This window comes from Bradyrhizobium sp. 179 (assembly GCF_023073535.1).
In the GTDB taxonomy this organism is placed as follows: domain Bacteria; phylum Pseudomonadota; class Alphaproteobacteria; order Rhizobiales; family Xanthobacteraceae; genus Bradyrhizobium.
In genome coordinates this window covers 1-57671 of sequence record NZ_JADPJR010000149.1, presented here as the reverse complement: position 1 = coordinate 57671, position 57671 = coordinate 1, and the positions used below count along the sequence as shown (strand labels likewise).

Genomic DNA, 57671 nt, shown 5'->3' with positions numbered 1-57671 from the left:
CGCGCTCGCGATCTGGCTTTTTGGCATCGTGGTCTGGCACTGGGTCGACCGCAGCATGGCTCGCCATGCGCTGGAGGCGATCTCAGAGGATGAGGATGCCGCCGCCGCGGCCGGCGTCGACGTCACCGCGGAGAAATTGAAGATCACGCTGCTCAGCGCGCTGATGACGGCGCTCGCCGGCGCGATCTATTGCCAGTACCAGATGTTCATCACGCCCGATACCGTCAGCGGCATCGCCGTGTCGCTCCAGATGGTGTTCGCGGCCATCGTCGGCGGCTTGTTCGTCTCGCTCGGCCCGACTGTCGGCGCCATCATCACCATCCTGCTTGCGGAGACCTTGCGCATCGGCTTCGGCACCAAGGCGGTCGGCTGGGACAATCTCGTCTATGGCGTGCTGCTCGTGCTTTTCATCATATTCCTTCCCAAGGGCATTCTTGGTAGCGTGCTCGACCGACTGAAGCCGCAACGTAAGGTGTCCCCGAACTCATGAGCAAGAAGCCGTCCAAATCGATCGCCCAGGAGCTCGACCGTTACATTACGCCGTTCCGTTATGATGGATCCGGCAAGTTTCGCCTCAAGGACCACAAGACCGACGAGAAGGGCGATCTCGACAAGGAGAAGGCGCAGGAGATCCTGGAGGCCAACAAGAAGCGGCTGATCACGTTTCAGGAGACGCTCTACGCCCAGGACCGCTGGTCGCTCCTGATCGTATTCCAGGCCATGGACGCCGGCGGCAAGGACAGTGCGATCAAGGCGATCTTCGACGGCATCAATCCGCAGGGCTGCGAGGTCCATTCTTTCAAGGCGCCGAGCACCAAGGAGCTCGATCACGACTTCCTGTGGCGCCACGTGGTCGCGCTGCCGGAGCGCGGCCGTATCGGCATCTTCAACCGCTCCCATTACGAGGAATGTCTGGTGACGCGCGTGCATCCGGAGATCCTCGACAAGGAGAAGCTGCCGGCAAAGCTCGTCACCAAGAACATCTGGAAGGAGCGGTTCGAGGACATCTCCGCCTTCGAGCGCTATCTCTGCCGCAACGGCACCGTGGTGCTGAAGTTCTTCCTCAACGTCTCCAAGGACGAGCAGCGCGAGCGCTTCCTCGACCGGCTGGAAGAGCCGGCCAAGCAGTGGAAGTTCTCGATGGACGATATCAAGGAGCGCGCGCTGTGGCCGCGCTACCAGGCCGTCTATCAGGACATTGTGCGGCACACGTCGACACCTCATGCGCCGTGGTACGTGGTGCCAGCCGACCACAAATGGTTCGCGCGCGTCGTGATCGGCTCCGTGATCAATGCTGCGCTCGAAAAATTGGACCTGAAAGTTCCTCGTGTCGACAAGGCCTCGCTGCAGGAGTTCGACGAGGTGCGCAAGGCGCTGGAGAAAGAAGGAAAGGGAGGCAAGAAGCGGGCAAAGTGACAGCCACCGGCACCGCGGATCGCAAGAACGTCAACTTCGCGCTCCAGGGCGGCGGCGCGCACGGCGCCTTCGTCTGGGGCGTGCTCGACCAGGTGCTCGAGGACGGCAAGCTCGCAATCGAGGCGATCAGCGCCACCAGCGCCGGCGCGATGAATGCGGTGGCGCTGGCCTCCGGCATGGCAAACGGCGGCGCGGAGGCGGCGCGGCAGAGCCTGCACGCATTCTGGTACGAAGTCTCGCGCATGGACCGGGCGTACGATTTGCTCTCGCCGCTCAACCAGTGGATCCAGGCCCTGAAGCTGCCGCCGGAATATCATCCGGTCCACGCCTTCATCCACACGCTGACGCATACGCTGCCGCCGAACCTGCTCAATCCCTTCCACTTCAATCCGCTCCGCTCGCTGCTGCAGCGCGTGGTCGATTTCGACAGGCTCAATTCCGCGCCCGAGGCGCCGCAGCTGTTTCTCAACGCCACCAACGTCCGCACCGGCAAGATCAAGGTATTCCAGAGCCCGTTTCTCACCGCGGAAACCGTGCTCGCCTCGGCCTGCCTGCCGCCCTATTTTCAGGCCGTCGAGATCGATGGCGAGCATTATTGGGATGGCGGCTATCTCGGCAATCCCGCGATCTATCCGCTCATCTACCGCAAGGGCAGCCACGACGTCATCATCGTGCAGGTCACGGCGATCCGGCGCGACGCGCTGCCGACCAGTGCGGCTGACGTCCTCCACCGCATCAACGAGATCAGCTTCAATTCGTCGTTGATGCGAGAAATGCGCGCGATCGCCTTCGCCACGCGGCTGATCGACGACGGCGAGCTCGACAGCAACAGGCATAGCCGCATGTACATGCACTGGATCGGCAACGACCAGCTGATGTCGCAGCTCGGCACGGCCACGCAATTCCACCCGGAATGGGGCCTGTTGTGCCGCCTGCGCGACGAGGGCCGCGCGGCGGCGCAAAGCTGGCTGGCGCAAAACTTCGACCGGGTCGGCAAGTCCTCGTCGGTCGATCTGGCAGATATGTTTCTCTAGGCGAGCCGGCCATGGATCAAAACTGCGAAAACAACCCCATGCACAGTAGCCGCAGATAGCGGAATCAATGGCTTGCCGGTCACGTCGCAGCGCTTGCGGATTTTACGAAGTCCGTTTGACACGTCGGGCAAAACAGGAGCATGATGTCACCATGCCCCGTTCAGGGAACTCGCCGCCTTCAAATGTGATCCTTCAGATCATGGATCCCGCTTGACAGTTTTGTGTCTCGGGAGGAGCATCACAGCGGTCGCAAACAAGCGACGCGCAACGTCCACCTCATGAGCAAGGGGAGGTCTATGACACCACCTCCGCAAATCCAGCCGCTAAGTGCGATGGAGCTCGTTCGGACTATCGCATAGCGGCAAAAACCGCGAACGGCACGCCGGGTCAAGGTTTAGCGGGCTGCATCAGTGAGGCAAAGCCCCTACCTTCCCGGCGCTGTATTTTGCATCACGTCGATCATTGGCTGGCCGCGCCGAGGCCGCCGCGGCGTACGTATTTAGGTCCTGCCTTGTCCCTCCTCCCTCCTTGTCGCCATTCCGGGCTAATTCCCGGAATGGCGCGGGGCAGTCGCATATGGTCTCTTGGACCGGCCTGAGCAAGCGCCTCGTCCTTCGAGACGACCGCGCCGCGGTCTCCTCAGGATGAGGCTAATTGGCCTCGAGTCCGTTGCAACTGCTGCCGCACACTCCGCCCTCATCCTGAGGAGCCCGCCAAAGCGGGCGTCTCGAAGGATCGGCCGCAGGGATTCCGCTTCCCAGATGCGATAGCCCTGCGGAATGGCGGGAGAGCCCTTGCGCGCAGTGTTCTCATGACGTCTCGCTGCGCTGAGCCTGTGCCATCTTCGATCCTGCATTGCGGCAAATGCCAAGAGAATGTCGTCTCGAAGGCCAACTTCCGACACAGGTCCGGGGCGAATAACGGTCATCCGACATGACGCATGTGCTTCGGTGGTGACGATACCGACTCCGCCGGCGCATCTGTTTTATCCAAGGAATCTTCGTGTCGCATAAGTTCGCCCCGGCGCTCCTCGCTGCTCTCTTCCTCGCGATCTCATCTCTCTGCGGCGCCCGCGCCGAGACGCCGGCTGCGAGCAGTACGGCCGCGCTGTCGCCTGAGGAAGCCAAGCGTGCCCTTGAGACACTGCAGGACGACAAGAAGCGTGCGCAGATGATCGACACGCTGCGCGCAATCGCGAATGCATCTGGTCAGCAGGCTGCACCGGCCGCGCCCGAGCAGAAATCGCCGATCCCGCTCTCGGCCGACGGCCTCGGTGCACAGCTCCTGCTCACCGTGTCGGAGGAGATCGGTTCGATATCGAGCGAGATCGCCAGCATGGCGCGGACGCTCACGCATTTTCCGGCGTTCTATTACTGGATCATGCGGACCGCGAACGATCCCGCCGCCTACAATCTCCTGATCGAGACCGCCTGGAAGCTGGCGTTGGTGCTCGGCTGCGCCCTTGCGGCCGAATGGGTGATGTTCCGCCTGATCCGGCGTCCGGTTGCGTTCCTGGAAGGACGCGTGCCGCAGACCGCGCGCCTGCCAGCACAGGCGCTGCCGATTGCCGATCCGCCGTCATCGGTGGTCGATGTCACCCCCGCGCCCGAACTGCACAGGCGCCGCCACAGTCTGGCGCGGGTCTGGCAGATCCTGCTGCGGCTGCCCTTCGTGCTGGGACGCCTCGTGCTCGAACTGCTGCCGGTGGTCGTCTTCGTGGGCATCGCCACCGCGCTGCTCGGGACCGAGATCGGCGAGCCTACGACTGTTCGCCTCGTGATCCTCGCGGTCGTCAATGCCTATGCGTTCTCCCGCGGCCTCATCTGCGTGATCCGGGCGCTGGCGGGACCGTTCGGCCTGTTCCCGGTTCGGGCCGAAACCGCAGCTTACATCGAGATCTGGGCGCGCCGCATCGTCGGCGTCGGCGTATCCGGCATCGCCTTTGCCAATGTGGCCCTGCTGCTCGGCCTGCATCGTGCCGGCTACGCCGCGCTGCTGCGCATGGTGATGCTGGTCGTGCACCTCTTCGTCGTCGTCATCATCCTGCAATGCCGCCGCCAGGTCGCCGAAGCCATCCGTGCGCCGGCCGACCGGCAAGGGATCGCGGCTCGTCTGCGCAATCGCATCGCCGGCAGCTGGCACTATCTTGCCATCGGGCTCGATCTTGCGCTTTGGGCCGTGTGGGCGCTCAACATCCGCAACGGCTATTCGCTGCTCTTGCAGTATTTCGTCGGGACGGTCGTGGTGGCGCTGATGACTCGCGTCGCCATCATGCTGACGCTGAGCCTGATCGACCGCGGCTTCCGGATCAGGCCGGAGATCCTTCAGCGCTTTCCCGGCCTCGAGATCCGTGCCAACCGCTATCTACCGCTGCTGCGCAAGATCGTATCTGGCGTGATCGCCTTCATCGGCTTCGTGGCGGTGCTCGAAGTCTGGGGCGTGGACGCGATCGTCTGGTTCTACGGCGGCCAGATCGGCAGCCGGCTGATCTCGGCCGTGGTGACGATCGGCGTCGCAGCGTTCATCGCGGCCGCGATCTGGGAAGCCAGCAACGCGCTGCTGGACCGGCAGATCAATACGCTGTCCCGGGACGGCCATTATGCCCGCGCCGCGCGGTTACGCACCTTCCAGCCGATGCTGCGGACGGCGCTGCTCTGCCTGATTGCCACCGTCGTCGGCCTCACCACGCTGAGCGAGATCGGCGTCAATGTCGCCCCGTTGCTCGCGGGCGCCGGCATCGTCGGCATTGCCATCGGCTTCGGATCGCAGAAGCTGGTGCAGGACCTCATCACAGGCCTGTTCCTGCTCCTGGAGAACACGGTGCAGGTCGGCGACAATGTCAGCGTGTCGGGGCTGTCAGGCGTGGTGGAGAACGTCTCGATCCGCACCATCCGCCTGCGCGCCGGCGATGGCGCCGTGCACATCGTGCCGTTCAGTGCGGTCACGACCATCACCAATGCCAGCCGTGGCGCCGGCAACGCTTCCGTCAGCGTCAACGTCGCCTACAAGGAAGACACCGATCGCGCCGGCCAGATTCTCAAGGACATCGTGGACGAGATGCGGCGCGAGCCGGAGTTCCGTGCGCTGATCCGCGGCGATCTCGAGCTCTGGGGCATCGACAAGGTCGATGGCGCAATGGTGTCGATCGTCGGCCAGATCCGCTGCACCGAGGCCGGCCGCTGGCCGGTCCAGCGCGAATTCAACCGCCGCATGAAGCTGCGCTTCCAGCAGAGCGGCATCGAGGTCGCCTCGGCGACCCAGACCATCTTGATGCAGATCGCGCCGCCGGCCGACAACGCCGCCCATCTGACGCCAAGACGGGCGGCCGGTTAACCTTTTGCTTCGTTAAACCGCATGCCTCGCGCGACAATCTCGCTGCGGTGCGAGATCACAATAGATGCCTCAGTCCCAACGTCCTTGATCTCGGGGGAGCGCTGGCCGACAATGTCCGCGTTCAATAAGAAACTCCTTGGGGGAATTCGTGAAGAGACCTGCCCGGGTCGCTGCCCAACTGACATCGTCCGATCAATCACACGGCATGACGCTGCTGCGCGATCCGCTGCTCAACAAGGGCACCGCCTTCACCGAATCCGAGCGCGAGGCGCTGGGCCTGCGGGGCCTGCTGCCGCCTTGCGTGCTGACAATGGAGACGCAAGCTCAGCGCGTCCTGACCAATCTGCGCACGCTCCCGACCGATCTGGAGAAATACGTCGCTCTGAACGCGCTGCATGACCGCAACGAGGCGCTGTTCTTCCGCGTCGTCGTCGACAACATCGACGAGATCCAGCCGATCATCTACACCCCGACCGTCGGGCTCGCCTGCCAGAAATACGGCCTGATCTTCCAGCGGCCGCGCGGGATGTTCATCTCCTCGCGCGATCGCGGCCAGATCGCCGAGATCCTGAAGAACTGGCCCTATCCGGCCAGGCTGATCGTCGTCACCGACGGCGAGCGCATCCTGGGCCTCGGCGATCTCGGCGCCAACGGCATGGGGATTCCGGTCGGCAAGCTCTCGCTCTATTCGGCCTGCGCCGGCGTGCATCCCGAGCTGTGCCTGCCGATCGTGCTCGACGTCGGCACCAACAACGAAGAGCTCTTGAACGATCCCTATTATCTCGGCCTGCGCGAGCGGCGGCTGACGGGCGAGGCCTATGACAGCTTCGTCGACGAATTCATGCAGGCCGCGCGCAAGACGTTCCCGGGCGTGCTGATCCAGTTCGAGGATTTCGCCAACCATTCGGCGTTCAAGCTGCTGCACAAATACCGGGATGAGGCCTGCGTCTTCAACGACGACATCCAGGGCACCGCGGCGGTGGCGCTCGCCGGCCTGTTCTCGGCTCTGCGCGTCTCCGCCGGCAAGCTCAGGGATCAGCGGATCCTGTTCCTCGGCGCTGGCGAGGCGGCGACCGGCATCGCCGACCTCGTGGTTTCCGCCATGATGGCGGACGGGCTGGCGGAGGCCGAAGCGCTCCGGCGCAACTGGCTGGTGGATTCCCGCGGCCTCGTCGTCAGCGGCCGCGATGGCCTGTCCGGCCACAAGCTGCGCTATGCCCACGCCGGCCAGGCGCCGATCGCCGATTTCGTGACTGCGATCAAGACGCTGAAGCCGACGGCAATCATCGGTGTCGCCGCTGTCGGCGGCGCCTTCACCCCCGAGGTGCTCAAGGCGATGGCGGAGCTCAACGAGCAGCCGATCGTGTTCGCGCTCTCCAATCCGACCTCGAAGGCCGAGTGCTCGGCGGAGGATGCCTACCGCTACACCGAGGGCCGCGCGCTGTTCGCCTGCGGCAGCCCGTATGATCCGGTGACGCTCAACGGCCGCACCTTCGTGCCGCGACAGGGCAACAATTCCTACATCTTCCCCGGCGTCGGCCTCGGTGTCGTCGCCAGCCGCTCGCGCCTCGTCACCGACGAGATGTTCATGGCAGCCGCCCACACGCTCGCCGATTGCGTCGGCAAGGACGACCTCGCGCAAGGCAGCCTTTATCCGGCGCTGCCGCGCATCCGCGAGGTCTCGGTCCGTATCGCCGCCGCCGTCGCAGACGTCGCCTATCAGCGCGGCCTCGCCGACGGACCTGCACCCAACGACGTGAAGGCCCTGGTCCAGTCGCAGATGTACGAGCCGCATTACTGACCGTGTCCACGTCGCCATAGCCGGGCTTCACCTCTTCCCACGGGAGAGGTGAAGAGCTCTCGGCTCGTATCGGATCGACCAAAGCGCATGCGCTTGGGACTGTCCGGCCGCACTTAGGTCAGCACGGCGATACCATTTCAGGTAGAATCGCCGTTGCGCGTTGCGTCCGCTTATGCGACGATCTGTAGCGCTACAGGATTTCAAGCAAGGTCAGGTGCCATGGACGATCGTTTGCCCGAACTGGGCGACCTCGAGCGTGAGGTCATGCAATTGGTTTGGGCCCATGGTCCCGTCACCGCCGAGACCGTGCGCGAGCGTCTGTCGCGGCGACTGAAGGAATCGACGGTCCGCACGGTGCTGCGCCGGCTGGAAGAAAAGGGCTATGCAAACCACACCGTCGACGGTCGCACTTACGTCTACCATGCCGCCGAACCACGCGCGCGCGTAGCCGCAAAGGCGGTGCAGCGCATCGTCGACTGGTTCTGCAATGGCTCGGTCGAGGAGGTCCTCGTCGGCATGGTGGACAATGCGATGCTCGACCAGCAGCAGCTGCGCACGCTGGCCGACCAGGTGGCCAAGGCCAAGAAGGCGAGGGGAGTGAAGAAAGATGATCGCAACTCTGGCTGAGGCGGCGCTGCGCTCCTTCGCGCTGGGAGGCGTCGTCTGGTCCGGTCTCATCCTGTTTCGCGTGCGCAATCCGCACGTTCACATGACGGCATGGATAGTCGTGCTGCTGGCGTCGCTGGCGATGCCCTTCATAATGCATTGGCCGACGCTGACGATCGCCCGGCCGCCTTTGCCGGTGCCCGCGCCGGGCGATTTTCTGCCGACTGACATCTCGATGTTGGAGATGCCGCAGCCGTCGCTGCCGGTCGCATCGGGCGCGACGATTGTTTCACCGGCCGGAAGCGGGCTCCCGATCGATTGGTGGCTGATCGCTACGGTCATCTATGCCGGCGTCACCACTTGCCTGCTGCTGCGGCTGCTGATCGGCCTCTGTTTAACCTGGCGCATGGCACGGGCGGCGGCGCCGATGAAGGGTGCGCAGCTTATCGCTGCCGACGTCCGCATCAGTCGTGACGTCGGCGGTCCCGTCACCTTCGGCTCGACCATTTTGGTGCCGCCGCAATTTGCCGGCTGGGATGCGAAGAAGCGCCTCGCCGTGCTCGCGCACGAGAGTGCGCATGTTGCCAATCGCGATTTCTACGTCCTGCTGCTTGCCGCGCTCAATCGCGCGGTGTTCTGGTTCAGCCCGTTCTCGTGGTGGCAGCTTACGCGACTTGCCGAGCTCGCCGAGATCATCAGCGATGCCCGGGCCGTCGAGGTGATCGACGACCGGCTGTCCTATGCGGAGATCCTGCTCGATGTTGCCGCCAGCATGAAGCCGCGGCCGCTTGAGCTCGCGATGGCGCGGGCCTCGACCGTGCGCGGCCGCATCGAGCGCATCATCGCAGCCGCGGCGATGCCGGTCGCGGTCGGCTGGCGCAAACGGTTGTCGATCGCGGCCGCGATCGTCCCCGCCGTGATCGTGTCCGCCGGCATGATCGCCTATCGCACACCGGATCTCGCGCCCGTCACCGCCGATCTCGCCGATGTCCCGGCTCCACATTACCGCCCCTTCGTCAATTTCTATGCCATGGGGCCGACATCGGTGTTCGCGATCTTCCGCGAGGGCGGCGAGCTTTATGGCCAGCTCACGGGCCAACCTCGATTGCCTCTGACGGTCGGAAAGAACGGCACGGCGTCCTACGCGGCCTCCTCGGGCGAGATCACTTTCGCGCTCGATGCGGAACGCCGCTCCTCCGAGCTGACACTGCGCATGAACGGCCGCGATATTCGCGCGGTTCGCGTCGCCGAGCTGCCGGCCGCGGCCGCGGAGCTCGCGCTACTCGATCAGTATGTCGGCTGGTACCGGTTGGCGCCGAACCGCGTGCTCACCGTGCGCCGCGACGGCGACCGTCTCTGGTTGCAGGAGACCGGGCAGGGTGCCACGCAAATGCTCGTCGAGGGCGCCGACGCCTTTTCTTTCGGCGGCGACCATCTCGTGATCTTTTTGCGCGACGAGCATTCGAAGGTTTCGCGCGTGCTGTTGCAGAGCGCAGTTTTCGGTGCCCGCCTCGCCACCCGCGTCGATGCGGCGGTGGCTCAGGCGGTCGAGGCGGATTTCGCGCGCCGCCTCGCGAAGGTCTCCGACAGATTCAGGGAGCAGGTGCCGGCGGCCGGCGGCAAGGAGATGATCCTGCGCGGCATTGAAGACCTGCGCCGCGGCACGCCGGACTATGATCGCATGAGCGCGCCGCTCGCGGCCAAGGCCCACCGGCTGCTCGATGAAATGCGCACGACGTTCCAAGCGCTCGGCGCGGTGGAGTCGATTTTCTTCCGCGGCGTCGGCCCCGGCGGATACGACATCTATGGCGCGAAGTTCGAGAACGGTAGCGCGGAAATCCGCCTGCTGATCGAGCCGGACGGCAAGGCGGGCGATGTGATCTTCCGCGCCGACGGCAATGACGAGCTCGGCGGCATCGTGCCTTGCGCGGAGGAGGCGAACGTTCGCGGTCGCGCCGGCACGTCGCCGATCAGGGTCATGATCTTTAACGAGCTGGGCGACGACATCCAGGTCTCCAATCTCGATGCGGACGGCAATCGCAAGGCGCAGATCGTCAGGTCCAATATGACCTGGTTCACCACCACCACCGTGAACAATCCCTGGATGATCGCCGACAAGTCGGGACGGTGTCTGGAGATCCTGGTGCCGGGCCGGCAGACACGCTTCCACAATGTCGAAGCCTCAAACGTTGGCGCGCGCCCAGGGCGCGCCGCGCGCCGCGCCGTTCCGATCGCCAATGGCGAGGAGATGCTCCGCCGTTACATCGAAAATCTCGGCAAGGGGCAGCCGGACTACGAGCACATGACGTCGGAAGTCGCCGACATAACGCGTCAGCAGCTTCCTTTCGATCAGGCGATCCTGGCGCGGCTCGGCGCGTTGCGCGCGGTCTCCTTCCGCGGCGTTACCGCGCTCGACAGCGACATCTATATCGCCCAGTTCGCCAACGGCTCGGCGGAATGGCGCATCGGTGTCAAGAACGGCACGATCACGAAGATCGCGCTCGGGCCGAATTTCTAGGCACAGCGTCGGTACCGGATGACTTGAGGGGGGCTGCTACAATCTCCGCTTGTGCGTGCGCCCTCGTAAATGCTACTATGCGTAGCATTACAGACCGTAGCGAAGAATCGGGCATTCGCCATGAGCAATTCCGCAAAGGCCGAAGCCGTGCTGGCGCTGCACCGCTTCGGAATGGGGCCGCGGCCAGGATCGATTGCCTCCGTCGGGAGCGACGCGCGCGGCGCGCTGATCGCCGAGCTCGACCGCCCCCTCGCGCTCGCCGCGGCGAGCGGTCTGCCCTCCAGCGCGAAGGCCTATCGCACCGTCGCCGATGCCAATGCCCGGCGAGCGGCACGCGCCAAGCAGGCGCAGCAACAGGCCAAGAAGCAGCAGATGGTTTCGGGTGATCAGGCTCAGGCGCAGCCCGATGGGCAGGCGCTGGGCTATGCGCAGGAGAAAGATGCTGCAGAGACGGCGGCGAAGCAGGCCGCCGAGGCCATTCCGGATCCCGGACGTCCCACGTATTTGCAGGAGGCCAAGCTGCGCACAGAGGCCGCGCTCGCCGCCGACATCGGCTTTGCCGAGCGGCTGGTCTGGTTCTGGTCCAACCATTTCTGCATCTCGGCCAACAAGATCCAGAGCATGTCCGGCGCCTATGAGCGCGAAGCGGTTCGCGCCCATGCGCTCGGCCGCTTCGTCGACTTGCTGCAGGCCGTCGAAGGCCATCCGGCCATGCTGTTCTATCTCGACAATCTCGACTCAATGGGAGCGAACTCGATCGCCGGCATCAACCGCAACCGCGGCCTCAACGAGAACATCGCGCGCGAGATCATGGAGTTGCATACGCTCGGCGTGCGCACCGGCTACACCCAGGACGACGTCATCGGCTTCGCCAACGTCATGACCGGCTGGACGCTGGTGCCGCCGGGCGCCGATCCGCAGCATGGCGGCGAGTTTACCTTCAATCCGCGGCTGCACGAGCCCGGCGGACAGACCGTGCTCGGCAAGCGCTATGAGCAGGAGGATGTCGAGCAGGGCCGCGCCGTGCTGCGCGATCTCGCCGCTCATCCGGCAACGGCGACCCATGTCGCGACCAAGCTCGCGCGCCATTTCGTCGCCGACGAGCCGCCGCCGCCCCTGGTCGAGCAGATGGCCAAGACGTTTCGCGATACCGATGGCGATCTCAAGCAGGTCGCCATCGCGATGGTGTCGTCGGACGAGGCCTGGCGGGCGCCGCCGTCAAAGCTCAAGCGTCCAGGCGAATGGGGCGTCGGGATGGTGCGCGCAACCGGTATCACGCAGGTCGATCCCGTCCTCTACACCGGCGGCCAGCAGCTGCTCGGCGAGCCGCTGTGGCGTCCCCCCGCGCCCAAGGGCTATCCGGACGACGAGGCCAGCTGGATCGACGGCGTCGGCCGGCGGCTCGACGTCGCGAGCAGCTTTGCCGAGCGCGTCGCCGGCATGGCCGATCCGCAAGCCATTATCGACGACGTCTTCGCTTCGCAGATCGCGCCCGAGGCGAAGCAAGCGGTCAGCCGTGCCGAGAGTCGGCAGCAGGCGCTGGCGCTGTTGTTCATGTCGGCGGATTTTCAGAGGAGGTGAGCATGGGATTCGTCAATCACCTGCCCACGCGGCGCGAGCTTCTGGTCGGCTCCGGTGCACTGTTCGCATGGAGCCAGATGCCGCGGATCGCGCACGCCGAAGGACGCGACCCGCGCCTGCTCGTCATCGTCCTGCGCGGCGCGCTCGATGGTCTAGGTGCTGTGGCGCCGGTCGGCGATCCCGATTGGACCCCCTTGCGCGGCGACCGCGCCCTGGTGCTGGATGGCAAGCCGGCGGCTCTGCCGCTGGATTCTTTCTTCGCCCTCAACCCGGCGATGCCGAACCTGCACAGGCTCTACAAGAGCGGCAAGGCCGCCATCGTTCACGCCACGGCGACGCCCTATCGCGAGCGCTCGCATTTCGACGGCCAGGACGTGCTGGAGAGCGGGCTTGTCAAGCCCGGCATGACCAGCTCGGGATGGCTCAACCGCGCGCTGCTCGCACTGGAATCGGGCGGCCGCGTCGATCCGCGCGGCAGCCGCGCGCTTGGCATTGGTTCGGTGACGCCGCTGGTGGTACGTGGCGCCGCTCCAGTGATGACATGGGTGCCGCAGAAGCTGCTGCCGGCAAGCGAGGATACGCAGAACCGTCTGCTCGATCTCTATCAGCACACCGATCCGAAGCTCGCGACCGTGCTGCAGGGGCGCATGAAGCTCGCTTCACTCGGCGGCGCAGCTGGCATCGGCGATCCGATGTCGGACGATCCGACGTTGGCGCCTCCGGGCATGGCGCGCGTGCGTGCCTACTTCGCCGAGGCTGCCGGCACTGCCGCGCGCTATCTCGCCAAGCCTGACGGACCGCGCGTCGGCGCCATGGGCTTCGTCGGCTGGGACACGCACATTGCCGAAGGCGCGGCCTCCGGTCAGCTTTACAACCTGCTCGGCGCGCTCGACGGCGCGTTTGCGGCAATCGAGAGCAATATGGGCACGGCGTGGCAGGAGACAGTCGTCGCCGTCGTCACCGAGTTCGGGCGCACCGCGCGCATCAACGGCACGCAAGGCACCGATCACGGTACCGGCACGGTCGCTTTCCTGATCGGTGGCGGACTTGCGGGTGGCCGCGTGATCGCGGACTGGCCGGGGCTGAAGCCGGCGCAGCTCTATGAGGATCGCGACCTCAAGCCGACCACGGATCTGCGTGCCGTGCTGAAGGGCCTTCTGAGGGATCACCTGCGCGTCGAGGAGAAGGTTCTCGCCGAGACGGTCTTCCCCGGCAGCGCCGACGTCAAGCCGATGGGCGGCCTCGTCGGCTGACGACGCCCGCGCAACTGGATCAGGTTCATGATGTTCACGCCGACACAATTGGAGCTCGACTTTCTCGTCAGCCTGAAGACAGGCTGGCGGCGGCTCTATCGGCGTGAGCTGATGCGGCTCCTGAAGGGAGACAGCGAAGCTGGCGAGGTTCAACCAGAGGCCCGTCCGATCGGCTGGCGCGTCGTCTCGGGCTGAACCCGCGCCTGTTCCGATTCAGGACAAGGCCAGTGTGGTGGAATCGTCACAGCTGGCGCGAAACGGCGGCGGCCTCAGCCCTGCTTTTGTTCCGACAAGGTTCTGCCCTCATTGCCCACCGAAAATCGGGTCCGTTCGGAGGGCGTACCATGTCTCGCATTGCACGTGCCGAAACTGCCCGGATTTCCTTCGCAACCTCGTGCCGTCTGCTGCTCGCGATCGGCAGCGCCGCCTCGCTCGCCGCCTGCGCGCAATCGCCGGTCAGCCGCCAGAAGGCCGATCTCGCCGGCACCAGCCGGCAGGCCGCGGTGGAGCGCCCGCACAGGGTGGCGGCGCTGCATCCAAGGCCGATCATAAGGTCGCGCGGCTCCGACGGTGACGCAAAGCAGACCGCCTCGCATGGCGTTGCCAGCTTCTATTCGGATACGGAGACCGCAAGCGGCGAGAAGTTCGACAAGAACGAATTGACCGCGGCGCATCCGAGCCTGCCGTTCGGCACCAAGCTGCGGGTGACCGATACCTCCTCCGGCCGCTTCGTGACCGTCAGGGTCAACGATCGCGGGCCCTATGTTCGCGGACGCGTGGTCGATATCTCCCCTTCCGCGGCCGAGGCGCTCGGCATGGTCGACAAAGGCATCACCAATGTCCGCCTCGATGTCGTGCAATGAGCCTCAAGCCCATCGCAGCGCTTAACCGGCTGTTAGTTGCTCTGTCGCACCATACCTGTCCAGCAAATCCGGGGCTTTGGGGAGGCGGCGCTTGAACACGATCCAGTATCTCGAAGATCAGGCCGCGCGCGCTGAGCGGCTTGCCAAACGGATCACGGATGCGCTGACAATCGAAAAGCTGCTGACCTTCGCGGGCGAGCGCCGCCGCGAGATCGAGGTGATCGGCGGCAAGCACCGGCGCGCCCAGCTCCGGCGAACCACGAGCTAAGCGCATCCGCGCTTGCTTCCCTATCTGCGCAATTGAAACAACGCCCGCTCAGCGGTGGCTTTCGACGAAGTCGCTGAGATAATCAGGCAGCTCTACACCGTCGATGTCGCAGCGCGCACGGATCTCGCCGGCGACATCGGTCGAAATGTCCTTCATCCAATGCTCGAGCGTGTTGAATGAAATCACCTTGATCGGGTCGTTGAAGCATCCGGCGACAAGCTCGCCGATGGTGGTTTCGAGATCGCTGCGCTCGATGCGGATTTCGGTCGCCTCGTCGCGGCGATCGATCACCACGAACAGGGTCTGGTCTGCGCCGTAGGGCACGACGGGAGATGACACGCCGGCGTCAAGCATCTTGAGGCGCTCACGTCTTTGCTTCCGATCCCTGACAACGGGAAAAACCGGAAGAAGGTTCCTGCTCGCGTGCTTGTGAAGGCCGTCAGAGAAATTCCCTTAAGCGCGAGAGCTCGATGACATGCTCGGGCGAAAGGATTTCCGTGACGAGCGGTGGTTGCGCCACGGTGCGAATCTCATAGAGGTGCCGAGTCGTCGCGGGCTTCTGCATGAAGACCGAGATGCACTCGTCGAGCGTGCCTTCACTCACCTGGTAGGGATCTCTGTCCAGCCTTCGCTGGTTTGCAAGCGAGGGCCATTTATACAGCACCGCAAGCGCGCCGAAATTGACCTTTGACTCCCCGACCACGTCCCCCATCGTCCTGCCTCACGCAAAAGACGACCCCAGCACACGGGGTCGCGTGCCGGGGCCTACACACTTGTCGCTGCATCTCAATGCCACGAACATTCAACGCGGCAACCGGGAAAAGGTTCCCGGCGGCCCTGTCCCTATTCAGCTCGCGGCGGCCGCGATTCTGTGCCCCGGACTGTCATTGCCCCGGCTGCTCTCGTCGCCGCGGCTGACCTCCGGCGGAAGTCCCGCGAAGCGCCGCAAGGCTCCGGCCATTTGCACCCGGCCGGGCACGCCGGTGATCACCACATCGACCATCGCGAACGACGAGTGGAAATGGCCGCGCGCCCGAAGGTGCTCGACCGGAACGCCCGCGGCGGCCATCGCCTCGGCATAGGCGACGCCCTCGTCGCGCAACGGATCGAACTCGCAGGTGACGACGAAGGCCGGCGGTAATCCTTCAAGCTTGCCGCGGAGCGGCGAGACGCGCGGGTCGGTGCGGTCGGCCGGCGAGCAATAGAGGTCCCAGAACCAGTACATCAGCGAGCGCGTCAGGAAGTAGCCGGTCGCATTGTCGTTGTAAGAGGGCCGATCGAAGGTGCAGTCGGTGACCGGGCAGACCAGGAGCTGGCCGGCGATCTCGGGACCGCCGCGGTCGCGTGCGAGCTGACAGGTGACAGCGGCGATGTTGCCGCCGGCGCTCCAGCCTGCAACCAGCACCGGCCCCGGCATGCCGCCGAGCTCGGCGGCATGCTCGGCGATCCAGCGCGTTGCCGCATAGCCGTCCTCGGCGGCGGTGGGGAAGCGGTGCTCCGGCGCATGGCGATAGCCGACGCTGACGAAGATCATGCCGGTCCGCCGCACCATGTCGCGGCAGAACGGCTCGTCCGACTGCTCGTCGCCGAGCACCCAGCCGCCGCCGTGGAAATAGACCACGAGCGGATGCGGGCCCGGCGTTGCCGGCTTGTAGACACGGTAAGGCAGCGTGCCGTCGGTACCTGGCAGGGTGCCGTCGACGATGTCGCCGATCGGCCGCCCCGCAGGCCGGCCCTTGTTGAACTCGTTGACGAAGGCGCGGGCGCCGAGCGCGCCCATCGACTCGATCGGCGGCAGGTTCAGCGACGTCAGCAGGTTCAGCACCAGCCGCACGTCCGGCTGCAGGCGCACCACCTCGCCGTCATTGCACTGCGTCGCGACGTTGGGGCCGGTCAGCCTGAACCCGAGCATGCCGCGGCTGACCACCTCGTCGCAGATGCTGCGATAGGGGCCGACGCCGCCGGTATAGGGCATCAGGCCCTGGACCTTGCCGGGCACGTTGGCGCCCGTGTACCAGGTGTTGGCGAGGCGATGCAGCGTCAGCATCGAACAATCGGCCATGTGCCGGCCCCAGGCGGCCTGCGCCGTTTCGGTCGGCTCGATCGTGGTGAAGCCGGCATCGCGCAGCTCCGCAAGGCGATCGACGACCCAGTCGACATGCTGCTCGATCGACACCGCCATGTTCGACAGCACCGACGGGCTGCCGGGGCCGGTGATCATGAAGAAGTTCGGGAAGCCCTCGACCGTGAGGCCGAGATAGGTCTGCGGTCCCTGCGCCCAGACATCCGAGAGCGATCGGCCGCCCCGTCCCGTGATCGGATGCACGGCACGGATCGCTCCGGTCATGGCGTCGAAACCGGTCGCGAACACGATGACGTCGAGGTCGACGCTGCGCTTGGCAGTCGTGATGCCGGTTGCGGTGATCGCCTTGATCGGTTCCTGGCGCAGATTGATCAGCGTGACGTTCGGCCGGTTGAAGGTCGCGTAGTAATTGGTATCGAGGCAGGGACGCTTGGCGCCGAACGGATGATCGTGCGGCATCAGGGCCGCTGCGGTCTCGGGATCCTTGACCGCGGCGCTGATCTTTTCACGGATCAGGTCCTGCACGATCTTGTTGCCGTCGACGTCGACGGCCTGGTCGGCCCAGAGCTGGGTCAGGATATAGACGAGGTCGCCCTTGCCCCATGCCTCTTCAAAGCGCGCGCGACGCTCGGCGTCGCTGAGCTGCCAGCTCACCGCGGTCTGCTGAGGATAGGGCACACCGGCCATCGATTGGCGTGCCTGCGCGCGATAGGCCGCGCGGTCGCTTTGCAGCAGGCTCATGCGGTCCGAGGGCGCCGGGCCGTTATGCGCGGGCAGCGCGAAATTTGGCGTGCGCTGGAACACGGTCAGATGCGCGGCCTGTTCGGCGATCAGCGGGATCGACTGGATGGCGGACGAGCCCGTGCCGATCACGGCAACGCGCTTGCCGGCGAGATCGACCCCGTCATGCGGCCAGCGTCCGGTGAAATAGACTTCGCCCTCAAAATCCTTGACGCCGTCGATCTCGGGCGGCTTTGGCGCCGAAAGGCAGCCGGTCGCCATGATGTAGTGGCGGCAGGAGACCGGCGCGCCGTTGTCAGTGGTGAGCTGCCAGTGCCCCGTCGCTTCGTCCCATGTGGCTGCGCTGACCTTGGTGTTGAAGCGAATGTCGCGCCTAAGGTCATAGCGGTCGGCGACGAAGCCGAGATAGCGCAGGATCTCGGGCTGGGTCGCGTATTTCTCGGACCAGGTCCAGGCCGCCTCGAGCTCCGGATCGAAGGTGTAGCTGTAATCGATGGTTTGGATATCGCAGCGGGCGCCCGGGTAGCGGTTCCAGTACCAGGTGCCGCCGACGTCGCCGGCCTCATCAAGGGCGATCGCCTTGAAGCCGGCCTTGCGCAGGCGATGGAGGAGATAGAGGCCAGCAAACCCGGCGCCGACCACGGCGACGTCGACCTGTTGGGCTGCTCCACTCGCCGCCCTCGATTCGCGTGCGGCGACCATTGCGTCAGGCATGGCATTTCTCCCGTGTATTTTGTTTTGCCGGCAGGCTATCGCTGCAGGTTCGGCTTGTCATCAGGACAAGTGCAATCTTCGGTAGTCGTTTGCGGCGTCATCGTGGCCACGCGAAGCTTGTGACGATACACGCATCGCGATGCACAATCGCCGGGATTGTCCGGGCTAATCAGACTACATCCTTCTGTGTATGCTTGCGCTTACTAGCCACGCGTACCCAGGGCGTCATGACAGAGTTGAGTGAGCGAACCAAAGCGAACATGGACGTCGTCCTGGAGGAGACGTGCCGCCAACTGCCGCATGGCGGCGATCACGACAGCCGCAGGTTCATCGCCGAGCGCCTGATCGAGGCGGCGCAGTCGGGACATTCCACGCTTGGCGAGCTCGGCATCGTCGCCCGCCGCGCGCTGGCGGAGCTCCTGGCCAAGGGGAGTTAGACGCGGCGAGAGACTTGCCTCGCTGACGGTCAGGGACATAACCTGCCGGGAACCCTTTCTCGCATCGAGATATCTAGAAGATGCGGTCCTTGCTCGCGCTTGTTGCGACTTCCGCGGTTCTGGGCTGCGCCGGCCTGGCCCTGGCCCAGCCGGTCGGACAGTTTCCGTTCGCGCTGACGCGCGAAGGACAGATGCTTGGCGCCGTCGAAGGTGAGGTGGCCTCCTTCAAGGGGCTTGCCTACGCGGCGCCGCCGGTCGGTCCGCTGCGCTGGCGCCCACCGCAGCCGACGGCCGAGAGCTCGGACATGCGCACCGCCTACGACTACGGCGCGCCTTGTCTTCAACCGTCGCTGCCTGGCGCGAGCGAGGATTGCCTCACGCTGAACGTGTTTCGTCCCTTCGGAGTCGATGGTCCGCTACCGGTGATGATGTTCATCCATGGCGGCGCCTTCGTCACGGGGACCGCGAACGATCCGCTGTTCGACGGCGCCAGGCTGGCGCAGGCCGGCCTCATCGTCGTCACCGTGAATTATCGCCTCGGTGTGCTCGGCTGGCTTACGCATCCCGCGCTGTCGGAAAGCGGCTCCGGCAATTACGGTCTGATGGACCAGATCGCGGCGTTGCATTGGGTGCACGACAATATCGCGGCGTTCGGCGGCGATCCAGACAACGTCACCCTGTTCGGCAACGGCGCAGGCGCGACGTCGATCGCGCTGCTGATGCTGTGCCGGCAGACGCGCGGGTTATTCCACAAAGCCATTCTGCAATCGATCCCCGGTCGTGCGCGCCTTCGCTCGGCGCAAGAGGCGGAGGCTGTCGGTCGCCAGTTCGTCGCCGCGCTAGGAGAGCGGACGGACTTGCGCGCAGTTGGGCCGAGCCGCTTGCTTGCCGTCGCAAAACAGCTGCTGGACAAATCGCCGCGCAGCTTTGCGCCGATGCTGGATAGAAGCCTGGTGACTGAGGACGTCGCCGCGGGCTTTGCAGCGGGACACCAAAGCCGCATTCCCCTGATCATCGGCTCGAACGACGACGAGACGGGTTTCGACAGCGAACTCAGTGTGGAGGAGGAGCTGGCGTCAGCAGGCGTCACAAGCGATGACCTGCGCAGCCTTTATCCGGATCTTGCGAGGTCATCGGATCGCGCCGCAAGATTCTTCACCGACAAGGACTTCTCCGAGCCGGTGAGGCTGCTTGCGCGCCTGCATGCCGCAAGCGGCGCGCTGACCTTCCGCTATCGCTTTGGCTATGTGCCTGAAGCGCAGCGCGCAAATCCTGATCATGGGCATGGACGCGAGTTGCAGTTCATCTTCGGTGTCGAAGGCGTGCCCGGTGCAGGAATCTTCTCGCGAGCAGATCGCGAGGTCGCGAGCCGCATCCGCGGCTATTGGATCAATTTTGCGAAAAGCGGCGATCCCAATGGCTCCGGTTTGCCCCATTGGGACGCGGCCGCAGACCGTGATCGGCTGCTGCTGATCGCGGACGATCGTATCGCGAGCGGAGACGACCCCCTTCGCGGAGCGTCTCGATCGGATCGCAGGTGAGGGCAGGAAATGAGTGGGATTTATGCCGCGAGCTCGACGCGCGGCGCCGGGCTCAGTCGGTCTTCCTCCAGATAGTCCATCGCGCCGTCCTTCTCGATGGCATAGAACTGCTGGCCGTCCCGCGACTTGTAGGCGGCGCGGACGACGCCGCGGCGACCCTTGTCACTGTTGACGACGTCCCCCAGCGCAAACTTCCTCATCTCACGTCTCACTTGTCTTCAGGCCGACTGCTTCGGCCACGGCGGGATTTTGGAAGGCAAATCGTTAACGGCTTGCTAACCATCCCGGTTTGCCTATGCTCGGCGCGAACTGCGCGGGCAGCTCGCACGCGCCTGTTGCCAGCGAGACGAGCCTGATGACGCGATTTCCAACCCTGTTCCTGTCGCATGGTGGTGGCCCCTGGCCGTTCATGGAGGACGGACGGGTGCAATATGCGAAGACCGCCGCGGAGTTCGGCCGATTACCGCAAGTATTGCCGAAAAGGCCGAAGGCTGTGCTTGTCATCACTGGCCATTGGGAGGCCGACGCCTTCACCGTGTCGACCTCGGCGCATCCGCCGATGGTGTACGACTATTACGGTTTCCCCGAGCATACCTATCACCTTAAATATCCGGCGCCGGGCCAGCCCGAGCTCGCAGCCGAAGTGAAGGCGCTGGTGACGCGCGCCGGGCTCGATTGCCGCGAGGATCCCGATCAGGGCTTTGACCACGGCACTTTCGTGCCGCTCGGCCTGATGTATCCGAACGCCGACATGCCTATCGTGCTGCTGTCGCTGAAGTCGAGCTACGATCCGGCCGAGCATATCAGGCTCGGGCAGGCGATCTCATCGCTGCGCGACGACGGCGTCCTGATCGTCGGCAGCGGGCTGACCTATCACAACATGCGCGGCTTCAATCGACCGGAGTCCAAGCCGGTCTCGTACGACTTCGAGGCCTATTTGAACGAGGCCATCAGCAATCCGGATGCGACACGGCGCAACGCCATGCTCGTCGACTGGGAGAACGCGCCCAGCGCGCGCCTCGCGCATCCGCGCGAGGACCATCTGTTGCCGCTGATGGTCGCCGCCGGCGCCGCCGGCAGCGACATTGGCCGCCGCGTCTTCGTCGACGAGGTCGCGGGCGTGGCAATGGCGTCTTATGTGTTTGGTGGGTGATCTTCCTTCTCCGATAAGGGAGAGAGTCATCCTCACCCGTATTTCAGCTTCATGAACAGGATGCCGCCGGCGAGCACCATGGTGATGGCGTTAGCGGCGACCAGTGGGCCGTCGCCGGAGAGCAGGCCGTAGAGGAGCCAGAGCACAAGGCCCAGCACCATGACCAGGAACATGCCGAGCGAGATGTCGCGCGCCGAGCGCGTCTTCCAGACCTTGATGAACTGCGGCGCATAGGCGACGGTGGTGCAGGTGGCGGCGGCAAAGCCGAGCAGCTTGATCGCGAAGGGGTCCATCCCGGCTCTATAGCATGGATTCGGCCATGCCTCACGCGCGGGCCGCCATGAGGTCGCGGTAGAGCGCGGCATAGTCGCCGGCGCGGTTGCGCCAGGAGACGTCGGTCGCAAGGCCGCTCAATTGCAGCCGGCGCCAGGTCAGCTTGTCGTGGAAGACGGTGTTGGCCTTGCGCAGCGTGCCGGCGAGGGCGTCCGCCGTCACGGGGCTGAACTTGAAACCGGTGGCATCGTGGCCGGATGCGTCGGCCTCGCTGATGTCGACGATGGTATCCTCGAGCCCGCCGACGCGCGACACGATCGGGACGGCGCCATAGCGCAGCGCGCAGAGTTGGGTCAAGCCGCACGGCTCGAAGCGCGACGGCACGATCAGCGCGTCCGAGCCGGCCTGGATCAGATGCGCCAGGATCTCGTCATAGCCGATCACGACTCCGATCTGGCCGGGATTGGCGCGTGCGGCGGCCTGGTAGCCGTCCTGCAGATCGCGATCGCCGCTGCCGAGCAGCGCGAGCTGCATGCCTTCACCCAGTATGGTTGGAATGGCCTCGAGCAGGAGATCGAGTCCCTTCTGCCAGGACAGGCGGCTGATGACGCCGAGCAACGGCGCCTCGTCGGAGGAATCGAGATTGAACTGCTGCTGAAGCGCCGCCTTGTTCGCGGCCCGGAACGTCAGGTCTTCCGCGCCGAAGCGGTAGGCGATGTGCGGATCGGTTTGCGGATTCCACACCGAGATGTCGATGCCGTTGAGAATGCCGCTGAGCACGCTCGCGCGTGCGCGAAGCAGACCGCCGAATCCCATGCCGCCTTCGTCGCTCTGGATCTCCCGCGCGTAGGTCGGCGACACCGTGGTGATGCGATCGGCAAATTGCAGGCCCGCCTTCAAAAAGCTGATGCAGCCGAAATATTCGATTTCGTTGACGTTCAAGGAGTGCCAGGGCAGGCCGATCGCGCCAATCAGCTCGGGAGCAAACTTGCCCTGATAGGCCATGTTGTGAATGGTCATCACGGTGCCGGGCCGCGGTCGGTTGTCATAATGCAGATAGGCCGGCACAAGCCCCGCCTGCCAGTCATGGGCGTGCATGATGTCGGGCACGAAAGCCGGAACCAGGCCGTGGCCGATATCGGCGGCGACGCGCGAGAGCGCGGCGAAGCGCACGCCGTTGTCCGGCCAGTCGACGCCTTCGCTGGTCACGTAGGGATTTCCCGGCCGCGCATAGAGATGCGGCACGTCGAGCACGAACAGATCGAGGCCGTCGTGCGAGGCTGCGAGCAGGCGTCCAGGCCCGCCGAAATAATCCGGCCAGCGCCGGATTTCCTCCGCTCCGGCGAGCAGCCGCGTCACGTCGGGATAGCCGGGCATCAGGGTGCGCATCTCGACGCCATGCGCCTTCAGCGCAACCGGCAGCGCGCCGGCGACATCGGCGAGGCCGCCGGTCTTGACGATGGGGTAGACTTCAGAAGCGACCGCGAGGACGCGAACAGGCGTCATTTATTGAGCCCATCGATCATCGGCTGGGTGATCAGCGAGATGCCCTGCTCGGTGGTGCGGAAGCGCTTGGCGTCAAACTCGGTATCCTCGCCGACGACGAGGCCCTCGGGGATTTCGACGCCGCGGTCGATCACGACGTTCTTCAAGCGAGCCCCGCGCCCAACATTCACGTAGGGCATGATCACGGCATTCTCGACATTGGCATAGGAGTTGATGCGGACACCGGTGAACAGCAGCGAGCGGCGCAGCGAGGCGCCGGAGATGATGCAGCCGCCCGAGACGAGCGAGCTCACGGCCTGGCCGCGCCGGCTCTCCTCGTCGTGGACGAATTTGGCCGGCGGTGTGATCTCGGCATAGGACCAGATCGGCCAGGCGCGGTCGAACAGGTCGAGCTCCGGTACGACATCGGTGAGATCGATATTGGCGGACCAATAGGCGTCGACGGTGCCCACGTCACGCCAATAGGCGCCGTTGTGGCTGCTGGAGCGCACGCAGGAGGTCGAGAATTGGTGCGCGAACGCGCGGCCGTTCTTGACGAGGTATGGAATGATGTCCTTGCCGAAATCGTGGTTCGAGTCCGGGTCCTCGGCGTCGCGCCTGAGCTGATCAAACAGGAATTTCGCATTGAACACGTAGATGCCCATGCTGGCCAGCGAGACGTCCGGCTTGCCGGGCATCGGCGGCGGGTCTTTCGGCTTCTCCAGGAAGGACTGGATCCAGCCCTTCTCGTCGATATGCATGATGCCGAAGCCCGATGATTCCGTGCGCGGCATCTCGAGGCAGCCTACCGTGACATCGGCGCCGCTCTCGACATGCTCGCGCAGCATCACCTCGTAGTCCATCTTGTAGATGTGGTCGCCGGCCAGCACGACGATGAAGCGGCAGGCGTGAGATTCGATGATGTCGATGTTCTGGTAGACCGCGTCCGCCGTGCCGACATACCACATGTTCTCGGAGACGCGCTGGCTCGCCGGGAGAATGTCAAAACTCTCATTGCGCTCGGGGCGGAAGAAGTTCCAGCCCATCTGAAGGTGCCGGATCAGGCTGTGCGCCTTGTATTGGGTGGCGACCGCGATGCGGCGGATGCCGGAGTTCACCGCGTTCGACAGCGCGAAGTCGATGATGCGGGACTTGCCGCCAAAATAGACCGCCGGCTTGGCGCGCCGGTCGGTCAGCTCCAAAAGCCGGCTGCCGCGTCCGCCAGCGAGGACGAACGCCAGCGCCTGGCGGGCAAGCGGTTCACTACCGACGGCACTCATGTCATCCTCCCGCGCTCTGGCGCTTGCCGAGGCCTTTTGTCGCGAGAAGCCCCGCGGTCCCGCGCCCATTGGAACCGATAGTAACGGTACGAATAGTAAATCGGGAAGTAGGTTGTTAGTTGCGAGCGCGGGAAGCTTAATGCTTTGCCCTGATGCCGTTCTTGGCCACCGAACTCCGGCGTCGCGCCGGTGTCACATGGCGACCGAGCAGGCGCGCTGGCCCGCCAGCGGCCGTCTCGCAGCGAGACGTGAAGGGCACTTGTGCGCCGCACGCAAATTCGAGGCTTTGACTAGGCGCAAGGATGTTCGATCATGGCGATGCGATCCATTTCCAAGCGAAACGTCAGACAGGGAGTAAGACGATGAGGATCTGGAAAACGGCAATTGCCTGTTCGCTGGCCGGCGTGGTCATGGCCGGCCAAATCGAGCAGGCCGCGGCGGGTCCGATGCCGACCAACGTCGCGACCATGAAGGCTGCCGTCGGCGATGATGTCACGCAGGTGCATTGGCGCGGCGGCGGCTGGGGATGGGGTCTCGGCGGCCTCGCGGCCGGTGCGATCATCGGCGGCGCCATCGCCGCCAGCACCGCGCCTTACGCCTATGGCTACTATGGCGGCCCGTACTACGGCGGCTATGGCTACCCGGGGTACGGCTATGGTTATGCCCCGGCTTATTACGGCTATGGGCCCGCCTACGCTTATCCGCGATACTATCGGCCGTATCGTCCGTACTACGGCTATCGTTACGGCTACTACCGGCCGTATCGGGTCTTTCACCGGCCTTACTATCGTGGATATTGGTAACGTTTTGCGCGGCTAGAGCGCGAGCCACACGATCATGCTCATGCTGGCCAATTGCATGAGCACGATCGCGGCGAGATGCAGCGGGCCGGCCTCGAGGCGAAGCCTGCGCATCCCGCCGGGTCCAATTAGTTCGATCCTGCGGCCGCAGCCGTGAAGCTGCGGTCGACGGCTTTGCCGACGTCGAGCTTTTTCGGCAGGATGCCATAGCGCGTCGAGCGATCGGAGGCTTCCTGCACCTCCTTCACGACGTTCTCGTCGATCACGATCGGGCTGGTGCGCTGCGCGGTGTAGGCCGAGAGCAGCACGTCTTCCGGCAGCTTGGTTAGCTCGGCCGTGTTCTTGGCATAGTCGGAAAGGTGATCAAGCGACCATAGCCGCGCCTTGTTCAGCCGCTGCACAAGATCCTGCACCGCCGCGCGCTTGATGGCGATGGCGTTGTCGGAAGCGACGATGAAGGTGATGGTTGGCGTCAGGCCTTCTCCGTCGGCGATCACGCGGGCTTTGTCCTTCAGCGTCGCGAACGAGACGTAGGGTTCCCACACCGCCCATGCATCGATCGAGCCGGCGAGCAGCGCGATCTTGGCGTCGACCGGTCCGAGCGGCGCGAAGGTCGCATCCTCCAGCTTGATCTGCGCCTTCTCCAGCGTCGCGCCGATCAGAAACTGGCCCCAGCCGCCGCGCGTGCCGGCGAGCCGTTTGCCCCTGAGGTCGGCGGCCGACTTGATCGGCGAATCCTGGCGCACCAGGATGGCCTGCGTCTTCGGGTCTGACCTCGTCCCGCCGATCGCTTTGATCGGCGCGCCGGCCGCATAGACCGACAGGAACGAGAGATCGCCGGTATAGCCAACGTCGAGCGCACCGGCGTTGAGCGCTTCCAGGATCGGCGCGGCCGCGGGGAACTCCGACCACTCGATTCTGTAGGGCAGGTCTTTCGTGTAACCGGAGATTTCGAGCAGCGACCGGTTGCCGCCTTTCTGGTCGCCGACGCGCAGCACGACGGTGTCGGCCGCGAACGATGCGGCGGCTGTCGACAAGGTGAGGGCGGCGGCAAGCAGCGATGCCGCGAGACGGCGGGTGATGGGATGATGATGGGAGTTGATGCGCATGTGGCCTGTCTTGTTGGTTTGCTCACGACGCGTGAGCGAGCGATGCAGCAAGATGATGAAGTCTATGACCGCGCGCTGCGCAGTCAATGAAATGGCTATCCGTATTGCAGAGGCGGCAGGCAAGGACGTTTTAGCAAAGTGATGCTTTCGAGAAAGTGCGGTGTGCGCGGCCGAAATTGCGTAGGAAAGAAGCAGGGAGCGGGAAGCCCGGCGCTCTGCCAAACGATGCAGCGGTGAAAATCCTTTCATCGTTCGCGAGGGTGGCGATGGAGAGAATGACTTCGCTTCGCCAAACATTCGAAATTCCATTTCATTGACGATGCGGCGACTGCGCCGCATCATTTGCGCATCGCATCAACGCGGCGCGTGAAGCGCCGGCGAAAAGATTTTCTCTCAAACGCAGCTCCGTACGGAACATGCGCAACGCGAGCCGTTGCGCATGTAGCGGAGCCGTGCCAGCGCAGGAGTGGGACCGATGAGCAACGACGACAAGCGCGGTGGATCGAGGCTGGACCGGCGCCATCTGCTCCAGGCGGGGCTTGCGGCAGCCTTCGCTGCGCCGTTCGGCGCCCTTGGTGCGGCACACGCGTTTGCGCCGCGCGGGTTCGCGCCCGGCGTCGACTTCTCGGAATTTCCATTGTGCCAGACGGCATCGAATGCACCTGCGCTCACTGGCGCTCCGCGCAAGCTGAAACTGTCGTGGAATGCCGGCGCGGTCTGCCTCGCGCCCGTGCCGGTCGCCATCGAGCACGGCTTCTTCCAGAAGCACAATCTCGACGTCGAGCTCGTCAACTATTCCGGCTCGACCGATCAGTTGCTCGAGGCGATCGCGACCGGAAAGAGCGACGCCGGCCTCGGCATGGCGCTGCGCTGGCTGAAGCCGCTGGAGCAGGGGTTTGACGTCAAGATCGCCGCCGGCACCCACGGCGGCTGCATGCGGGTGCTGTCGCGCAGCGATTCCGGCGTCGCGAAGCTCGCCGATCTCAAGGGCAAGATCGTCGCGGTCGGCGACCTCGCCGGCCCCGACAAGAATTTCTTCTCGATCCAGCTCGCCAAGCTCGGCATCGATCCGATCAAAGACGTCGATTGGCGCGCCTATCCCGGCAATTTGCTCAACGTCGCCGTGGAGAAGGGCGAGGTGCAGGCCTTCCTGTCCTCCGATCCGCTCGCCTATCTCTGGCTCAAGGATACACAGTACAAGGAAGTCGCTTCCAATCTCGATGGCGAGTATCGCGAAAAGAGCTGCTGCATTCTCGGCTTGCGCGGCAGCCTGGTGCGCGAGGAGCCGCAGATCGCCCGGGCCATCACGCAAGCGCTGCTCGATGCTGCGATGTTTACCGCGCAGCATGCGACGATTGCCGCACAATCGTTGCGGCCCTACGCACCGAAGGCGGCCACGCTCGCCGACATCGAGGGCATGGTGCGCTACCACACCCACCACCATCATCCGGTCGGTGACGTGCTCAAGCGCGAGCTCAAGGCCTACGCCGATGATCTGAAGAGCGTGCAGGTCTTCAAGCCGAGCACCGACACGGCCAAATTCGCGGAGCGCATCTATGTCGACGTATTCGCTGTCTGACGGCCTCGCCTCCGGCGCGCCACGCCTCTCTCGCGCGCCACTGCTTGCGAATTGGGTCCGGGAGACCGGCGTCGGCGTGCTCGCAAGCATCGCCTGGATCGGCTTTGGCCTGTCCTGCCTGTGGTGGCAGGATGTCGGCGACTGGTCGCGCACGCATTCGATCGGCATTGCAGCCTTCATCGTCGCTGCGGTCGCCCTGTTCGGAACGGTGGGTGCCGATTATCTCGGCTCGGCAGGCCGCGGCTTGCGCAAGCGCGCGCCCTGGCTGGTGGCGCTCGGCGCGTTCCTGACCTTGTGGGAGGTCGCGACGGCAAAATTCGCTTGGCTGCCGCTGCCGTTCTTTCCGCCGCCGCAATCGATCGTCGAGGTCTATACCGATGATCTGCCAAAGCTGCTCGACAGTGTCTTTGCCTCCGTAAAACTCCAGCTCGGCGGTTATCTGGTCGGCGCCACGATCGGCTTTCTGACCGGCGTCTCGATCGGCTGGTCGCGCGCAGTCGGTTATTGGGTGCATCCGGTGCTGCGCTTCATCGGTCCGTTGCCGGCGACCGCGTGGCTGCCGATTGCCTTCTTCACGTTCCCGTCGAGCTGGAGCGCCTCGACCTTCCTGATCGCGCTGGCGACCGGCTTTCCGGTCACCGTCTTGACCTGGTCCGGCGTCGCCAGCGTCAGCAACGCCTATTACGACGTCGCGCGGACCTTGGGGGCCAGGCCGTCCTTCCTGGTGCTGAAGGTCGCGATTCCGGCGGCACTGCCGCACGTGTTCGTCGGGCTCTTCATGGGGCTCGGCTCGTCCTTCGCGGTGCTCGTCGTTGCCGAGATGATCGGTGTGAAGGCGGGGCTCGGCTGGTACCTGCAATGGGCGCAGGGCTGGGCCGCCTATGCCAACATGTATGCGGCACTGATCGTGATGTCGCTGCTCTGCTCTGGCGCGATCACGCTGCTGTTTTCGATCCGCGACCGCCTGCTGGTCTGGCAGAAGGGGACTGTAAAATGGTAGCTCTGGCTCAAGCGATCGCGCGTCCGGCTGCCGGCGCCGCGCTCGATATCGAGCAGGTCAGCCATGCCTTCGACATCGACGGCGCCGAGCTGCCCGTCCTCAGCGACGTCAGTATCTCCGTCGAGCCCGGCGAGTTTGTCGCGCTGCTCGGTCCCTCCGGTTGCGGCAAGTCGACCTTGCTGCGGCTCGTCGCCGGCCTCGATAAGCCGAGGTCCGGAACGCTGCGCGAGGACGAGAGCCGCATCATCAGTCCACATCCCTCACGCGTGGTCGTGTTCCAGGATCCGACCCTGTTTCCCTGGCGGTCGGTCTGGGACAACGTCGCCCTGGGCCTCGAGGCCCAGGGCATTTTGAAGAGCCAGCGCCACCGCGTCGACGATGCTCTCGACCTCGTCGGGCTGTCGTCTTTCCGCAACGCTTATCCGCACCAGCTCTCCGGCGGCATGGCGCAGCGCGTCGCGTTGGCGCGAGCGCTAGTCAACGATCCCAAGATCTTGGTTCTCGACGAGCCATTGGGAAAACTCGACTCTCTGACCCGCATCACCATGCAGGCCGAGCTTGTCTCGCTGTGGCAGCGCAAGGGCTTTACCACGCTGCTGGTGACGCACGATGCGGAGGAAGCCTTGGTGCTCGCCAACCGCGTCATCGTCTTCAGTGACCGCCCGGCACGGGTCAAGGCCGACATCCGTGTCGACCGGCGCTATCCGCGCCACCGCGGCGATCCCTATCTGGCCGATCTGCGCCGCCAGATTCTCGGTCTGCTGGGGTTGGATGCGACATGGTGACTCCCGCAGCCAAAGGGCGCACAGCCCCCACCCAGCCCGATTACATCGCGCGTGCTGAAGACCTGGCAGCAGGTTTTGCCGCACGCGCGGCCGAGCATGACCGCAATGGCAGCTTCCCTTTCCAGAATTTTCGCGAGCTCTCCGAAGCGGGCCTGTTGTCGCTCACGGTTCCTGCGGCTCATGGTGGGGCCGGCGCCGGCGCACGATACGCCGCGCGCGTGATCGGCATCATCGGCAAGGCCGATCCGTCGACGGCGCTGGTGCTGTCAATGCATTACATCAATCATCTCGTCATGTCGCGGAGCCCGACCTGGCCGGCGCGGCTGTCACGCAACCTTGCGCGCGAAAGCGTCGAGGGCCTGGCGCTGATCAACGCGCTGCGCGTCGAGCCGGAGCTCGGCTCGCCCGCGCGCGGCGGTCTGCCGGCGACGATCGCGCGGCGCACCGAAACCGGTTGGCGCCTGTCCGGTCACAAGATCTATGCGACGGGATCGCCGATCCTGAAATGGTACCTGGTCTGGGCCCGGACCGACGAGGCGGAGCCGCGGGTCGGGCAATTCCTGGTGCCGGCGGGCCTGCCGGGCACGCGCATCGTCGAGACCTGGGACCACCACGGCCTTCGTGCCAGCGGCAGCCATGACGTCATCTTCGATGACGTCGTGATCCCGCTCGACGCCGAGGTCGATGTCCGCAAGCCGGCGGATTGGCGCACGCCCGACGTGACGCAGGCGACCATCCATACGGTATTCGTTGCCGCGATCTATGACGGCGTCGCCCGCGCCGCGCGCGACTGGCTGATCACGTTCCTGAAGCAGCGCGTTCCCGCCGGCCTCGGCGCGCCGCTGGCGAGCTTGCCGCGGGCGCAGGAGATTGTCGGTGCCATCGAGGCGCGGCTCGCGGTCAATGCACGGCTGATCGAATCATTTGCGCGTGATTTCGATGATGGCGTCCAGCTCTCGGCGAGCGAGTCCAACGTCATCAAGCTCACCGTCACCAACAATGCCGTCGCGGCGGTCGAGGATGCGCTGTCGCTCTCCGGCAATCACGGCCTCAGTTGCACCAATCCGCTGGAGCGCCACTATCGCGACGTGCTGTGCGGGCGCGTGCACACACCGCAGGACGATTCCACGCGCAGCGGTCTCGGCCGCGCCGCATTGGGCCTCTAGCTTTCAGAAAAAATCAGGGAGACGGTCATGTCGATCGAATTCATCGGCTTCATCAGCAACAACCATTCGTCCGAGACCATCGTCCGCGAAGGGCCGGTGCTCAATCCGACCCACATCGAGACGGTGGCGAAAGCGCATGAGAATGCCGGCTTCGATCGTGCGCTGCTGGCGTTTCATTCGACCTCGCCCGATGCGCTCCAGGTCGCGCAGCACGTCCTCGGCATCACCGATCGCCTGAACGTCTTGATCGCGCAGCGGCCCGGCTTCACCGCCCCGACGCTGCTGGCGCGGCAGTTCGCGGCGCTCGACCAATTCTCGCGCGGCCGCGTCGCGATCCACGTCATCACCGGGGGCAATGCCAGCGAGCTCCGGCAGGACGGCAACACGCTCGACGACAAGGACGAGCGCTACGCTCGCACTTCCGAATTCCTCGACGTCCTCAAGCTGGAATGGACCAGCGACAGGCCGTTCACCTACAGGGGCAAGTACTACCAGGTCGAGAACGCCTTTTCGCAAGTTAAGCCGTATCGCCCGGAAGGCATCCGCGTCTATTTCGGCGGTGCTTCCGATGCGGCGATCGACGTTGCCGGCAAGCACGCCGACACATTCGCGCTGTGGGGTGAATCCTATGCGCAGGTACGCGACGTCACTTCTCGCGTCCACAACGCGGCGGTCCGGCACGGGCGGCCGACCCCGCGTTTCAGCCTGTCAGTGCGGCCGATCATCGCGCCGACGGAGAAGCAGGCCTGGGAGAAGGCGGAGAACATTCTGGCGCGCGCGACCGCGCTTCAGGACAAGACCGGCTACCGCAAGCCCGCCGACGGCCACGCCACGGCCGGCGCGCGGCGCCTGCTCGCGCTCGCCGACCAGGGCAGCCGCATCGACAAGCGGCTCTGGACCGAGATCGCGAAGCTCACCGGCGCCAACAGCAACACCACCGCGCTGGTCGGTACGCCCGAGCAGGTCGCGGAAGCCTTTGGCGACTATTACGACCTCGGTATCAGCCATTTCCTGATACGCGGCTTCGATCCGCTGATTGATGCCATCGAATATGGCCGCGAGCTGATCCCGCTGACGCGTGAACTGATTGCGAAGCATCAGGCTGTCCGCGGCGCGGCCGCGGAATGATCCGTCTCACGTGTCCGGTGCGCTGCTAGAGTAGGATACACTCTTGTTCCGGACACGGCCGCGTCCGAGGCACGAGATCTCACGCATTGCTCAAGCGTCCGTGAGATGAGAATGCGCCCTTCTACGCGAAAGCCGCTCTCGAAACGTTCCTTCTGCATTTCGCGTCCCCGACAACATCCCCATTGCTATTTGCGCCCGCTCCCTTGCGCTACGCCACTTCCCGCCGAGATGCTTTAGACGACCACATCGGGAGACCGGCCATGGGCCTACAAGAAACAAAAATCGAATCGCTTCCCTTTGTCACTGCCGAATTCAATTATCTCGCGCCGGTCTTAGGCAAGCCGCGTACCTACGCCTTCGATCCGCCGCCGGGCGAGCCGAAGAGCACGGCGCTTGCAGAGCCGCATCAGGTCCCGATCTTTGATGCGCGGCTGATTGCGCAGAATTTCTCGCTCGATCGCGAAGGCTTCGCGCTGGTGCGTCATCCGACCCGCGTGAAGGATTTCTACAACGAGGAGGAGGTCAGGGCCGTCTATTATCCCGCCGTGGAGGCGTTCCTGCGCGCGACGCTGAAGGCCGATCGTGTCTTCATCTTCGACCACACCGTGCGCAAGCGCATCGAGGGCGCCGCCGACATCCGTGGCGGTGGCCCGCGCCAACCGGCGACGCGCGTGCATGTCGACCAGACCGCCGTCTCCGGCGCCAACCGCGTGCGCGAGCATCTGCCTGACGAAGCCGAAGAGTTGCTGAAGGGTCGCGTCCAGGTGATCAATCTGTGGCGGCCGATCCGCGGCCCCTTGCGCGATTCACCGCTGGCGATGGCTGACGGCACGACGGTTGCGCCCGACGATCTCATCGCTTCCGATTTGATCTATCCCAACCGTCGCGGCGAGACCTATTCGGTAAGGTACAATCCGAACCACCGCTGGTTCTATTTCCCCGAGATGACCTCAGACGAGGCGCTACTGCTCAAGTGCTATGATTCCGCAACCGATGGCCGCACGCGGTTCGGGCCGCACACCGCCTTCGTCGATCCGACCACGCCGCCAGATGCCGCGCCGCGCGAGAGCATCGAGGTGCGCACCCTGGTGTTCCACAAACAGTAACAAAGTGTGATGGTACTGCCGGGCATTGCCCGGCACTGTTTCCGGAACTTTGGGGAACAAAGCGACGTTTGCAGCGCCGGGCTGGGCAACCGGGAGGGTGCCGTGCAAGCGCAGACGACGCTATTGGTATTTCTTGCCAGCTTTTTGCTTTTTGCCTTTTCTGCTGCCCACGCCGAAAGCGGGCTTGCTTCGTACTACGGATACGCCAAGGCTGGCAGAGGTGGCGAACTGACATGCGCGCACCGGACGCGTCCTTTCGGCACCATGCTGAGAGTGTCCTATAGCGGTCGAACGATCCAGTGCCGCGTCAACGATCGTGGCCCGTTCATCCGCGGCCGCATCGTCGATCTTTCAGTGCCGGCCGCGCGGGCGCTCGGCATGATGAGCGCCGGCGTGGTGCGGGTCTCGGTGGATTAGGCCGGCCAGCGGGCTATAGTGCCTCCCAAAGCAAGGGTGAGGGGCGCTATGGCCAGAATCAGAGTCGGACTCGTCGGCTGCGGCTTCGTGTCGGAGCTGCACATGTATGCGTTCCAGCGCGTCTATGGCGTCGACGTCGAGGTCGCGGCGGTGGCCGCGCGCGGCGATCAAGTGGTCGAGTTTGCGACCCGCCACCATATCCCGCGGGTCTATCGCAGCTTCGCGGAAGTGATTGCGGACCGTGAGCTCGATGTCATCGACATCTGCACCCCGCCCAATCTCCATGCCGAGATGATCGTCGCCGCCATGCAGGCGGGCAAGCACGTCATCTGCGAAAAGCCCTTCGCCGGCTATTTCGGCCACGACGGCGACCAACAGCCGATCGGCAAGCGCGTGCCGAAGGCGCTGATGTACGAGCGCGTGCTCGGGGAGATGGACGCGACGCGGGCCGCGATCGAGCGTAGCGGCAAATTGTTCATGTATGCCGAGGACTGGATCTACGCGCCCGCGGTGACCAAGACCGCGGAGATCATTAGGGCTACCGGCGACAAGATCCTGTTCATGAAGGGCGAAGAGAGCCATTCCGGCTCACACGCTGCACATGCCGCGCAATGGGCGATGACCGGCGGCGGCTCGCTGATCCGCATGGGCTGTCATCCGCTCTCGGCCGTGCTTTACCTCAAGCAGGTCGAGGCGAAAGCGCGCAGCGAGACCATTCGCGTCGCCAGCGTTACTTGCGACGTCGGCAACGTCACCGCTGGCCTCAGGCCCGAAGAACGCACCTATATCAAGGCCAATCCGGTCGATGTCGAGGATTGGGGCACGCTGACGGCGACTTTCTCCGACGGCACCAAGGCGACGGTGTTCTCCGGCGACATGATCATGGGCGGTGTGCGCAACCTGATCGAGACCCACACGAGTGGCGGCTCACTGTTCGCCAACATCACCCCGAACACGCATTTAATGAGCTACCAGACCAGCGAGGAGAAGCTCGCCAGCGTCTACATCACCGAAAAGGTCGACCGGAAAACCGGCTGGCAATATGTCTGCCTCGAGGAGGAATGGACGCGCGGCTACTTGCAGGAGATCCAGGACTTCATGGAATGCGCCGCGACCGGACGGCAGCCGCTGTCGGACCTCGCGCTGGCGTACGAGACCATCAAGGTGAACTACGCGGGCTATTGGGCGGCGGAGGAGGGGAGAAGGGTGGTGTTGTAAGGGCATAGCTCTCTTACTCTCCTCTCGAGGGAGGGCAATCGCATATGGGAAGCGGCTTCCATGCGGCGCATCCTTCGAGACGCCCGCTTTGGCGGGCTCCTCAGGATGAGGGCGGAGTGTGCGGCAGCAGTTTCAACGGGCCCTATGCCAATTAGCCTCGTCCTGAGAGCCCGCGCAGCGGGCGTCTCGAAGGACGAGGCGTTTGCTCAGGCCGCTCCAAAAATTCATATGCGATAGCCCGTCCAGGGGAGGGCGGCACGAGAGCGCAGCCGCCTCACGCCCCGTAGGTCGAGCCCTTCGGTAGCGGGAAGACCGGCTCCCGCGTGCGGATGTTCGTCGGCCACACCACCGAGATGTGCTCGCCGGCGTTCTGCATCACGACCGGGGTCGAGCGCTCGTTCTGGCCGGAGAGCGGCGTGCCCGGCCGGAAGAATTTCACGCCATAGCCCTGGATGGTGCCGCCGGCGGGGATGTCGACGTCGAGCGCTGCCTTGCGGATGGCTTCGGGGTCGAAGCTGCCGTACTTCTCCTTGGCGACGGGCAGCACGTTGTTGAGCAGCACCCAGGTCTGGTTGAAACCCATCGAGCAGTGCGGCGGCACGTCGGTCGCGCCGGTCTTGGCCTGGTAGCGCGAAACCATGGTCTTGATCAGGTCGCCCATGCCCGGCGCGAGCTTGGCGGGATCGAGCAACTGCGCCGGCACCGGATCGATGTTGCAGAAATTGTCGATGTCGGCACCGAAAGTCGCGCGCAGCTTGTCGAGCTGGCTGTAGCCGGCGCCGGCCCCGAACAGCATCTTGAAGCGCAAACCGCTCTCGCGGGCCTGGCGCAGGAACAGGGTGATGTCGGGGTTGTAGCCGGCATGCGAGATCACGTCGGCCTTGGCACGCTTGATTTTTGTCACCAGCACCGAAAGATCGGGCGCGGAGGCCGAATACCCTTCGCGCAGCACGACCTGGATGCCGGCCTCCTTGGCATAGGCCTCGTCGGCGGAGGCAACGCCGACGCCATAGGGGCCGTCCTCGTGGATTAACGCGACCTTGACCTCCTTCGGATCGATGCCGAGCTTGGCTTTCGCATGCTCGGTGATGAAGCTTGCAAAGGCCTGGCCGTACTGGTCGGAATGAATCTGGGCGCGAAACACGTATTGCAGGTTCTTGTCCTTGAACACGGCGGTCGAGACCGCGGTCGTGATCCAGAGGATCTTCTTCTGCTGCTCCACCTTCGCCGCCATCGGCACCGCGTGCGCGCTGGAATAGACGCCGTTGATGATGTCGATCTTTTCCTGGCTGATCAGCCGCTCGGCCTCATTGATCGCGACGTCCGCCTTGCTCTGGGAGTCGGCGGCGACCGGCACGATCTTGGTCTTGCCGCCGATGCCGCCCTTCTCGTTGACGAGGTCGATGGCGATCTGCGCGCCGACCGAGGAGGCGACCGAGCCGCCGGCGGCAAAGGGGCCGGTGAGGTCGTAAATCAAGCCGATGCGCAAATTCTCGGCTTGCGCCTGGGCCCGTGTCCAATCGAGGCTGAGTGCGGCGGCGGCAGCCGCCGATGTCTTCAGCAGCTGCCTGCGTGAAGTCGGCATCCTATCCTCCCTCAAAAACCGTCTTGTGTTTGATTTTTTTCGAAGTATTGGGAGCAGGATGGCGAAAGTCAACATCGCCCAAGGTCGATAGGCGTCGGCCGCGACACAACGCATCTGCGAAAGACAAAGGAAAAGCCCACCGCTCCGCGCGGGAGCGATGGGCTTGCATGGGCGCGGCTCGATTACTGCGACAGCTTCACGAAGCTCGGAAACTTCATCTTGCCTTCCGCGATCTTCTCGGGCCAGACCACGACCTGCTTGGAATCCTGCCACTGGAAGACGAGGCCGGTGACAGTCCCGGGGCCTGACTTGATACCGTGGGTGAACTCGTCGTTCTTGCCGTAGAACTGGATGCGGCCGATCGTGCCCTCGTAGTCGGTCTTCTCGAGCTCGGCGACCATCTTGTCGGGATCGGTCGAGCCGGCGCGCTTGATGGCTTCCGTGATGAAGTAGACCTCGTCATAGGCGGTGTAGCCGGTATAGGCCGGCGGTGCGCCGAACTTGGCCTTGAAGGCAGCCGCGAACGGCTTCGTCTTGGGGGTGACGGCGACGTCGGGTGTCGCAACCGCCAGCGACGGTATGCCGTCGGCCGCGCCATTGGTGTCCTTCCAGAAGGTCGGGCTCAGCGCCTGCGCGCTGATGCCGAACATCGGGATCGGCACCTGCTGGTTCTTCCACTGCACCGTCGGCTGCACGCCGACATGGGAGATGCCGGTGACGATCACGTCGGGCTTCTTGCTCTCGATGTTGTTGAAGATCGGCGTGAAGTCGGTGGTATCAGGCGAGAAGCGGACGTGCTCGACGACCTTCAGACCGGCCTTCGGCAGGCAGGCCTCGTAGCCGACGTCGAGCGGCTTGGTCCAGGCGGCGTCCTCGCTCATGATCGCCACGGTCTTGAACTTGAGCTTGTCGACGAGCAGGTCCTTGGCGGCGTCGCAGACGAGCTGGGCCTGCGCGGCCGAGGTCAGATAGCCGTGGAAGGTGTACTTGTTCTTCTCGTAGTCATTGTGGATCGCCTTGGTGATCTCGTTCGAGGCCGCGCCTGGCGTGATCAGCGGCATCTTCAGCCGCGCCGCCCAGGGCTCGAGCGCCAGCACGACCTCGCTGATATAGCTCGCGATGACGGCGGAGACCTTGTTCTCGCTGACGGCGCGCTGGAAAGCGCGAACGGAATCCGCCGACGAGCTCTTGTTGTCGTAGGTCACGATCTCGATCTTGCGGCCGAGCACGCCGCCCTTGGCGTTGATCTCGTCGGCGGCAATCTGCGCACCGCCTGGCGTCGCCGCGCCAGCGATCGACTGCACTTCTGCGATGACGCCGATCTTGATCGGATCGCTCGACTGCGCGTAGGCGGGAGCGGCAAGGCACAAGGCCAATGCGGAGGCGAGGAGGCTGCTGCCGAGAACTGATGGTCGCATGGTCGTTTCCCTTTCTATGTTTTTGTTGATGTTGACAGACTTAAAGAAAATCGGCTCCGGCCTCGCTCGCGAAGCGGCCGGGATCGCCTTCCCACACGATCCTTGCATGCTCCAGCACATAGACGCGGTCGGCATGTGGCAGCGCGAAGGTCACGTTCTGCTCGCCAAGCAACACCGTGATCGATGTGGTCTGCCGCAGCTTGGTCAGCGCCTTGGAGAGTTGCTCGAGGATGACGGGGGCAAGGCCCAGCGTCGGCTCGTCCAGGATCAGGATCTGCGGCTGCATCATCAGGGCACGGCCGATCGCGAGCATCTGCTGCTCGCCGCCGGAGAGCGTCTGCGCCATCTGGCTCTGGCGTTCCTTCAGGATCGGGAACAGCTCGAACAGCCAGGTGAGCTGTGCGGCGCGCTTCTCGTCGGAAAGATGCTGGCCGCCGAGATCGAGATTTTCGCGCACGCTCATCTCGCCGAACAGCTCGCGTGATTCCGGACATTGCACGAGGCCGCTGCGTGCGATCTTCGCCGGTCTCGTGCCGCGGAGTTTCTCGCCGCCGCGCACGATCTCGCCGCTGTAGGGCAAGAAGCCGGAGATGGTGTTGAACAATGTGGTCTTGCCGGCGCCGTTGAGGCCGACGATCGAGACGAACTCGCCCTCGTGGACATGGATCGAGACGTTCTCCAGCGCCTGCGCCTTGCCGTAGAACACGCTGACATTCTCGACCTGGAGCAGCGGCACCTTATCCTTGAAGCTGGTCTCGGGCCGCGCATGGGTCTCGATCGCGCCGCCGAGATAGACCCGGCGCACGGTCTCGTTCCTCATGACCTCGTCGGCTTTGCCGGTGACGATCTCCTCGCCGAGATACATCGCGAGCACGCGGTCGACGAGGGCGGCGACGCTCTTGACGTTGTGATCGACCAGCATCACCGCGCGGCCTTCGTCGCGAAAGCTGCGGATCAGGTCGGAGAACATCTCGACCTCGGCGCGCGTCAGCCCAGCGAAGGGCTCGTCGACCAGCACGACCTTTGGGTCACGTGCGATGGCCTTGGCGAGTTCGAGCCGGCGCAGATCGGCAAACGGCAGGGTCGGCGGGCGGCGGTTCATCACATTGCCGAGCCCAACGCGCTCGGCGATCCATTTGGCGCGCTCGATCAGCGCCTTGTCGGGGAACAGCATGAACAGACTGTCCGGCAGCAGCGCGACCAGGATGTTCTCCAGCACCGTTTGCCGGTTCAGCGGCCGCGAGTGCTGGAACACCATGCCAAATCCCTTGCGCGCGATCTTATGCGCGGGCAGGCCGGCGACGTTCTCGCCTTCGAAGACCACTTCGCCTGATGTCGGGCGCTCGATTCCCATCACGGTCTTCATCGCGGTCGACTTGCCCGAGCCGTTCGGCCCGATCAGGCCAAAAATCTCGCCGCCATTGACCTCGAAGCCGAGGTTCTTGACTGCGGTCAACCCGCCGAAGCGTTTAGTCAGGCCGCGGACTTCGAGCACGGCCCTGTTTGGAAGCCTCATATCCATCACGAGCGCGCCTCGCGCGAGAGGGCCGCTCCGAGGAAGCCGCCAGGGAAGAACAGCACGACGAGGAGCGCGACCGCCGAGACGATGAAGGTCGCGAGCTCACCGGTCGGCCGCAGGAACTCGCCGGCGACGATCAGGAAGATCGCGCCCAGCGCAGCGCCCAGCACGGTGCGCCGGCCGCCGAGCACGGCGGAGACGATCACGTTGACGCCGACCGCGACGTCGACGACGGTGCCGACCGAGGCGGTGCCGAAGTAGAATACCAGCAGCGCGCCTGACAGCCCGGAGAAGAACGCGCTGACAATGAAGGCGGCGAGTTTGTGCTTGACGATGTTGAAGCCCAGAGCGCCGGCCTGCACCGGGTCCTGGCCGCTGGCCTGGAGCACGAGGCCGATCGGCGATTGCGACAGGCCGTAGAGGATTGCGGCCGAGATCGTCATGAAACCGAGCGCGATCCAGTAATTCACGCCGGCGTTGATAGAGATGACGTCGGGAATGGTCAGCCCGATCTCGCCGCCGGTGAGGTCGGCGAACACCACCACGAAATTCTGCAGCATCAACACCGCGACCAGCGTGGTCAGGCCGAAATAGGGCCCGCGCACGCGCAGGGCCGGCAACGCCAGCACCAGACCGGCGATGACGGAGGCGAATGCGCCGAGGACGATGCAGAGATAAACCGACCAGCCGAACTGGGCATTGAGGATGCCGGCGGTGTAGGCGCCGACGCCGATCAGGAAGGTCGGCCCGAAATTGACCTCGCCGGCAAAGCCGAACAAGAGGTCCCAGGCCATCGCGAACACACCGAAATAGAATGCGACGGTGAGCAGGCCCAGCACATAGCCAGAGACGTAGAGCGGCAGCGTTGCCGCGATGACGACGAGCGCGAGCGAGACGAAGAAGAGGCGAGAGGTGAAGAAGGTGGCCATCTCAGCGCCTCCCCAGAAGGCCCTGGGGCCGGATGTACATCACAAACACGAGCAGCAGCAGCGCCGGGATGGTGCGATAGGCCGGCGAGATCAGATAGGCGGTCAGGGTCTCGAGATAGCCGACCACGAAGGCCGCGATCAGCGAGCCGGAGACGCTGCCGAGGCCGCCGAGCACGACGATGGAGAACGCGCTCGCGGTCAGCGGACCGACGCTGTAGGAGCTGACGCCCAGAAACATGCCCAGCAGCACGCCGGCGATGCCGGCGAGGATACCATAGATCGCCCACACCACGACGTAGATGTTGGTGAGCTCGAGGCCGAGCAGCGTGACGCCGCGCGGGTTCATCGAGGCGGCCAGCACGGCCTTGCCGGTGCGGGTGCGGTTCACGAGGAGCCACAACAGAGCGATGACCAGGCAGCAGACGATCGCCGTGAAAATCTCATTGCGCGGCGTGCGGACGCCGAGGATCTCGACCACGCCCTCGACGATCGGCAGCACGGTCTTGGCGTTGTTGGTGAAGAAATAGGCGATCAGCTCCTGGATCATGATGCCCCACAGCAGCGTTCCCGTGAGGACGAAGATCTCCTTCTCCTCGTTCGGAATGCGGCGCGAATCCTGGATCGGCTTCACCACTGCGAAATAGGTGGCAAATGCCGTGATGAGGGCGACGCCGACGCCGATCAGCGCACCGGCATAGGTGCCGACGCTGAGAATGCTGGCGGCGGCCCAGGCCGCCACCGCTGCGGCCACCATGATGGCGCCGTGGGAGAGGTTGAGCACGCCGGAGACGCCGAATATCAGCGTGAAGCCGGTGGCACCGAGAGCGTAGAGAGCGCTGATGGCAAAGCCATCGATCAAAATCTGAAATGCTCGCATTGATGATTGGCCGGGCAATCTGGCTGCCAATTGGAGGAAAAGGTGCTGCGTGCACCGCATGCGAAAGGCTCTCCAGGCAAGGCCCGGATGCCGTTCCGATCAGTTCGCGGTTAACTTGATGGAGCTCGGGAGACTGACGTCACTCCTGACGGCGTCCTCCGGCGCGCCGATCACGGCGGCGTCGAGCGAATTCGCAACGCAACAGAGAGTCTCTTCTTCATGTTGTTTTTCTCCCTTGAACAGCCTCTTGTGAGCTATTGGGGCGCGACTATACCGGCGAGGGCATTCTCGGCAAGTGAAACTGCATTCAGGATTGTGAGAGGCCGGTTAAAGTCCATTGCTGCGCAAATAGAGTGCAGCGTGACTCGGGCACGTCAGGCATGCAGATTCGGTCGACGCCCATGCACGTGTGCCGCCAGCATGCTCCCATCTGTTCAACGGGCGTGCAGCAGCGACGGATCGAGCGCGGCGAGGCGCGAGGGCTCGAATGGCGAAAGGTCGATCTGCGTCGTGCCCTCGGCGATCAGCTGCGCCAACGCCTCGCCGGTCGCGGGTGCATTGAGGATGCCCCAGACATTGTGTCCAGTCGCAACGTAGAGGCCCTCGCTCTGCGGCACCCTGCCGATCAGCGGCAGACCGTCCTGCGTCACCGGGCGGAAGCAGGCCTGGCGCGCGACGATCTTCTCGGGCCGGAACAGCGGCGACAACCGCTCGCTCATCGCCTGCAGGCGCGCGATCGCGTCCTGGTCGGGTGTCACGGCTGCGGGATCGAGCGGCAACGGCGCGATGTCGGAAAGCGCCGTGATATGCGTGCTGCCGTCGGCACGTGGGAAAACCTCGATCGACACCGCGCCGCCATTGTCCTCATGCTCCAGAAACAGCGCATCGGCTGGCACATCCGCGCCGGTGTCATAAACGATGCTCGGGCTGCGCTGGCCATAGATGGCGGGCAGGTTCATCCATTGCGCCGCGAGCAGCGACCACGGCCCCATCGCGATGACGACGGCGTCCGCCTCGATGACGCTGCCCTCGACCTGGACGCCGCTCGCTGTGATGCCATCCGCATCGCGCACGATGCCGCTGACCCGGCCGCGACGAAGCTGCACGCCTTGCGTGAGCGCCGCATCCATGACGAACGAGGTGAATTTGCGAGGGTGAACGATCGCGGTCGTCGCGGTCGTGCCGATGGTTTGCGCGATGGCGACGCCGTTGGCGAGCCAGCCAAGTGCCGAGGGCAGATTCCGCCGTGCGTCACCATCGGGGACAACGAGGCCGCTATAGGCGGTCATGGGGCGGTAGCCCCAATCGCCCGCGATCTCCCCGGGCAGTTGCGCATGAAGTGCGAAGCTGCGCCGCGCCAGTGCGTCGAGCGGCGTGCCGGTGCACCAGTCGCGTGCGAGGAAACCGCCGGCCTTGCCGGAGGCTGCGGCCGCGATCTCTGTCCGTTCCACCACAATGACGTCGATGCCGCGGCGACGAAGAAACCAGGCGGTGCAGGCGCCGATCACGCCACCACCGCAGATCACAACACGCATGGCCTTTTTTTCCTCGCGCGCCGAAGGATTATCAAAACGATTGGCGCCGGCGAGGAACGCCGGCGCAGCGTCGCAATGGAGCTTGTGTCGCTCAGCCCGGGCCTGCGCCCTGCGTCGCCGTGTAGACCGCGTAGAGCGACTGGCTCGCCGCCATGAACAGCCGGTTGCGCTTGGGGCCGACGAAGCAGACGTTGCCGCACACCTCCGGCAGGCGGATGCGGCCGAGCAGCTTGCCCTCCGGCGACCACACCGTCACGCCGCTATAGCCGACGGCGCGCCCGGCATTGCTGGAGGCCCAGATATTGCCGTTGACATCGCAGCGCAGGCCATCCGGCCCGCACTTCACGCCGTCGATCACGCAATCGCTGAACTTCTTGGGGTTGGAGAGCTTGTTGTCGCTGCCGACGTCGAACACGAAGATCTCGCCCTTGCCGCCCGCTCCGGTGTCGCCCGGTCCCTTGCCGGTCGAGGCGATGTAGAGCTTCTTGTAGTCCGGTGAGAAGCACAGGCCGTTCGGATCTGGCACCTGGTCTTCGGTGACGACGAGATCGATACGGCCCGAGGGGTCGATGCGATAGCAGTTGGTCGGGAGCTCGCGCTTGCCCGGCACGAAGCCGGCGGGCTGTCCGATCCGCGGATTGAGCTTGCCGCCGGCATTGCTCGGGCCGCCCGCGACGTCGGGCTCGCCTTCGTAGAGCTGGCCGCCATAGGGCGGATCGGTGAACCAATAGCTGCCGTCGGGGTGTGCGACGATGTCGTTCGGCGAATTCAGCTTCTTGCCCTGATAGGAGTCCGCGAGCACCGTGGCGGTGCCGTCATGCTCATAACGCGTCACCCGGCGCGTCAGGTGCTCGCAGGAGAGCTGGCGGCCCTGAAAGTCGAATGAGTTGCCGTTGGAATTGTTTGAGGGCGTGCGGAACACGGTGACGCGGCCGTCATCCTCGCTCCAGCGCATCTGCCGGTTGTTGGGAATGTCGCTCTACAAGAGATACCGGCCCTGCGCGCTCCAGGCCGGGCCTTCGGCCCACAGCACGCCAGTATAGAGACGCTTGATCGCGGTGTTGGGCTGCGCGAGATCGTTGAAGGAGGGATCGACGGCGATGATGTCGGGATCCCAGAAATACGTGGTCGGCGCGCCCTGGGGACCGAAATCGCGTGGCGGGGTGGTGATCGTCGTCGGCGGTGCGGCGGGGCCGGTCTGGGCCAGGGCGGAGCCGGCTCCGGCCATTGTGGCGGCGGCGCCGAGCGCAAGCCCTTGTACAACTCCTTGGACGAGTGTTCGTCGTGAAAGCGCAGCATCCTGGTCACGCTGCCCTTCGTCACGAGCCTCTTGGCGTGTCATCGCGTCCTCCCGATCATGTTCGCTGACCGGTTGATCCGGCCGAGCGGGCGGAGGTTAGTGCGGTCCGCTGCCGGTTGCGAGGGGTGGAATCGAAACCGCTGCGCGATGGCGGGTCGCAATTTCGTCACCTTCGAATGCGTTTGGATTGGAGGCGCTTACGGGGACAAAGCCGGAGTTCATTGTGCAAGTTGTCGTCCTGGTCATCCTGCTCGCGATTGCATTTGCGGCCGGCTATTTCACGCGGGACTACGTCTCCCGCAAAAGACGGGCGGAGGCGCTCCGCTGGCGTGAGTACACCGAGCCGGACTGGCTGCCTGCCAACGCGCCGGCGAACACCAACGAGATCACGAATGGCGGCACCGCTGTGGTCGCCACCGGCGAACTCGGTCAGATGCTGAACCGCTGGGAGAACAGGGCCCGCGCCCGCCGCACTGGCACGGGATAGCCGGCGCGTCTTGCGTTCGTCTGGTAACCTGGATGCAGCGAAGCGAATCTGGGACAGTGTTCCGCTTCGCTTCATGCAGGCTGCAATCTCTCCTATTTAGGTCAGTTCCACTGACTATCTTTTAGGCGTTGCAGTGGCAGGCGTTTCTCGTTTAGAAACGGGCGGATGGAGCCCCTCCCGGCAACCAACCGTCAACTGTTTTGACCGAGGATTGAGGGCTCAAAGGGTCTGGCAATGCTGATTCGCGGCCAAATCGATGGGATTTCGGGGGAGGTGGCCGTGGCCGCCGCCACGATCCCGGCCGCGCTGCCCACCCTCATTCTTGGCGGGCTTCTTCTTAGCTGCCCCTGAGGGCCGGCTGGGCGCCACGCGCCTGGGCGCTCAGGGGTTGTACGAGATCACCGGACACCTCAAGCGCCCAGACCACTGAACGGCGCAAAAGCTCAAAAGGAAATCTAGAATGGCCACCGTGAACAAGTCCGACAAGGACCGCGTCATCATTTTCGACACCACGCTGCGCGACGGCGAGCAATGTCCCGGCGCCACCATGACCTTCGAGGAGAAGCTCGAAGTCGCCGAACTGCTGGACGATATGGGCGTGGACGTCATCGAGGCCGGCTTTCCGATCACCTCCGAGGGCGACTTCCAGGCCGTCAGCGAGATCGCCCGCCGCTCCAAGAATGCGGTGATCGCCGGCCTGTCACGCGCCCATCCGGCCGACATCGACCGCTGCGCCGAGGCGGTGAAATTTGCCAAGCGCGGCCGCGTCCACACCGTGATCGCGACCTCGCCGCTGCACATGCGGGTGAAGCTGAACAAGACTCCGGAGCAAGTGATCGAGACCTCGGTCGCGATGGTCGCGCGCGCCCGCAACCAGATCGACGACGTCGAATGGTCGGCCGAGGACGGCACCCGCAGTGAGATGGAGTTTCTATGCCGCATCGTCGAGGCCGTGATCAAGGCCGGCGCCACCACGGTGAACATCCCAGATACCGTCGGCTACACGGTGCCGGAGGAATACACCCACTTCATGAAGACGCTGATCGAGCGTGTGCCGAATTCAGATAAGGCTGTATTCTCCGTGCACTGCCACAACGACCTCGGCATGGCGGTCGCCAACTCGCTGGCCGGTATCGTCGGCGGCGCGCGTCAGGTCGAGTGCACCATCAACGGTATCGGCGAGCGCGCCGGCAACGCCGCGCTGGAAGAGATTGTGATGGCGATCAACGTGCGCAACGACAAATTCCCGTACTGGAACAAGATCGACACCACGCAGCTCACCCGCGCCTCGAAGGTGGTATCGGCGGCGACCTCGTTTCCCGTCCAGTACAACAAGGCTATCGTCGGCCGGAATGCGTTCGCGCATGAGAGCGGCATCCATCAGGACGGCGTGCTGAAGGACGCGTCCACCTACGAGATCATGCGGCCGGAGATGGTCGGCCTCAAGCAGTCCTCCCTGGTGCTCGGCAAGCATTCCGGCCGCCACGCCTTCGTGCACAAGCTGGAGGAGATGGGCTACAAGCTCGGCCCCAATCAGCTGGAAGATGCGTTCACGCGGATGAAAGCGCTGGCCGACCGCAAGAAGGACATTTACGACGAGGACATCGAGGCGTTGGTTGACGAGGAGATGGCGGCCTCGCACGACCGCATCAAGCTGACCTCGCTGACCGTGATCGCCGGCACCCACGGTCCGCAGCGCGCCACCATGAAGCTCGACGTCGACGGCCAGATCAAGATCGAGGAAGCCGAGGGCAACGGTCCGGTCGACGCAGTGTTCAACTGCATCAAGCGCCTGGTGCCGCACGAGGCCAAACTCGAGCTGTACCAGGTTCACGCGGTGACCGAAGGCACCGACGCGCAAGCTGAAGTCTCGGTGCGGCTGTCGCAGGACGGCCGTTCGATGACGGCGCGCGCGGCGGATCCGGATACGCTGGTCGCCTCCGCAAAGGCCTATCTCGGCGCGCTGAACAAGATCGTCATGAAGCGCCAGCGTGACACGGTGACGACGGCAGCGGCGAGCTGACAAGCGAAGCCTTGTCATTGCGGGCGATGCGCGTGGGCTTCACCTCTCCCGCTCGCAAAGCGGGAAAGGGCGCGCAGCGGTGCTCGTGGCATTCACCATGAATACCTGCCCTGCTAACGGCCAATAGCCGCATGGCGCGCCGCCCTGTATTGATGCAGCCGGCATGAGGACGGTCGCCCGCGCGCCGGGCGGCCCAAATGACATCAGGGAGAGATTATGCGCACCTTCGCGATCGCGGCCTCCGTCGCGGCATTGGCCTTAGGCCTTGTCGGCCCCGCTAGCGCCGACCCGATCATCATCAAATTCAGCCACGTCGTCGCGACCGACACGCCGAAGGGCAAGGGGGCGGAGAAATTCAAGGAGCTCGCCGAGAAGTACACCGGCGGCAAGGTCAAGGTCGAAGTCTATCCGAACTCGACGCTCTACAAGGACAAGGAAGAGCTCGAGGCGCTCCAGCTCGGCAGCGTGCAGATGCTGGCGCCGTCCAACTCGAAATTCGGCCCGCTCGGCATCCGTGAATTCGAGGTATTCGATCTGCCTTACATCCTTCCCGATCTGAAGACGCTGCGGAAGGTGACGGAGGGCCCGCTCGGCGCAAAGTTGCTCAAGCTCCTCGACGCCAAGGGCATCACCGGACTTGCCTACTGGGATAATGGCTTCAAGCAGATGAGCGCCAACAAGAAGCTGGTCTCGCCTGCCGACTATCAGGGCGTGAAATTCCGCATCCAGTCCTCGCGCGTGCTCCAGGCCCAGTTCAAGGCGCTCGGCTCGCTGCCGCAGGTGATGGCGTTCTCGGAAGTCTACCAGGCACTCCAGACCGGGGTCGTCGACGGCCAGGAGAACACCTGGTCGAACATCTATACCCAGAAGATGCACGAGGTGCAGAAGTACATCACCGAGACCAATCACGGTTACATCGGTTACGTCGTGATCGTGAACAAGAAGTTCTGGGACGATTTGCCGGCCGACATCCGCGACCAGCTTTCCAAGGCAATGAAGGAAGCGACTGCCTTCAGCAACGCGCAGTCGCAGAAGGAGAACGACGACGCGCTCGCCGAGATCAAGAAGAGCGGCAAGAGCGAGATCATCAAGCTCACGCCGGAGCAGGACGAGGCGATGCGCAAGGCGATGGAGCCGGTCTACAAGGACGCCGCAGGCCGCGTCGGCCAGGCGCTGATCGATGAGTTCCAGAAGGAAGCCAAGAGCACGACGAACTGATCTTGATGCACGATGAACGGGGGCTTCCGTGCGAGCTGCACGGAAGCCTTTTTGTTGCAAATGATTTCCGATCGTGGCTGGCGGTAAATCAGCCGTTACGTGGTCCTAAGAACACCGCTTCCTGTCCAAGTTGTAAGTTGCGCGTCGGCGGCGCCGCGCTCATCCTCAGGGCATCCTTCCAGAGGAGGTCCGTATGAGGAAGTTCACCATCGCTGCCATCGCCGTGCTCAGCGTCGCCGGCTCGGGCGCGGTCTATGCTCAATATCATCGCCCGTGGATGGAGCGCTTCCATCACATGCGCATGAACCCCGAGGACCGCGCCGCCTTCATCGACGCACGGATCGCCGCCGTCCACGCCGGCCTGAGGCTCAATGCCGATCAGGAGAAGCTGTGGCCGCCGGTCGAGGCCGCCGTGCGCGATTTCGCCAAGCTGCGCATCGACCGCGCCAATGCGCGGATGAATGCCGGCCCCGGCGATACCGACAGGCCGGAGGATCCGATCGCCCGCCTGCGCCAGCGCGCCGAGGACATGGGCGCCAGCTCCGCGGCCCTGAAGAAGATCGCCGATGCCGCCGATCCGCTCTACAAGACGCTGGACGAGGGCCAGAAGCGCCGCCTCGCGGTGCTGACCCGCCACCGCGGCCCATTCGGCGGCGGCGAAGACGGCCCGCCCCGCCACTTCATGGAACGCCGCATGGACCGCATGATGGAGCGCGGCATGGAGCACCTCCACCGTGACCGTTTCGACCGCGACGGCGGTCCGGACGGAGACCGCGAGGGGCGGCTCTGAGCACGGCCGGATTGTCCCGCGATTAACCCTGGCGAAGCCGCTGGAATCCAGCGGCTTTTCGCTATGTTGGACTTGTGGACGAAGCCTTGGAAAACTTGCGCCCGATCGCTTGCCATACCCGGATCGCTTTGCTAAACGACCGGCCTCGCAAGGCCTTACCGCCTTTCGGGCGCATAGCTCAGTTGGTAGAGCAGCTGACTCTTAATCAGCGGGTCCCAGGTTCGAGCCCTGGTGCGCCCACCATATAAATCAAGCACTTAGCAGCAGGCGTGACGCGGTGAGGTGGCCTCATTTTACAGGTCATTTTACAGTTTTGTTCTCGCTTCGAGCTTCAGCACCGCAGCTTCAGCAAGCTGAATATCGCGCCCCAGGTAATGCGCGTCGAGAATGGCTTCGACATCCTTCAACGAGTGGCCGGTGACCGCTGCGATCTGCGGCACGCTGGCGCCAGCAATCGCCAACCGAACCACGGCCGTGCCGCGCAGGTCATGAAAGGTGAGACCGCTGATGCCGGCGCGCTCGCAGGCCTTTGACCACGAGGTACGAAATCCGTCGGACGTCCAGGGCCGGCCCAGTGTGTTCGTCAGGATGAGCGGCCCCCGACGGTCGGTCGCGTCAAGCAGGGCTCTCAACGGCGTGCCGGCTGGCATCGCGACGCGCCGGCCGCCTTTCGACTGCCGAAGCCGAATGTACGGACTCTCGTACGCAGACCAGGGCAGGCGCAAGAGATCGCCCTGCCGTTGGCCGCTCCACAATGCCAGTATCAACGCGAGTTGGATCTCCGGCGAGGCGACCGACAGGACCGCAGCGATGTCCTGCTCCGACCAAATCTTATCTTTGCGGTCAGCTGCATAGAGGCGGCCGCCTCGCTCGCATGGGTTGGTAGCAATGATGCCGCGGTCTTTTGCGAACGACATGAGCCGCGCCAATGTCGTCCAGGCGTAGTCGGCTTTGCGTGGCGTGTTGGCGAACTTGTCTCGCCAGCCCTTAAACTCGCCGCGAACTCTACGGTCGGTGAGGGCGGCGATTGGCAAGTCACCGAATTCATCCTCGACCAGCTTGATGTAGGCGAGATAGGCGCGCTTTGTCGATTGAGCGAGCGCCGTAAACTCTGGCGCAGCTTTATACTGCGCGATGATCGTCATGAACGTGCCGGCGCGGGGCTGCCGGATGCTCGCGTACGCCTCGTGGTATTCGCGAACAAATTCCGGCGTGCCGGGCTTGGCCTTGATTTGCGGTCCGCCACGCCAAGCATAGTAGTAGGTTTTGATTTCGCCCGTAGCGAGGCGGGCGTTGACCTTATGAACTCCTTTCAGAACGACGCGCACGTTTAACTCTCCATTCATCTAAGGCAGACGTTTCCTGTTGCGGCTGGAGGCCGCTCATGATGTCCAATGCGAGGTCGATAGCTTTTAGATCCCACCGCATTGTGCCGGCGAGGGGCGAGGGCAGCTTGCCAGACCGCACCCAAGCGGAAAAAGCGCTCGGCGATAGGTTGCAGTAGGCAGCTGCTTGCCGCCTGCTCAACAACCGCGGCGTGAGCTGTCGGCAGGGCGTCGAGTCGACGTCCTGGGTTGTGGTTGAGTTCGAGAAGCAGACAGTCGCACTAGTACTTCCACGAGATAGGCGACGATCAGAAGCGGACGAATGTTCGTCCGTAAGCCGCGCTTTGTGCGCGCGACCAGCAGATTTCGACTCCATTTTGACGTGCCAGTCGCCGGTACCAGCGGCGATTGTTTCACGTGACTCGTCCGCAGACTGAGTGGAGGAGAACTAGCGTAACACCGGATAAAACCGTGTGTACTTGTAAGATATGCTAGCTTCGAACGTGGATCAATAGATGAAAAGCTCGGCAGTCACGAAGCTCACACGCGCTCAGTCGCTATCGTAAATGTCAGCTTCGCTTGCAAGCAAGCGCGCATGCCGGGCGAAATCAAAGTCGTCATTTTGAATGAACCTCAAGTCGTCAGTGCCGACTTCCTCAAACAATCGCTTCGACGATAGGCGGGACCAATTGAGCACTGCGGATGTCTTGATGGCGGCATACGTCGAGCCCGCAAAGAAAATTGTCCATCCACCTCGAAACAACCACTCCTGAACTTCCTCCACGAATTCTCTATCCAGACGATGTCGCCCCCATAAACGGCGCAACGTGAGATCAGAGAGACGTACGCGGCTAGTCGGCGTACCTTCCTGATTTCGAAGCTCAATCAGACGCAGCAGCAGGATTGCACATTCCTGTGCAGTCAGAAGACGAGGAGTTAAGGGGGCTCTCATGTCCGACCATAACACACAAAAATGCGATTGACAGCATATTAGGAGGCCTGTAGAACCAAAAAAGCCGATGCCTGGCTCGTCCTAGCATCGAAATTGCTCAATGGTCGGAAAGCGGACGAAGCAGGGTGTGCCGGTCCAATACCGGGCTCCATGTTAGACCTTTGATGCGCCTGTTGCGGAATTCGTGGCAGCGCAGTCATGCGCGAGGCGCGTCAAAAAGCGATTCCGATCTGGGATTCAATCAATCGAGTAGCATCTAAGCTGCGCGAATGACGAAGTGCCGGCTGGCGTTTTGCTTACACAAAGTAAGGAGACGTGAGCCTATGTCCCGAGAACTAGTTGCTACACCGCACTCATACGATGAACTGCTGGACCGCCTTGACCACATCAAGGAGGAATACCGGCGCGTTGATCAGCGCTACCGGCTAGCTCTGTACCAGATGTTCGCGGACGCAATGAGCATTGCGACGGCGATCGAGGCTGACCGCGAGCGCAAGGATCAGTTTCTGAAGAGCGTTGGACAAAAATCGGACGTCGTTTACGCCGCAATGATCTTCATCACGGACGCCAAGTCGGAGGAGGCTCGCAAGAAGGCCTCAAAAGCGGCCCGCGCGCTTCGGTACCTAGTCGAGCGAATTGGAGTTTCGGTCGACAATATCCCTGAAGCCCTACAGAAGCATGGCGGCATCCAGAAACTTGCTCAGCTGGCGGCTCTCAACGATCCACGCAGGAAATCACCGCCTATCGCTCCCGGAGCCAATACTGCAGAGCAGGGCGAAGCGGATCATTCTGACGTAAGGCACCGGAAAGAGAGAAAACGCGTGTTCGACAGGCAGGTTCAGATTGCCCTGCCACCAAACTCAGAGCAAAATTGGATGATCTCGCCGATAGCACCGCGATCAAGATCATCGGCTTCGTTCGTGTCCCAGCTGGAGAGCGACCGACCATCGAGTTTCAAGACATCACCGCCTTGAGCGTCTCGAGTGTGCAGGAGGAGAACGAAGACGATTGGGGGGACTGAGGTCTCGTGCCAAGGTTCGCTTAAAGCGAACCTTGGCTGCGCCCGATTTAGCGCCGCTCGGATGGATCGATTCCAGCGATCTTATTCTTGAACACCCCTGAGATCTTCATGAAATTCAACTTCTGCTCCGCCGATATCAACGAAGACTACGATCCTGCAAAACATCTGAAAAAGTTCGAGACGCTGAGTGAAGCTCACGATCGGCGCCGCCGTCTTATGAGCGCTCTTCCCGAATTTGGTGAGCCCGGCCGCGCCCTCGCCGAGCGTCTTAACGGGTGTGGTTTCTTCAGATGTCGTTCAGCAGGATGTCCAGTTTGCCTTCGCGCCTTTCGTCGCTGGTGGGGCTCAACGCTGGCCGAATACATGGCCCGTGACCCAGAGTTCTGGTTTACGGCGAGCATTGTGCCCGCGGACTTGTTCGATGTCGGGCACCTCGACAGCTTCCGGTGGGATCGGCTCAAAGATCGCTTGCGAAACCAGATTGCGCGGGCTCCAATTAGCGAGCCTATAGTTCTGGGTGGTATCGACTACGACCTCAAGCACTTTGATGATGGCCGCCCTCCGAGGTGGTGCCCTCATCTATACTTACTTTTCAGCGGAGGAGGGATAGCTCCAATCGAAAGCACTTTCCGCCGTCACTACCCAAAGAGTGACGACGTGAAAAGACCGGTGGTCGTAAAGTCTCAGAAGACACTTCGCGAAGATTTGGTGTCAACCGCTACCTATACCATCAAGGCACGCTTCAAGAAGCGAAGGCCATCTACGGATGACCGCGGTAACGCTGATACGGAAAACGACGAGTTGTCATTGCACCATCAGGCAGAACTCGCGATCCTTCTGCATAAACAAGGCTTCCTCGGTCGGATGATCCGCCACGGCAACGATTCAGCCTTTCGCGCACTGAAAGTGCGCTGAAAGAGCGCCCCTGCTAAGCCGGCATAGAGGGTCTGACGGACCGGTCTACGACCTGAGTAAATTCAGGTCGTGGACACCGACCAGCCCTACTACCAGAGCGTGGTTGCGAGCAATACCCAGTCGCGGACGAGGTGGGAGTGACGGATTTGTCCGCGACTGAAATCGGTGGTCTCGCCTATTGAACTTTTCTCAGAAGCGAAGGCCGGGGCTTCGTTGAGCTGCAGTGTATAATGTAAACTGTCATAAGCTTGTGAGCAGCAAACCGAGGATCATTGATCTATTCGAGCAAATTGCCAACCGTCAGCACAGGGTCCGTGATCGTTCCTGCGGCATCCTGAGTTTTGTGAAACTTCTTAGGTGTTGAGCGCCGGTGTCGGTACGGTGAGTCTTCTGCGGAGGCGATTGGAGAGCAGCGGCAGAAGTATCAGGCGAACTTGTAAAGCAACCTTGTCCAGCCGCGCATTGCGGCCAACAAGGAGAAATTCAATGGACGTTAGGCTTGACGCTATAATTGCTGAAATCGCCCGAACTCTTGATGCCAGCCTACTAATGCACGATCCCGAGTTCGCGAATTTGCCGAGATCTCAAAGGATGCACCTCATAACGAGGTGCCTAGCAGCCCGCGGTATCGCCAGAGGCGAAAAGTACGGTGGGCGCAAGGTTCGAAAGTGGCGACCATCGAGTCAGCTGGGAAGCAGTTTCGGCGTGAAGGATCACGGAATTCCGGACGAAGTAGAGCATATCGAAGCGCCAGTAGCCATGTCGACACTTGTCGATGGGTTTTCTGACCTCCTGCAGACGAACCATGAGCCGATCAATCAGGTGACCGATTACGTTCTTCGTCTCTTCGGGCTGCATGCGCTAGGATTACTTCAGTACCGCGGGAAAGATGATGGATTCTGTCAGTTCGATAGGTCAGAGAAGCGCATCGACGTGGTTGATGAGGCAGGGAACACCATGGACTTTGTCGACAAGTATCTGGCCTAGGGGCTGGCTAAGTTCGGCCGACGGTTTGTCATTGCCGGTGCGGAGGTTCGAACCTCCGCACCGGCATTGTCCTCGGTGGCGTGCGTGCGGTTGACGGTCCAGAAGCGCTCTCTAGGCTGCCGCGGGGTGCCCAAGTCTTTTCCCTGGTATCCTCCACAGCAGGCTTGTGCGTTCAGCCAACCTAGTCGCACCGGCGTCGCGCACCCACAGATGTGAGGTGTCGGGGGTCGAAACCCGCCACCGCTGGACGGCATTCGCGATCTTGTAAATGCCCGTTGTGAATGCAGCCTCGATGCTGCGGCAAACCAACGGAGAAATGATCATGAGTTACGACGGTATCCTCGCCGGACTAAACACGCGTGCCGACACCGAGCTGCGAGAAAATGCCCCGGAATGTAGCCCGCATTTGCTCCAGGAGCTTACCCACGCTGTCGCAGCTTGCGAGAGAAGTCCGTTGCTGCCCGCTGAGGTCGAGGAATTGTTCGATGTAATTGCAGAGGGTGGGAGTTTGAGGTTTGAGGCGCGAAAGATAAAGGACGACTTGCCATTCATTTTGCGGACGAGCTCGGCAGAAGGGTTAGCCGAGTTAACGGCAAGGCTATGAGAATGCGCCGGCCTCGCCCGAAAGCTGGCGGACCTGCGAGAAGACCTGCGGGTGGTTCTTCGGCTCGTCACTGAATTCGACAAGGGGCTCTCAAACCTGACCGCGCACGTTCAGGATATGGCAGCGGAGACGATATGGCGTGCACCGGGCTCGTCGGTTGGGCCGTTGCTAAAGAATGTCTAGAATGGGAAGGCGCGGGCTCCACATTTCAGTGGGGCCCGTTTTCGTTTTTTGGCACGATGCCACGAGCACCGAGCGCTTGGCCGCACTACGGAGCTAGTTAGCGGCTCGGAGTGGGGAAGGCCTTCCGAGGAAACGTCGTCCGATTAGGTTTGGAATCTCCAACGGCGCTGGACCGAACTTGTAAAGGATTCCACCGAAACCGCTGTTTCGGGCAGAGCGATGCTCTGAACCCTTTGGAGATTCGTGATGGGTGAAAACTCTAAAATTGAATGGTGCGACCATACGTTCAATCCGTGGATCGGCTGCCAAAAAGTGTCGCCGGGGTGTGACAATTGCTATGCCGAAGCAATGATGGATCACCGATACAAAAAGGTGCAATGGGGCGCACACGGCGAGCGCAAACGAACGTCAGAACAAAATTGGAGAAAGCCTGTCCAGTGGAACGCGCAAGCCAGAACATCTAGAAAGGAAAATGGCCACCGACCTCGGGTATTTTGCGCGTCGCTCGCCGACGTCTTTGACAACCAGGTTGATTCTTCGTGGCGCAGGGACTTGTTCGCGTTGATCCGCAAGTGCGACGCATTAGATTGGCTGGTGCTTACGAAGAGGCCGGAAAACATAGAAAAAATGCTGCCTTCCAATTGGCGTGATGGGTATCCCAACGTGTGGCTCGGAACAACGGCCGAAGATCAGACACGGTTTGATTTCCGATGGAAGCGCCTAAAGAAAGTACCCGCGGTTGTTCGCTTTATTTCTTACGAGCCTGCTCTTGGGCCCCTGCGCTTGCCGCCAGGCGAACTTTTGCCGGATTGGCTAATATCTGGGGGCGAAAGCGGCGCGGGTGCCCGCACATTGAGGCCGCGTTGGGTTCGCGACATTATCGCCGATTGCCGCCGCTCTGGTGTTGCACCATTTCATAAGCAATGGGGATGTTACGAAAGCAACCCGCTTGTGGTGGAGAAGGGTATGACAGTTCGTGAAGCACGCGCAGTCGATACAGAGGGGAAGGGTGGCGGGTTGGTCGATGGTAAGCTCGTTCGTGAATTCCCAGATCGGAATAAAAGTCCTTAAGCGGATCTCGCGGGCGGCCTCGAAAGCGAATTGTGCCCAATGCTGCGGTCGCATCAGCGATGCGCATTGAGGTCACGGACTACAACATGAGCCCGCTCCGGTGTCTACCTGGAGCGGGCGACGGTCCGTAGCGCTCGCAACTACGGGCACTCTGCGTGGATTGCCAAGGCCCCCTTGGCGCACAGCGTCTTCCACTCGCGCTTGCTCTGCCGTGATCGTTTGGTCTCGGCGAGCAGCGAGCTATCAGGTCCACCGCCGTTGCTCATTTGGCTCATTGCTAATACCTGTCTCAACATTAGCAATCGCTCGTAGCTGTTGATGCGCTCCCAAATCATGTTTTTTGCGAATTGCCGGTCAAAAAAAGACTCAGTGCGAGGTTGTCGGAATAGCAGCGACGATGCTGGCTTTTTCCTGGAGGGCAGCAATACGCGAAGCTTCCAAAATCAGTCTGTCTGTAGAGATCGTATCCAATTCTCGGGATCAATAACCTCACTATCTTCCCGGTGCCGAGCACGTACCCCAGCGGCAGTTTTCTGGCCAGCGCGCACACCTCGGGGGGCTGCCGGATTAGAACCCGGCAGTTCATGTCAATGGCCGCGGAGACGATGCTGTCCCTCAGGACGGTGAACCGAGCACCACGAGGATTTCCATTGTCATCCAAACCGAGGACGTAGACTTGGTCTGCCCCCGCCGGTTCTCCTTTTTGGCCCATCATAACTCCCGGAGTGGTCGCAACGACGAGGTAGCCTTCATTCTTTCGTCGCTGCGTAAACCTCTGCGTTAGAACTTGGGAGGCGGCACTGCAGCCCGTTGCTTCTCCAGGAGGACATCTCGATCTTGGTCCAAAAACCGAGGCTCGTTGATAATCAGCACCCAGGACGGGATGGGCGAATTCGCTGATCGCCGTTCTGTGGAGTATTGATCAAGCTGCATCGTTGAAGAGTTGCTGAGGTGCCAAATTCGGTTAAACGGCCGGATATGAAATTGGGCGGAGATTATGCCGACGAGTTCTTGGGTCGGCGCGCCAAATTGGAAGATGTAGGATACAGCTGTCACCACGTTGGGCGACATGTTCTCTGTCAATCGGGCGACAAGCTGATTGCCCTTGTTCGTACATTCTAGGATCGTTGGCTTGGGTGACGAAACGCTACATCCTTTTTCAACCATCGCCCGCCTTTGCCACAGCTTCAGGCATACCGGTCGCAACCCCCAGAATATCCCTTTTTGTGAAGGCATAGATGTCCGTTGAGTGTTTATCCGCGCGAGTGAAGGTGGTCGTGACGTGCTTCCAGCTCTCGTAATCCTCCGGTCGAAGCAAAAGGAACGGCTGCGCGCCCAGGACGGCATATTTCAGGCTCTCCGCGGAGCCGCCTTGATCGTAGCTTTTTGCGGCGACCACCGGTTGACCGATAATTTTTCCGTCCCGATCCAGGTCAAAGCTGACAGCATTAGTCGAGGTTGACTTGCGGAGCGGGAAACCAGTGCTGCATTATTTGGCCACGGATCACCGATACGGGGTCGGGCGGGGTGGTCTGTGCAAACGCCGATGAACACGCAAAAATTGAGAGCAATACAATCCATTTCAACATTTGTGACCTCTGATGTGTGAGTTACGGATTTGGCAGATCCGGGACCAGTTGAGCGCCCACGTCACCCTTCGACGGACGCGTATATCAGGAGGCCGGCAATAAAACTGATGATCCAGGCGACAGCGTAGTACGGCCGCTGCTTCAGGCGCTTCGCCCTTAAAAACAGATAGACGGGCTGGAATAGCACGGCTGTGACGCGGGTTACCCGAGAACCATACCCTGCTTGCTTCAATTTTTGATCATCGAGCCAGCCGAGCAAGGCATTGACGAGAAGGGGTATCTGGAAGGGTAGCCCTTTGCTCGGGTGATATGGAAATCCCAGTACCAAGGATCGAGCCGCAGCTTCCTGGTTGCTCGCGCTCACAGCTGCCTCGATGACACCGATAAGCAGTGGCAACAGCGCCAGTATCCAGACGTAGCCATTACCGATGTGCTGGGGCGAAATCGCGGGCGGCTCCGCTGCAACAAACTCGGCGAGATCGCTCTCACGCAGGCTTTTCCATTCGGGCATGCCTTTGCGCCAAACCTGCGTGTCGGCCGCGATCTCCTTCTTCTTTGTGTTTCGGCATGGAATAAGGACCCCGTTTTCGGGGTGATCGGCATCCAATCGGGACCCCGGGATAAGGGTCCACAGTGGCTTCCATCGAGTCATGGA

49 protein-coding genes, 1 tRNA gene and 2 pseudogenes (1 of these 52 running past the window's edge) are annotated in these 57671 nt (G+C 63.2%); 33 read left to right on the top strand and 19 right to left on the bottom strand.

Translation table 11 applies throughout. The features are described 5' to 3' along the window. From IVB12_RS34380 to IVB12_RS34325, 12 genes and pseudogenes are all read left to right on the top strand, one after another. Positions 1-554: pseudogene (locus tag IVB12_RS34380) on the top strand (branched-chain amino acid ABC transporter permease) (it extends 494 nt beyond the left edge of the window). Continuing rightward, positions 487-1416 (top strand): polyphosphate kinase 2 family protein, encoded by a 930-nt coding sequence (locus IVB12_RS34375; protein ID WP_247306464.1) that lies wholly within the window; start codon positions 487-489, stop codon positions 1414-1416. The pseudogene IVB12_RS34380 and the gene IVB12_RS34375 overlap by 68 nt, the downstream one beginning before the upstream one ends. After that, positions 1413-2450 carry a patatin-like phospholipase family protein gene (locus tag IVB12_RS34370; RefSeq protein ID WP_247306461.1) on the top strand — a complete coding sequence of 346 codons (1038 nt, stop codon included), beginning with the start codon at positions 1413-1415 and terminating at the stop codon, positions 2448-2450. Before IVB12_RS34375 ends, IVB12_RS34370 begins: the two co-directional genes overlap by 4 nt. A gap of 1002 nt (positions 2451-3452) precedes the next feature. Further along, positions 3453-5783 (top strand): mechanosensitive ion channel domain-containing protein, encoded by a 2331-nt coding sequence (locus IVB12_RS34365; protein WP_247306459.1) that lies wholly within the window; start codon positions 3453-3455, stop codon positions 5781-5783. A gap of 148 nt (positions 5784-5931) precedes the next feature. After that, a complete protein-coding gene (locus tag IVB12_RS34360) occupies positions 5932-7584 on the top strand; it encodes an NAD-dependent malic enzyme (RefSeq protein WP_346658534.1) in 1653 nt (550 codons plus the stop codon). A 219-nt stretch (positions 7585-7803) separates the two neighbouring features. After that, complete coding sequence (locus tag IVB12_RS34355; RefSeq protein ID WP_247306457.1) at positions 7804-8211, top strand: BlaI/MecI/CopY family transcriptional regulator; 408 nt, start codon at positions 7804-7806, stop codon at positions 8209-8211. Continuing rightward, positions 8192-10708, top strand: coding sequence for a M56 family metallopeptidase (locus IVB12_RS34350; protein WP_247306455.1), 2517 nt, complete (start codon positions 8192-8194; stop codon positions 10706-10708). The genes IVB12_RS34355 and IVB12_RS34350 overlap by 20 nt, the downstream gene beginning before the upstream one ends. Before the next feature lie 120 nt (positions 10709-10828). Continuing rightward, entirely contained in the window at positions 10829-12289 is a 1461-nt protein-coding gene (locus IVB12_RS34345) for a DUF1800 domain-containing protein (protein ID WP_247306453.1), read from the top strand. A gap of 2 nt (positions 12290-12291) precedes the next feature. After that, the gene (locus tag IVB12_RS34340) at positions 12292-13542 is read left to right on the top strand and encodes a DUF1501 domain-containing protein (protein WP_247306452.1); all 1251 of its coding nucleotides are present in this window, start codon (positions 12292-12294) and stop codon (positions 13540-13542) included. Positions 13543-13569: 27 nt separating this feature from the next. Then, a complete protein-coding gene (locus IVB12_RS34335; protein ID WP_247306450.1) occupies positions 13570-13737 on the top strand; it encodes a hypothetical protein in 168 nt (55 codons plus the stop codon). A 149-nt stretch (positions 13738-13886) separates the two neighbouring features. After that, positions 13887-14405 (top strand): septal ring lytic transglycosylase RlpA family protein, encoded by a 519-nt coding sequence (locus tag IVB12_RS34330; RefSeq protein ID WP_247306447.1) that lies wholly within the window; start codon positions 13887-13889, stop codon positions 14403-14405. Between the two features lie 91 nt (positions 14406-14496). Continuing rightward, the gene (locus tag IVB12_RS34325) at positions 14497-14673 is read left to right on the top strand and encodes a hypothetical protein (protein ID WP_247306445.1); all 177 of its coding nucleotides are present in this window, start codon (positions 14497-14499) and stop codon (positions 14671-14673) included. Between the two features lie 48 nt (positions 14674-14721). On the opposite strand, the gene IVB12_RS34320 is transcribed toward IVB12_RS34325, so the two are convergent. From IVB12_RS34320 to IVB12_RS34310, 3 genes are all read right to left on the bottom strand, one after another. Continuing rightward, the gene (locus IVB12_RS34320; protein ID WP_247306442.1) at positions 14722-15027 is read right to left on the bottom strand and encodes a hypothetical protein; all 306 of its coding nucleotides are present in this window, start codon (positions 15025-15027) and stop codon (positions 14722-14724) included. 85 nt (positions 15028-15112) lie between these two features. Continuing rightward, positions 15113-15385, bottom strand: coding sequence for a hypothetical protein (locus IVB12_RS34315; RefSeq protein ID WP_247306439.1), 273 nt, complete (start codon positions 15383-15385; stop codon positions 15113-15115). Between the two features lie 135 nt (positions 15386-15520). Next, positions 15521-18211 carry an alpha/beta hydrolase fold domain-containing protein gene (locus IVB12_RS34310; RefSeq protein WP_247306435.1) on the bottom strand — a complete coding sequence of 897 codons (2691 nt, stop codon included), beginning with the start codon at positions 18209-18211 and terminating at the stop codon, positions 15521-15523. 260 nt (positions 18212-18471) lie between these two features. Here IVB12_RS34310 and IVB12_RS34305 point away from each other — a divergent pair, with 260 nt between their 5' ends. Both IVB12_RS34305 and IVB12_RS34300 read left to right on the top strand, forming a co-directional pair. Next, positions 18472-18648, top strand: a complete 177-nt coding sequence (locus tag IVB12_RS34305) for a hypothetical protein (RefSeq protein ID WP_247278565.1) — start codon at positions 18472-18474, stop codon at positions 18646-18648. Between the two features lie 80 nt (positions 18649-18728). Further along, a complete protein-coding gene (locus IVB12_RS34300) occupies positions 18729-20189 on the top strand; it encodes a carboxylesterase family protein (protein ID WP_247306432.1) in 1461 nt (486 codons plus the stop codon). 20 nt (positions 20190-20209) lie between these two features. Here IVB12_RS34300 and IVB12_RS34295 read toward each other — a convergent pair whose 3' ends face one another. After that, the gene (locus IVB12_RS34295) at positions 20210-20389 is read right to left on the bottom strand and encodes a hypothetical protein (RefSeq protein ID WP_247306430.1); all 180 of its coding nucleotides are present in this window, start codon (positions 20387-20389) and stop codon (positions 20210-20212) included. A 155-nt stretch (positions 20390-20544) separates the two neighbouring features. Here IVB12_RS34295 and IVB12_RS34290 point away from each other — a divergent pair, with 155 nt between their 5' ends. Continuing rightward, entirely contained in the window at positions 20545-21342 is a 798-nt protein-coding gene (locus IVB12_RS34290) for a class III extradiol ring-cleavage dioxygenase (RefSeq protein WP_247306427.1), read from the top strand. Positions 21343-21374: 32 nt separating this feature from the next. On the opposite strand, the gene IVB12_RS34285 is transcribed toward IVB12_RS34290, so the two are convergent. From IVB12_RS34285 to glgC, 3 genes are read right to left on the bottom strand one after another with little or no spacing between them, the layout of a single operon-like run. Further along, positions 21375-21635 (bottom strand): SemiSWEET transporter, encoded by a 261-nt coding sequence (locus IVB12_RS34285; protein ID WP_247306424.1) that lies wholly within the window; start codon positions 21633-21635, stop codon positions 21375-21377. Positions 21636-21666: 31 nt separating this feature from the next. Further along, positions 21667-23121: a glycogen synthase GlgA gene (gene glgA / locus IVB12_RS34280; protein ID WP_247306421.1), complete on the bottom strand. Its 1455-nt coding sequence runs from the start codon at positions 23119-23121 to the stop codon at positions 21667-21669. After that, positions 23118-24380 (bottom strand): glucose-1-phosphate adenylyltransferase, encoded by a 1263-nt coding sequence (gene glgC / locus IVB12_RS34275; RefSeq protein ID WP_247306418.1) that lies wholly within the window; start codon positions 24378-24380, stop codon positions 23118-23120. The genes glgA and glgC overlap by 4 nt, the downstream gene beginning before the upstream one ends. Positions 24381-24742: 362 nt before the next feature. Between glgC and IVB12_RS34270 the strand changes: the two genes are divergently transcribed. After that, a complete protein-coding gene (locus IVB12_RS34270; protein ID WP_247306415.1) occupies positions 24743-25183 on the top strand; it encodes a hypothetical protein in 441 nt (146 codons plus the stop codon). A gap of 125 nt (positions 25184-25308) precedes the next feature. Here IVB12_RS34270 and IVB12_RS34265 read toward each other — a convergent pair whose 3' ends face one another. Beyond that, positions 25309-26289: an ABC transporter substrate-binding protein gene (locus IVB12_RS34265; protein WP_247306412.1), complete on the bottom strand. Its 981-nt coding sequence runs from the start codon at positions 26287-26289 to the stop codon at positions 25309-25311. 475 nt (positions 26290-26764) lie between these two features. On the opposite strand from IVB12_RS34265, the gene IVB12_RS34260 reads away from it, so the two are divergent. From IVB12_RS34260 to IVB12_RS34225, 8 genes are all read left to right on the top strand, one after another. Next, complete coding sequence (locus tag IVB12_RS34260) at positions 26765-27868, top strand: ABC transporter substrate-binding protein (protein ID WP_247306410.1); 1104 nt, start codon at positions 26765-26767, stop codon at positions 27866-27868. Further along, positions 27846-28868: an ABC transporter permease subunit gene (locus IVB12_RS34255; protein WP_247306409.1), complete on the top strand. Its 1023-nt coding sequence runs from the start codon at positions 27846-27848 to the stop codon at positions 28866-28868. The genes IVB12_RS34260 and IVB12_RS34255 overlap by 23 nt, the downstream gene beginning before the upstream one ends. Further along, the gene (locus IVB12_RS34250; protein WP_247306407.1) at positions 28862-29653 is read left to right on the top strand and encodes an ABC transporter ATP-binding protein; all 792 of its coding nucleotides are present in this window, start codon (positions 28862-28864) and stop codon (positions 29651-29653) included. The genes IVB12_RS34255 and IVB12_RS34250 overlap by 7 nt, the downstream gene beginning before the upstream one ends. Then, positions 29647-30819: an acyl-CoA dehydrogenase family protein gene (locus IVB12_RS34245; RefSeq protein WP_247306405.1), complete on the top strand. Its 1173-nt coding sequence runs from the start codon at positions 29647-29649 to the stop codon at positions 30817-30819. The genes IVB12_RS34250 and IVB12_RS34245 overlap by 7 nt, the downstream gene beginning before the upstream one ends. Positions 30820-30846: 27 nt before the next feature. Then, positions 30847-31947 (top strand): LLM class flavin-dependent oxidoreductase, encoded by a 1101-nt coding sequence (locus IVB12_RS34240; protein WP_247306403.1) that lies wholly within the window; start codon positions 30847-30849, stop codon positions 31945-31947. A 260-nt stretch (positions 31948-32207) separates the two neighbouring features. Then, complete coding sequence (locus IVB12_RS34235) at positions 32208-33053, top strand: CmcJ/NvfI family oxidoreductase (protein ID WP_247306401.1); 846 nt, start codon at positions 32208-32210, stop codon at positions 33051-33053. A 102-nt stretch (positions 33054-33155) separates the two neighbouring features. Further along, the gene (locus IVB12_RS34230) at positions 33156-33470 is read left to right on the top strand and encodes a septal ring lytic transglycosylase RlpA family protein (RefSeq protein WP_247306399.1); all 315 of its coding nucleotides are present in this window, start codon (positions 33156-33158) and stop codon (positions 33468-33470) included. 48 nt (positions 33471-33518) lie between these two features. Continuing rightward, the gene (locus tag IVB12_RS34225; RefSeq protein WP_247306397.1) at positions 33519-34688 is read left to right on the top strand and encodes a Gfo/Idh/MocA family oxidoreductase; all 1170 of its coding nucleotides are present in this window, start codon (positions 33519-33521) and stop codon (positions 34686-34688) included. Positions 34689-34962: 274 nt separating this feature from the next. On the opposite strand, the gene IVB12_RS34220 is transcribed toward IVB12_RS34225, so the two are convergent. The 7 genes and pseudogenes from IVB12_RS34220 to IVB12_RS34190 all read right to left on the bottom strand — a co-directional run bounded on the left by IVB12_RS34220 (position 34963) and on the right by IVB12_RS34190 (position 43893). After that, positions 34963-36273, bottom strand: coding sequence for an ABC transporter substrate-binding protein (locus tag IVB12_RS34220; protein WP_247306393.1), 1311 nt, complete (start codon positions 36271-36273; stop codon positions 34963-34965). Positions 36274-36455: 182 nt separating this feature from the next. Beyond that, entirely contained in the window at positions 36456-37691 is a 1236-nt protein-coding gene (locus IVB12_RS34215) for an ABC transporter substrate-binding protein (RefSeq protein WP_247306391.1), read from the bottom strand. A gap of 40 nt (positions 37692-37731) precedes the next feature. Further along, positions 37732-39213 carry an ATP-binding cassette domain-containing protein gene (locus tag IVB12_RS34210; RefSeq protein WP_247306388.1) on the bottom strand — a complete coding sequence of 494 codons (1482 nt, stop codon included), beginning with the start codon at positions 39211-39213 and terminating at the stop codon, positions 37732-37734. Continuing rightward, entirely contained in the window at positions 39213-40139 is a 927-nt protein-coding gene (locus IVB12_RS34205) for a branched-chain amino acid ABC transporter permease (RefSeq protein WP_247278584.1), read from the bottom strand. Before IVB12_RS34205 ends, IVB12_RS34210 begins: the two co-directional genes overlap by 1 nt. A 1-nt stretch (position 40140) precedes the next feature. Then, positions 40141-41016 (bottom strand): branched-chain amino acid ABC transporter permease, encoded by an 876-nt coding sequence (locus IVB12_RS34200; protein ID WP_247306385.1) that lies wholly within the window; start codon positions 41014-41016, stop codon positions 40141-40143. 434 nt (positions 41017-41450) lie between these two features. Further along, the gene (locus IVB12_RS34195) at positions 41451-42551 is read right to left on the bottom strand and encodes an FAD-dependent oxidoreductase (RefSeq protein ID WP_247306382.1); all 1101 of its coding nucleotides are present in this window, start codon (positions 42549-42551) and stop codon (positions 41451-41453) included. 91 nt (positions 42552-42642) lie between these two features. After that, positions 42643-43893: pseudogene (locus tag IVB12_RS34190) on the bottom strand (SMP-30/gluconolactonase/LRE family protein). A gap of 178 nt (positions 43894-44071) precedes the next feature. Between IVB12_RS34190 and IVB12_RS34185 the strand changes: the two are divergent. From IVB12_RS34185 to IVB12_RS34165, 5 genes are all read left to right on the top strand, one after another. Then, positions 44072-44338: a hypothetical protein gene (locus tag IVB12_RS34185; RefSeq protein WP_247306807.1), complete on the top strand. Its 267-nt coding sequence runs from the start codon at positions 44072-44074 to the stop codon at positions 44336-44338. Positions 44339-44798: 460 nt separating this feature from the next. Further along, entirely contained in the window at positions 44799-46361 is a 1563-nt protein-coding gene (locus tag IVB12_RS34180) for a 2-isopropylmalate synthase (RefSeq protein WP_247306379.1), read from the top strand. 216 nt (positions 46362-46577) lie between these two features. Further along, positions 46578-47579 carry a TRAP transporter substrate-binding protein gene (locus tag IVB12_RS34175; RefSeq protein WP_247278589.1) on the top strand — a complete coding sequence of 334 codons (1002 nt, stop codon included), beginning with the start codon at positions 46578-46580 and terminating at the stop codon, positions 47577-47579. Between the two features lie 193 nt (positions 47580-47772). Further along, positions 47773-48369 carry a Spy/CpxP family protein refolding chaperone gene (locus IVB12_RS34170; RefSeq protein ID WP_247306376.1) on the top strand — a complete coding sequence of 199 codons (597 nt, stop codon included), beginning with the start codon at positions 47773-47775 and terminating at the stop codon, positions 48367-48369. A gap of 167 nt (positions 48370-48536) precedes the next feature. Next, a tRNA-Lys gene (locus IVB12_RS34165) sits at positions 48537-48612 on the top strand. 62 nt (positions 48613-48674) lie between these two features. Here the strand turns inward: IVB12_RS34165 and IVB12_RS34160 are convergent. Together IVB12_RS34160 and IVB12_RS34155 are read right to left on the bottom strand one after the other, a co-directional pair. After that, positions 48675-49697 (bottom strand): site-specific integrase, encoded by a 1023-nt coding sequence (locus IVB12_RS34160; protein ID WP_247306374.1) that lies wholly within the window; start codon positions 49695-49697, stop codon positions 48675-48677. A 547-nt stretch (positions 49698-50244) separates the two neighbouring features. Further along, positions 50245-50478, bottom strand: coding sequence for a hypothetical protein (locus tag IVB12_RS34155; protein WP_210321724.1), 234 nt, complete (start codon positions 50476-50478; stop codon positions 50245-50247). Between the two features lie 491 nt (positions 50479-50969). On the opposite strand from IVB12_RS34155, the gene IVB12_RS34150 reads away from it, so the two are divergent. The 4 genes from IVB12_RS34150 to IVB12_RS34135 all read left to right on the top strand — a co-directional run bounded on the left by IVB12_RS34150 (position 50970) and on the right by IVB12_RS34135 (position 55427). After that, on the top strand, positions 50970-51620 hold the full coding sequence (locus IVB12_RS34150; RefSeq protein ID WP_247306371.1) for a hypothetical protein: 651 nt from the start codon (positions 50970-50972) through the stop codon (positions 51618-51620). Positions 51621-51775: 155 nt separating this feature from the next. Then, positions 51776-52582, top strand: a complete 807-nt coding sequence (locus IVB12_RS34145; RefSeq protein ID WP_247306368.1) for a hypothetical protein — start codon at positions 51776-51778, stop codon at positions 52580-52582. Between the two features lie 486 nt (positions 52583-53068). Continuing rightward, complete coding sequence (locus IVB12_RS34140) at positions 53069-53569, top strand: hypothetical protein (RefSeq protein ID WP_247306366.1); 501 nt, start codon at positions 53069-53071, stop codon at positions 53567-53569. Positions 53570-54602: 1033 nt separating this feature from the next. After that, the gene (locus IVB12_RS34135) at positions 54603-55427 is read left to right on the top strand and encodes a phage Gp37/Gp68 family protein (protein WP_247306364.1); all 825 of its coding nucleotides are present in this window, start codon (positions 54603-54605) and stop codon (positions 55425-55427) included. Between the two features lie 1159 nt (positions 55428-56586). On the opposite strand, the gene IVB12_RS34130 is transcribed toward IVB12_RS34135, so the two are convergent. Together IVB12_RS34130 and IVB12_RS34125 are read right to left on the bottom strand one after the other, a co-directional pair. After that, complete coding sequence (locus tag IVB12_RS34130) at positions 56587-56826, bottom strand: hypothetical protein (protein WP_247306359.1); 240 nt, start codon at positions 56824-56826, stop codon at positions 56587-56589. A 251-nt stretch (positions 56827-57077) separates the two neighbouring features. Further along, positions 57078-57671 (bottom strand): DUF4339 domain-containing protein (locus IVB12_RS34125; protein WP_247306356.1); only part of this gene is annotated, 594 nt, incomplete at its 5' end.

Bases quoted from the DNA above. Each gene is read 5' to 3' on its own strand.
- IVB12_RS34330 (WP_247306447.1), top strand. From the start codon at position 13,887: ATGTCTCGCATTGCACGTGCCGAAACTGCCCGGATTTCCTTCGCAACC.
- IVB12_RS34290 (WP_247306427.1), top strand. From the start codon at position 20,545: ATGACGCGATTTCCAACCCTGTTCCTGTCGCATGGTGGTGGCCCCTGG.
- glgA (WP_247306421.1), bottom strand. From the start codon at position 23,121: ATGACGCCTGTTCGCGTCCTCGCGGTCGCTTCTGAAGTCTACCCCATC.
- IVB12_RS34145 (WP_247306368.1), top strand. From the start codon at position 51,776: ATGAAATTCAACTTCTGCTCCGCCGATATCAACGAAGACTACGATCCT.
- IVB12_RS34235 (WP_247306401.1), top strand. From the start codon at position 32,208: ATGGGCCTACAAGAAACAAAAATCGAATCGCTTCCCTTTGTCACTGCC.
- IVB12_RS34140 (WP_247306366.1), top strand. From the start codon at position 53,069: ATGGACGTTAGGCTTGACGCTATAATTGCTGAAATCGCCCGAACTCTT.
- IVB12_RS34350 (WP_247306455.1), top strand. From the start codon at position 8,192: ATGATCGCAACTCTGGCTGAGGCGGCGCTGCGCTCCTTCGCGCTGGGA.
- IVB12_RS34225 (WP_247306397.1), top strand. From the start codon at position 33,519: ATGGCCAGAATCAGAGTCGGACTCGTCGGCTGCGGCTTCGTGTCGGAG.
- IVB12_RS34335 (WP_247306450.1), top strand. From the start codon at position 13,570: ATGATGTTCACGCCGACACAATTGGAGCTCGACTTTCTCGTCAGCCTG.
- IVB12_RS34300 (WP_247306432.1), top strand. From the start codon at position 18,729: ATGCGGTCCTTGCTCGCGCTTGTTGCGACTTCCGCGGTTCTGGGCTGC.
- IVB12_RS34135 (WP_247306364.1), top strand. From the start codon at position 54,603: ATGGGTGAAAACTCTAAAATTGAATGGTGCGACCATACGTTCAATCCG.
- IVB12_RS34205 (WP_247278584.1), bottom strand. From the start codon at position 40,139: ATGGCCACCTTCTTCACCTCTCGCCTCTTCTTCGTCTCGCTCGCGCTC.
- IVB12_RS34310 (WP_247306435.1), bottom strand. From the start codon at position 18,211: ATGCCTGACGCAATGGTCGCCGCACGCGAATCGAGGGCGGCGAGTGGA.
- IVB12_RS34270 (WP_247306415.1), top strand. From the start codon at position 24,743: ATGAGGATCTGGAAAACGGCAATTGCCTGTTCGCTGGCCGGCGTGGTC.
- IVB12_RS34320 (WP_247306442.1), bottom strand. From the start codon at position 15,027: ATGCTTGACGCCGGCGTGTCATCTCCCGTCGTGCCCTACGGCGCAGAC.
- IVB12_RS34170 (WP_247306376.1), top strand. From the start codon at position 47,773: ATGAGGAAGTTCACCATCGCTGCCATCGCCGTGCTCAGCGTCGCCGGC.
- IVB12_RS34375 (WP_247306464.1), top strand. From the start codon at position 487: ATGAGCAAGAAGCCGTCCAAATCGATCGCCCAGGAGCTCGACCGTTAC.
- IVB12_RS34265 (WP_247306412.1), bottom strand. From the start codon at position 26,289: ATGCGCATCAACTCCCATCATCATCCCATCACCCGCCGTCTCGCGGCA.
- IVB12_RS34210 (WP_247306388.1), bottom strand. From the start codon at position 39,213: ATGGATATGAGGCTTCCAAACAGGGCCGTGCTCGAAGTCCGCGGCCTG.
- IVB12_RS34345 (WP_247306453.1), top strand. From the start codon at position 10,829: ATGAGCAATTCCGCAAAGGCCGAAGCCGTGCTGGCGCTGCACCGCTTC.
- IVB12_RS34255 (WP_247306409.1), top strand. From the start codon at position 27,846: ATGTCGACGTATTCGCTGTCTGACGGCCTCGCCTCCGGCGCGCCACGC.
- IVB12_RS34340 (WP_247306452.1), top strand. From the start codon at position 12,292: ATGGGATTCGTCAATCACCTGCCCACGCGGCGCGAGCTTCTGGTCGGC.
- glgC (WP_247306418.1), bottom strand. From the start codon at position 24,380: ATGAGTGCCGTCGGTAGTGAACCGCTTGCCCGCCAGGCGCTGGCGTTC.
- IVB12_RS34355 (WP_247306457.1), top strand. From the start codon at position 7,804: ATGGACGATCGTTTGCCCGAACTGGGCGACCTCGAGCGTGAGGTCATG.
- IVB12_RS34200 (WP_247306385.1), bottom strand. From the start codon at position 41,016: ATGCGAGCATTTCAGATTTTGATCGATGGCTTTGCCATCAGCGCTCTC.
- IVB12_RS34215 (WP_247306391.1), bottom strand. From the start codon at position 37,691: ATGCGACCATCAGTTCTCGGCAGCAGCCTCCTCGCCTCCGCATTGGCC.
- IVB12_RS34305 (WP_247278565.1), top strand. From the start codon at position 18,472: ATGGACGTCGTCCTGGAGGAGACGTGCCGCCAACTGCCGCATGGCGGC.
- IVB12_RS34150 (WP_247306371.1), top strand. From the start codon at position 50,970: ATGTCCCGAGAACTAGTTGCTACACCGCACTCATACGATGAACTGCTG.
- IVB12_RS34245 (WP_247306405.1), top strand. From the start codon at position 29,647: ATGGTGACTCCCGCAGCCAAAGGGCGCACAGCCCCCACCCAGCCCGAT.
- IVB12_RS34195 (WP_247306382.1), bottom strand. From the start codon at position 42,551: ATGCGTGTTGTGATCTGCGGTGGTGGCGTGATCGGCGCCTGCACCGCC.
- IVB12_RS34175 (WP_247278589.1), top strand. From the start codon at position 46,578: ATGCGCACCTTCGCGATCGCGGCCTCCGTCGCGGCATTGGCCTTAGGC.
- IVB12_RS34180 (WP_247306379.1), top strand. From the start codon at position 44,799: ATGGCCACCGTGAACAAGTCCGACAAGGACCGCGTCATCATTTTCGAC.
- IVB12_RS34220 (WP_247306393.1), bottom strand. From the start codon at position 36,273: ATGCCGACTTCACGCAGGCAGCTGCTGAAGACATCGGCGGCTGCCGCC.
- IVB12_RS34295 (WP_247306430.1), bottom strand. From the start codon at position 20,389: ATGAGGAAGTTTGCGCTGGGGGACGTCGTCAACAGTGACAAGGGTCGC.
- IVB12_RS34250 (WP_247306407.1), top strand. From the start codon at position 28,862: ATGGTAGCTCTGGCTCAAGCGATCGCGCGTCCGGCTGCCGGCGCCGCG.
- IVB12_RS34285 (WP_247306424.1), bottom strand. From the start codon at position 21,635: ATGGACCCCTTCGCGATCAAGCTGCTCGGCTTTGCCGCCGCCACCTGC.
- IVB12_RS34260 (WP_247306410.1), top strand. From the start codon at position 26,765: ATGAGCAACGACGACAAGCGCGGTGGATCGAGGCTGGACCGGCGCCAT.
- IVB12_RS34315 (WP_247306439.1), bottom strand. From the start codon at position 15,385: ATGGGGGACGTGGTCGGGGAGTCAAAGGTCAATTTCGGCGCGCTTGCG.
- IVB12_RS34240 (WP_247306403.1), top strand. From the start codon at position 30,847: ATGTCGATCGAATTCATCGGCTTCATCAGCAACAACCATTCGTCCGAG.